General features: G+C 39.2%; 64 protein-coding genes and 1 tRNA gene (1 of these 65 cut by a window edge). 17 read left to right on the forward strand and 48 right to left on the reverse strand.

Features of this window, described 5'->3' with window-relative positions:
- Positions 1-503 precede the first annotated feature (503 nt).
- Positions 504-953 carry a cyclic-di-AMP-binding protein CbpB gene (gene cbpB / locus J2S17_RS12415; RefSeq protein WP_307475271.1) on the reverse strand — a complete coding sequence of 150 codons (450 nt, stop codon included), beginning with the start codon at positions 951-953 and terminating at the stop codon, positions 504-506.
- A gap of 397 nt (positions 954-1,350) precedes the next feature.
- Positions 1,351-1,587, reverse strand: a complete 237-nt coding sequence (locus tag J2S17_RS12420; RefSeq protein WP_307475273.1) for a YkuJ family protein — start codon at positions 1,585-1,587, stop codon at positions 1,351-1,353.
- 257 nt (positions 1,588-1,844) lie between these two features.
- Here J2S17_RS12420 and J2S17_RS12425 point away from each other — a divergent pair, with 257 nt between their 5' ends.
- The gene (locus J2S17_RS12425) at positions 1,845-2,081 is read left to right on the forward strand and encodes a glutaredoxin family protein (protein WP_307475275.1); all 237 of its coding nucleotides are present in this window, start codon (positions 1,845-1,847) and stop codon (positions 2,079-2,081) included.
- A gap of 63 nt (positions 2,082-2,144) precedes the next feature.
- On the opposite strand, the gene J2S17_RS12430 is transcribed toward J2S17_RS12425, so the two are convergent.
- A complete protein-coding gene (locus J2S17_RS12430) occupies positions 2,145-2,372 on the reverse strand; it encodes a hypothetical protein (RefSeq protein ID WP_307475277.1) in 228 nt (75 codons plus the stop codon).
- Positions 2,373-2,459: 87 nt separating this feature from the next.
- A complete protein-coding gene (locus J2S17_RS12435) occupies positions 2,460-3,674 on the reverse strand; it encodes an EAL domain-containing protein (protein WP_307475279.1) in 1,215 nt (404 codons plus the stop codon).
- A gap of 250 nt (positions 3,675-3,924) precedes the next feature.
- Between J2S17_RS12435 and J2S17_RS12440 the strand changes: the two genes are divergently transcribed.
- The 3 genes from J2S17_RS12440 (at position 3,925) to J2S17_RS12450 (ending at position 6,080) form a co-directional block, all read left to right on the forward strand.
- The gene (locus J2S17_RS12440; RefSeq protein WP_307475281.1) at positions 3,925-4,797 is read left to right on the forward strand and encodes a metallophosphoesterase; all 873 of its coding nucleotides are present in this window, start codon (positions 3,925-3,927) and stop codon (positions 4,795-4,797) included.
- A 113-nt stretch (positions 4,798-4,910) separates the two neighbouring features.
- Positions 4,911-5,408 (forward strand): L,D-transpeptidase family protein, encoded by a 498-nt coding sequence (locus tag J2S17_RS12445; RefSeq protein WP_307475283.1) that lies wholly within the window; start codon positions 4,911-4,913, stop codon positions 5,406-5,408.
- A gap of 204 nt (positions 5,409-5,612) precedes the next feature.
- Positions 5,613-6,080 carry a YkyB family protein gene (locus J2S17_RS12450; RefSeq protein ID WP_307475285.1) on the forward strand — a complete coding sequence of 156 codons (468 nt, stop codon included), beginning with the start codon at positions 5,613-5,615 and terminating at the stop codon, positions 6,078-6,080.
- Between the two features lie 68 nt (positions 6,081-6,148).
- Here J2S17_RS12450 and J2S17_RS12455 read toward each other — a convergent pair whose 3' ends face one another.
- Together J2S17_RS12455 and J2S17_RS12460 are read right to left on the reverse strand one after the other, a co-directional pair.
- The gene (locus tag J2S17_RS12455) at positions 6,149-7,051 is read right to left on the reverse strand and encodes a chemotaxis protein (protein WP_307475287.1); all 903 of its coding nucleotides are present in this window, start codon (positions 7,049-7,051) and stop codon (positions 6,149-6,151) included.
- Between the two features lie 114 nt (positions 7,052-7,165).
- A complete protein-coding gene (locus tag J2S17_RS12460) occupies positions 7,166-8,482 on the reverse strand; it encodes an MFS transporter (protein ID WP_307475289.1) in 1,317 nt (438 codons plus the stop codon).
- Positions 8,483-8,748: 266 nt separating this feature from the next.
- On the opposite strand from J2S17_RS12460, the gene J2S17_RS12465 reads away from it, so the two are divergent.
- Entirely contained in the window at positions 8,749-9,897 is a 1,149-nt protein-coding gene (locus J2S17_RS12465; RefSeq protein WP_307475291.1) for an aminotransferase A, read from the forward strand.
- Positions 9,898-10,175: 278 nt separating this feature from the next.
- Here the strand turns inward: J2S17_RS12465 and J2S17_RS12470 are convergent, their stop codons facing one another.
- The 8 genes from J2S17_RS12470 to ykzS form a co-directional block, all read right to left on the reverse strand.
- Positions 10,176-11,048, reverse strand: a complete 873-nt coding sequence (locus J2S17_RS12470) for an NAD(P)-dependent oxidoreductase (protein WP_307475293.1) — start codon at positions 11,046-11,048, stop codon at positions 10,176-10,178.
- Positions 11,049-11,219: 171 nt separating this feature from the next.
- Complete coding sequence (locus tag J2S17_RS12475; RefSeq protein WP_307475295.1) at positions 11,220-11,684, reverse strand: hypothetical protein; 465 nt, start codon at positions 11,682-11,684, stop codon at positions 11,220-11,222.
- Positions 11,685-11,987: 303 nt separating this feature from the next.
- A complete protein-coding gene (gene ptsP / locus J2S17_RS12480) occupies positions 11,988-13,706 on the reverse strand; it encodes a phosphoenolpyruvate--protein phosphotransferase (RefSeq protein WP_307475297.1) in 1,719 nt (572 codons plus the stop codon).
- Positions 13,706-13,972, reverse strand: coding sequence for a phosphocarrier protein HPr (locus J2S17_RS12485; RefSeq protein ID WP_307475298.1), 267 nt, complete (start codon positions 13,970-13,972; stop codon positions 13,706-13,708). The genes ptsP and J2S17_RS12485 overlap by 1 nt, the downstream gene beginning before the upstream one ends.
- 106 nt (positions 13,973-14,078) lie before the next feature.
- Positions 14,079-15,320: a hypothetical protein gene (locus J2S17_RS12490; protein ID WP_307475300.1), complete on the reverse strand. Its 1,242-nt coding sequence runs from the start codon at positions 15,318-15,320 to the stop codon at positions 14,079-14,081.
- A complete protein-coding gene (locus J2S17_RS12495; protein ID WP_307475302.1) occupies positions 15,320-16,516 on the reverse strand; it encodes a DUF58 domain-containing protein in 1,197 nt (398 codons plus the stop codon). The genes J2S17_RS12490 and J2S17_RS12495 overlap by 1 nt, the downstream gene beginning before the upstream one ends.
- The gene (locus J2S17_RS12500; protein WP_307475303.1) at positions 16,516-17,454 is read right to left on the reverse strand and encodes an AAA family ATPase; all 939 of its coding nucleotides are present in this window, start codon (positions 17,452-17,454) and stop codon (positions 16,516-16,518) included. The genes J2S17_RS12495 and J2S17_RS12500 overlap by 1 nt, the downstream gene beginning before the upstream one ends.
- A gap of 172 nt (positions 17,455-17,626) precedes the next feature.
- Positions 17,627-17,821, reverse strand: a complete 195-nt coding sequence (gene ykzS / locus J2S17_RS12505) for a protein YkzS (protein ID WP_307475305.1) — start codon at positions 17,819-17,821, stop codon at positions 17,627-17,629.
- 192 nt (positions 17,822-18,013) lie between these two features.
- Here ykzS and J2S17_RS12510 point away from each other — a divergent pair, with 192 nt between their 5' ends.
- From J2S17_RS12510 to J2S17_RS12520, 3 genes are all read left to right on the forward strand, one after another.
- Positions 18,014-18,196 (forward strand): YkvS family protein, encoded by a 183-nt coding sequence (locus tag J2S17_RS12510; protein WP_307475306.1) that lies wholly within the window; start codon positions 18,014-18,016, stop codon positions 18,194-18,196.
- Between the two features lie 224 nt (positions 18,197-18,420).
- Entirely contained in the window at positions 18,421-19,032 is a 612-nt protein-coding gene (locus tag J2S17_RS12515) for a CPBP family intramembrane glutamic endopeptidase (RefSeq protein WP_307475308.1), read from the forward strand.
- Positions 19,033-19,139: 107 nt separating this feature from the next.
- A complete protein-coding gene (locus J2S17_RS12520) occupies positions 19,140-19,778 on the forward strand; it encodes a DUF8580 domain-containing lipoprotein (RefSeq protein ID WP_307475310.1) in 639 nt (212 codons plus the stop codon).
- A gap of 49 nt (positions 19,779-19,827) precedes the next feature.
- On the opposite strand, the gene J2S17_RS12525 is transcribed toward J2S17_RS12520, so the two are convergent.
- Positions 19,828-20,874 carry a YkvI family membrane protein gene (locus tag J2S17_RS12525; RefSeq protein ID WP_307475312.1) on the reverse strand — a complete coding sequence of 349 codons (1,047 nt, stop codon included), beginning with the start codon at positions 20,872-20,874 and terminating at the stop codon, positions 19,828-19,830.
- Positions 20,875-21,118: 244 nt separating this feature from the next.
- Between J2S17_RS12525 and J2S17_RS12530 the strand changes: the two genes are divergently transcribed.
- Positions 21,119-23,254 carry an ATP-dependent Clp protease ATP-binding subunit gene (locus tag J2S17_RS12530; RefSeq protein ID WP_307475313.1) on the forward strand — a complete coding sequence of 712 codons (2,136 nt, stop codon included), beginning with the start codon at positions 21,119-21,121 and terminating at the stop codon, positions 23,252-23,254.
- 53 nt (positions 23,255-23,307) lie between these two features.
- Here J2S17_RS12530 and J2S17_RS12535 read toward each other — a convergent pair whose 3' ends face one another.
- Both J2S17_RS12535 and J2S17_RS12540 read right to left on the reverse strand, forming a co-directional pair.
- Positions 23,308-25,002: a M3 family oligoendopeptidase gene (locus J2S17_RS12535; RefSeq protein ID WP_307475315.1), complete on the reverse strand. Its 1,695-nt coding sequence runs from the start codon at positions 25,000-25,002 to the stop codon at positions 23,308-23,310.
- A 173-nt stretch (positions 25,003-25,175) separates the two neighbouring features.
- Positions 25,176-25,610, reverse strand: a complete 435-nt coding sequence (locus J2S17_RS12540; RefSeq protein ID WP_307475317.1) for a MarR family winged helix-turn-helix transcriptional regulator — start codon at positions 25,608-25,610, stop codon at positions 25,176-25,178.
- Positions 25,611-25,775: 165 nt separating this feature from the next.
- On the opposite strand from J2S17_RS12540, the gene J2S17_RS12545 reads away from it, so the two are divergent.
- The 3 genes from J2S17_RS12545 (at position 25,776) to J2S17_RS12555 (ending at position 29,531) form a co-directional block, all read left to right on the forward strand.
- On the forward strand, positions 25,776-27,263 hold the full coding sequence (locus tag J2S17_RS12545; protein WP_307475319.1) for an ATP-binding protein: 1,488 nt from the start codon (positions 25,776-25,778) through the stop codon (positions 27,261-27,263).
- A gap of 208 nt (positions 27,264-27,471) precedes the next feature.
- Positions 27,472-28,698: an MFS transporter gene (locus J2S17_RS12550; protein ID WP_307475321.1), complete on the forward strand. Its 1,227-nt coding sequence runs from the start codon at positions 27,472-27,474 to the stop codon at positions 28,696-28,698.
- A gap of 98 nt (positions 28,699-28,796) precedes the next feature.
- Complete coding sequence (locus tag J2S17_RS12555) at positions 28,797-29,531, forward strand: ZIP family metal transporter (RefSeq protein WP_307475323.1); 735 nt, start codon at positions 28,797-28,799, stop codon at positions 29,529-29,531.
- Between the two features lie 66 nt (positions 29,532-29,597).
- On the opposite strand, the gene J2S17_RS12560 is transcribed toward J2S17_RS12555, so the two are convergent.
- On the reverse strand, positions 29,598-29,828 hold the full coding sequence (locus J2S17_RS12560; protein ID WP_307475325.1) for an aspartyl-phosphate phosphatase Spo0E family protein: 231 nt from the start codon (positions 29,826-29,828) through the stop codon (positions 29,598-29,600).
- Between the two features lie 313 nt (positions 29,829-30,141).
- Between J2S17_RS12560 and J2S17_RS12565 the strand changes: the two genes are divergently transcribed.
- A complete protein-coding gene (locus J2S17_RS12565) occupies positions 30,142-30,930 on the forward strand; it encodes a carbon-nitrogen family hydrolase (RefSeq protein WP_307475327.1) in 789 nt (262 codons plus the stop codon).
- 36 nt (positions 30,931-30,966) lie between these two features.
- On the opposite strand, the gene J2S17_RS12570 is transcribed toward J2S17_RS12565, so the two are convergent.
- From J2S17_RS12570 to J2S17_RS12580, 3 genes are all read right to left on the reverse strand, one after another.
- Entirely contained in the window at positions 30,967-31,548 is a 582-nt protein-coding gene (locus J2S17_RS12570) for a DUF2087 domain-containing protein (protein WP_307475329.1), read from the reverse strand.
- A 104-nt stretch (positions 31,549-31,652) separates the two neighbouring features.
- Positions 31,653-33,101 carry a PAS domain-containing sensor histidine kinase gene (locus J2S17_RS12575; protein WP_307475331.1) on the reverse strand — a complete coding sequence of 483 codons (1,449 nt, stop codon included), beginning with the start codon at positions 33,099-33,101 and terminating at the stop codon, positions 31,653-31,655.
- 255 nt (positions 33,102-33,356) lie between these two features.
- Positions 33,357-35,138 (reverse strand): methyl-accepting chemotaxis protein, encoded by a 1,782-nt coding sequence (locus J2S17_RS12580; RefSeq protein WP_307475333.1) that lies wholly within the window; start codon positions 35,136-35,138, stop codon positions 33,357-33,359.
- Between the two features lie 299 nt (positions 35,139-35,437).
- Here J2S17_RS12580 and J2S17_RS12585 point away from each other — a divergent pair, with 299 nt between their 5' ends.
- The 3 genes from J2S17_RS12585 (at position 35,438) to J2S17_RS12595 (ending at position 37,956) form a co-directional block, all read left to right on the forward strand.
- Positions 35,438-36,481, forward strand: a complete 1,044-nt coding sequence (locus J2S17_RS12585; RefSeq protein ID WP_307475335.1) for an acyltransferase family protein — start codon at positions 35,438-35,440, stop codon at positions 36,479-36,481.
- 210 nt (positions 36,482-36,691) lie between these two features.
- Positions 36,692-36,765 (forward strand) — tRNA-Arg (locus tag J2S17_RS12590).
- 153 nt (positions 36,766-36,918) lie between these two features.
- Positions 36,919-37,956: a tyrosine-type recombinase/integrase gene (locus tag J2S17_RS12595; RefSeq protein ID WP_307475337.1), complete on the forward strand. Its 1,038-nt coding sequence runs from the start codon at positions 36,919-36,921 to the stop codon at positions 37,954-37,956.
- Here the strand turns inward: J2S17_RS12595 and J2S17_RS12600 are convergent.
- On the reverse strand, positions 37,953-38,288 hold the full coding sequence (locus tag J2S17_RS12600) for a YolD-like family protein (RefSeq protein ID WP_307475339.1): 336 nt from the start codon (positions 38,286-38,288) through the stop codon (positions 37,953-37,955). The two genes, J2S17_RS12595 and J2S17_RS12600, sit on opposite strands and share 4 nt — an antisense overlap.
- 72 nt (positions 38,289-38,360) lie before the next feature.
- Positions 38,361-39,155, reverse strand: a complete 795-nt coding sequence (locus J2S17_RS12605; protein WP_307475341.1) for a helix-turn-helix domain-containing protein — start codon at positions 39,153-39,155, stop codon at positions 38,361-38,363.
- A gap of 131 nt (positions 39,156-39,286) precedes the next feature.
- On the opposite strand from J2S17_RS12605, the gene J2S17_RS12610 reads away from it, so the two are divergent.
- Complete coding sequence (locus tag J2S17_RS12610; protein WP_307475343.1) at positions 39,287-39,493, forward strand: helix-turn-helix domain-containing protein; 207 nt, start codon at positions 39,287-39,289, stop codon at positions 39,491-39,493.
- On the opposite strand, the gene J2S17_RS12615 is transcribed toward J2S17_RS12610, so the two are convergent.
- The 25 genes from J2S17_RS12615 to J2S17_RS12740 all read right to left on the reverse strand — a co-directional run.
- Positions 39,485-40,135: a replication-relaxation family protein gene (locus J2S17_RS12615; protein WP_307475345.1), complete on the reverse strand. Its 651-nt coding sequence runs from the start codon at positions 40,133-40,135 to the stop codon at positions 39,485-39,487. The genes J2S17_RS12610 and J2S17_RS12615 overlap by 9 nt on opposite strands.
- Positions 40,113-41,258 (reverse strand): FtsK/SpoIIIE domain-containing protein, encoded by a 1,146-nt coding sequence (locus J2S17_RS12620; RefSeq protein WP_307475347.1) that lies wholly within the window; start codon positions 41,256-41,258, stop codon positions 40,113-40,115. The genes J2S17_RS12615 and J2S17_RS12620 overlap by 23 nt, the downstream gene beginning before the upstream one ends.
- The gene (locus J2S17_RS12625) at positions 41,255-41,527 is read right to left on the reverse strand and encodes a hypothetical protein (RefSeq protein WP_307475349.1); all 273 of its coding nucleotides are present in this window, start codon (positions 41,525-41,527) and stop codon (positions 41,255-41,257) included. The genes J2S17_RS12620 and J2S17_RS12625 overlap by 4 nt, the downstream gene beginning before the upstream one ends.
- 382 nt (positions 41,528-41,909) lie before the next feature.
- Positions 41,910-42,098: a DUF4177 domain-containing protein gene (locus J2S17_RS12635; protein WP_307475353.1), complete on the reverse strand. Its 189-nt coding sequence runs from the start codon at positions 42,096-42,098 to the stop codon at positions 41,910-41,912.
- Between the two features lie 92 nt (positions 42,099-42,190).
- Positions 42,191-42,487, reverse strand: coding sequence for a BppU family phage baseplate upper protein (locus tag J2S17_RS12640; protein WP_307475355.1), 297 nt, complete (start codon positions 42,485-42,487; stop codon positions 42,191-42,193).
- A gap of 14 nt (positions 42,488-42,501) precedes the next feature.
- The gene (locus J2S17_RS12645; RefSeq protein ID WP_307475356.1) at positions 42,502-43,428 is read right to left on the reverse strand and encodes a hypothetical protein; all 927 of its coding nucleotides are present in this window, start codon (positions 43,426-43,428) and stop codon (positions 42,502-42,504) included.
- An 80-nt stretch (positions 43,429-43,508) separates the two neighbouring features.
- Complete coding sequence (locus J2S17_RS12650; RefSeq protein WP_307475358.1) at positions 43,509-43,907, reverse strand: hypothetical protein; 399 nt, start codon at positions 43,905-43,907, stop codon at positions 43,509-43,511.
- A gap of 11 nt (positions 43,908-43,918) precedes the next feature.
- A complete protein-coding gene (locus J2S17_RS12655; protein WP_307475360.1) occupies positions 43,919-44,137 on the reverse strand; it encodes a phage holin in 219 nt (72 codons plus the stop codon).
- The gene (locus J2S17_RS12660; RefSeq protein ID WP_307475361.1) at positions 44,137-44,943 is read right to left on the reverse strand and encodes an N-acetylmuramoyl-L-alanine amidase; all 807 of its coding nucleotides are present in this window, start codon (positions 44,941-44,943) and stop codon (positions 44,137-44,139) included. The genes J2S17_RS12655 and J2S17_RS12660 overlap by 1 nt, the downstream gene beginning before the upstream one ends.
- A gap of 22 nt (positions 44,944-44,965) precedes the next feature.
- A complete protein-coding gene (locus J2S17_RS12665; protein WP_307475363.1) occupies positions 44,966-45,253 on the reverse strand; it encodes a hemolysin XhlA family protein in 288 nt (95 codons plus the stop codon).
- Positions 45,254-45,293: 40 nt separating this feature from the next.
- The gene (locus J2S17_RS12670) at positions 45,294-45,827 is read right to left on the reverse strand and encodes a hypothetical protein (RefSeq protein WP_307475365.1); all 534 of its coding nucleotides are present in this window, start codon (positions 45,825-45,827) and stop codon (positions 45,294-45,296) included.
- A gap of 59 nt (positions 45,828-45,886) precedes the next feature.
- A complete protein-coding gene (locus J2S17_RS12675; RefSeq protein WP_307475367.1) occupies positions 45,887-46,141 on the reverse strand; it encodes a hypothetical protein in 255 nt (84 codons plus the stop codon).
- A complete protein-coding gene (locus tag J2S17_RS12680) occupies positions 46,138-48,054 on the reverse strand; it encodes a phage tail spike protein (protein ID WP_307475593.1) in 1,917 nt (638 codons plus the stop codon). The genes J2S17_RS12675 and J2S17_RS12680 overlap by 4 nt, the downstream gene beginning before the upstream one ends.
- Positions 48,048-49,874, reverse strand: a complete 1,827-nt coding sequence (locus tag J2S17_RS12685) for a right-handed parallel beta-helix repeat-containing protein (protein WP_307475368.1) — start codon at positions 49,872-49,874, stop codon at positions 48,048-48,050. Before J2S17_RS12685 ends, J2S17_RS12680 begins: the two co-directional genes overlap by 7 nt.
- 12 nt (positions 49,875-49,886) lie before the next feature.
- Entirely contained in the window at positions 49,887-50,693 is an 807-nt protein-coding gene (locus J2S17_RS12690) for a phage tail domain-containing protein (protein ID WP_307475370.1), read from the reverse strand.
- Positions 50,693-53,791, reverse strand: coding sequence for a phage tail tape measure protein (locus J2S17_RS12695; RefSeq protein ID WP_307475372.1), 3,099 nt, complete (start codon positions 53,789-53,791; stop codon positions 50,693-50,695). The genes J2S17_RS12690 and J2S17_RS12695 overlap by 1 nt, the downstream gene beginning before the upstream one ends.
- On the reverse strand, positions 53,792-54,016 hold the full coding sequence (locus tag J2S17_RS12700) for a hypothetical protein (RefSeq protein WP_307475374.1): 225 nt from the start codon (positions 54,014-54,016) through the stop codon (positions 53,792-53,794).
- Positions 54,017-54,093: 77 nt separating this feature from the next.
- Positions 54,094-54,468, reverse strand: a complete 375-nt coding sequence (locus J2S17_RS12705; protein WP_307475376.1) for a tail assembly chaperone — start codon at positions 54,466-54,468, stop codon at positions 54,094-54,096.
- A gap of 70 nt (positions 54,469-54,538) precedes the next feature.
- Positions 54,539-54,973: a phage major tail protein, TP901-1 family gene (locus J2S17_RS12710; protein ID WP_307475378.1), complete on the reverse strand. Its 435-nt coding sequence runs from the start codon at positions 54,971-54,973 to the stop codon at positions 54,539-54,541.
- A 13-nt stretch (positions 54,974-54,986) separates the two neighbouring features.
- Positions 54,987-55,364: a hypothetical protein gene (locus tag J2S17_RS12715; protein ID WP_307475379.1), complete on the reverse strand. Its 378-nt coding sequence runs from the start codon at positions 55,362-55,364 to the stop codon at positions 54,987-54,989.
- 40 nt (positions 55,365-55,404) lie between these two features.
- Complete coding sequence (locus tag J2S17_RS12720; RefSeq protein WP_307475381.1) at positions 55,405-55,761, reverse strand: hypothetical protein; 357 nt, start codon at positions 55,759-55,761, stop codon at positions 55,405-55,407.
- A complete protein-coding gene (locus tag J2S17_RS12725) occupies positions 55,758-56,156 on the reverse strand; it encodes a hypothetical protein (protein WP_307475383.1) in 399 nt (132 codons plus the stop codon). Before J2S17_RS12725 ends, J2S17_RS12720 begins: the two co-directional genes overlap by 4 nt.
- A complete protein-coding gene (locus J2S17_RS12730; RefSeq protein ID WP_307475385.1) occupies positions 56,153-56,296 on the reverse strand; it encodes a hypothetical protein in 144 nt (47 codons plus the stop codon). The genes J2S17_RS12725 and J2S17_RS12730 overlap by 4 nt, the downstream gene beginning before the upstream one ends.
- Positions 56,297-56,311: 15 nt before the next feature.
- Entirely contained in the window at positions 56,312-57,130 is an 819-nt protein-coding gene (locus J2S17_RS12735) for a structural protein (protein ID WP_307475387.1), read from the reverse strand.
- Positions 57,127-57,415 carry the 3' portion of a hypothetical protein gene (locus tag J2S17_RS12740; protein WP_307475389.1) on the reverse strand. The gene runs 59 nt beyond the window's last position, so only the last 289 of its 348 coding nucleotides appear in the window; its start codon lies off the right edge, out of view; the stop codon is at positions 57,127-57,129. Before J2S17_RS12740 ends, J2S17_RS12735 begins: the two co-directional genes overlap by 4 nt.

Raw genomic sequence — 57,415 nt, forward strand, 5'->3', positions numbered from 1 at the left:
CGGGATAACCAGAAAGGCGGTCTTTGCCTTTTTGGGTATCACGACTTAAGACCTCGAGCCCCTAGCCACCGCAACTGGACTACTCAAATGTGGAGGTGGCTTGACCAAGGGCGACAAGCTTTAGACGGGATAACCAGAAAGGCGGTCTTTGCCTTTTTGGGTATCACGACTTAAGACCTCGAGCCCCTAGCCACCGCAACTGGACTACTCAAATGTGGAGATGGCTTGACCTGTGGCGACAAGCTTTAGACGGGATAACCGGAAAGGCGGTCTTTGCCTTTTTGGGTATCACGACTTAAGACCTCGAGCCCCTAGCCACCGCAACTAGACTACTCAAATGTGGAGGTGGCTTGACCTGTGGCGACAAGCTTTAGACGGGATAACCGGAAAGACGGGTCTTTGCCCTTTTTGGTTATCAGAACTTAAGAAATCAAGTCCCTCCCCTTACTTAACCAAACAACTTTTACAAATAAATCGAGCCCCCATTTATTTGGGAGCTCAAATTAATCCTTTTTCTTCTTCTGATGCAGATGTCTTTGAACCTGAACTAATAACGACCTTCTCGTTAATATTCCTTCAAAATAGCCTTCCTCATCTTCAACACAAATAAATGGATGATCAACAAGCAAACTAATGGAATTAAGCAGAGAAGTATTCACATTCAGCCTTGGAATTTCAGGATTCATAAAATTTTCTACCTTTTTTTCGTCCAACTGTTCAAATTCAATTCTTTGCAGTCCCAGAATAGATTCCATAATCATTGGTGTGCTAATTAAACCATGGAGCTTATAGTGTGGATCTAAGACAGGAATAGCTGTATATCCACTTTTAGTTAATACCAATAATGTATGCTCCAAATTATTTCCAATTTGTACATGGGCAACCCGTTCTGACGGAATAAGTAAATCTTTAATATTTATTTCTAAAAATTCATCGCTATGGAGACTGATCATACTGAAAACCCCTCAAATTTAATGATTTGTATCCCTAATGATTTTATCATAGTTTTCAGTACACTGTCTTCTTTTAAACAACAAACTAACCTTTACTTGTTTCAATATCCCTGCAAATATAATGACATTTCGGGCATTCAAATATGATATTTTGATTTGATTGTGCTGTTATGACGTTGTTTAATTCAGCTTCCTCTCGACAGTTAGGACATATGACCATTGGAATCATCATCGAATCACCTCTTGGCAATTATTTTTCCCATCTTCAATGATTTTATAAAAAGGAGTTGATTGAGCTTCTTGCGAAATATAGAGAAAGAACGGGGAAAGCGAAGTGGTTTCATTATTAGAACCAAACAAAAAAGGAGCCTTCAAAGGCTCCTATATTAGTTATGGCTTACTGAATTAGATCGAACACTTCGATGGTAATCATATCAATGTTATCGAATTGGAAACGTTTTGGCTTTTCTTTATCATTGTAAACTTCCAATTCGAACGTTTCATTTTTCGGATGATAGGTAACTTGGCATTTTCTTTCGCCATTCACCTCGAAAAATCTTTGCATCGGCTCACTGCCATTAGATTGTTCCTGAAGATTTTTTAATCTAGTTAAAATGCCTTGAAGTTGTGACATACTTTCTCTCCTTTCCAAACAAACCATATACTGATATATAGGTTTCTCTTTAGGCATGTTTCTATCCAAACTTAACAAAATGAATGAATTTAAATTGAGTTTTTTTACATACCAATATTAACAGGATAAATTAATGTGATATCATTACACAAGTAAAAGCTGAAAATAACCTAGATTTTTTTTCAAACTTCGCCTTTATTTTCAAAAACAAATTAAAGTCATTCTTAGGAAAAATGGCTACATTAGGAGGAAAATCCATGCAAAAAATCACTGTATACACTCAGCCTGAGTGCCCGCCTTGTGAAATCACTAAAAAATTTCTCACAGAATACGGCTTCGAGTTTGAATTAAAAAATATAAAAACAGATAAAAAAGCTCATAAAGAACTGACAGAGACCTATCAATCTTATTCCACCCCTACAATCATCATTGACGATCAAGTGATTACAGGTTTTGATTTAGAAAGACTAAAAACTGTATTGAATGTCAAATAATATCAGATTAAGCTAAAATTCTAAGCACCAAATAAAAAAAGTGACCCAAAAAGAGTCACTTTTTTATGAAAAGACAAAAAATAGTGTCAAGACGATGAGAAGGACAAAGAAGATACCATAAGCTAAAAATATTGGATTAGCTAAATAAGGCTTATCCTGGACATCCTCAGGAAGAGATGAGTCCATTTCTTTGCTGCCTGTTTTTTCCTTCATTAGACCTTTGGTTGAAAAAAATGAAAAAGCAAGTATGGCTAATACTATAATTAGAGGGACGATTAACCAACCACTCATTATACTTCACTCCTTTTGCAATGACTGCTACGCTTATAATTACACATGAAGGAATGAAATATGCTGGGTGATATTGCCTTTAAACAATTACAGTAATGCATCATGCTCATAAAGAAAGTGATAGGCCAGGTCCACGAATAAATAATCGGTTTCATTCAGAGGATAAGAAAAGGTGCGAATGGATTCTCCCGTTTCAATATCAGTATATAAATCGGATAAAATCCCTTTTTTATTATTCTTCATCCTCATAATATTTTCTAAAAAGTACGGTCTCCAGCTCCAATTTTTATCGAGGTATTCATTTTGCACGACCCATTGTCCGCTCCCTTTAAAAATATTAGGTGATAGCTGGAACCCATTATCATTGCAAATATATAATCTAAAGGCTGCATCATCAAGTGCCTGGGAGAGGGCTGGTAGAAAATTTTGAGATTCTGATGATTTTCTGTTTTTAATAAGAAAGTCTGTCATTGTATCATTGAACCTTTCCGTGATCATATATAAAGACGATAATTTTCTCTTTTCATATGAGATGAATTGATGACATTTATCCTTCAGCTTCTGTTTTAAAATATCTCGTTCCACAAACTCCTCTTCCGGACCATTTAAATAAGCACCTTGGTAATAGCGGCCACCGTTTCTCCATGCAAATTGCAGCTGATATTCCATCTCGATATTTTCAAATAGTAAAGTCGCTCCAATTTTTCTCGCTAGCATCGAAAGAGAATAGAGAATTTCCTGGTAATTATGGTTTACAGCCGATGAACGCAACGCCTGTAAATCAATTTTTAATATATTGGGTGACAATTGACCAATTCGATCTAGATAGCTGCTTTCCTTACCTAAATTATCAATAGCGATTTTAATTCCATATGTACGGTAATAATTAATAAAATGATCAAGATGACTAAAATCTCCATATGGGAACCGCTGAGAAATCTCAATAACAATTCGATCAAGTGATATCCCTTTTTTTTCAAACTCTAAAAGAATTCCCAATAAATGTTCACTATCCTGATTCACCAAGAGATCTGCATCTCGATTAATAAAAAGTAAAACATCCGGATCGAGTGTCAATGCTTTCTCCAATGCTTTAATTAAGATGACATCATCCACTTCCATTCTGTAATCTTCAGGGATTGAATCATCTAAGAAAAATGGTCCTAAACTTTCAACTTTTTCGTCCACTTTATATCTTGCTAACACTTCATATCCAATTATCCTATGTTCATCCGCACTAAAAATTGGCTGAAAATAAGGAAATACATTTTCTAAATCTGACATTATCTCCAATGGATCCATAATCGGCACTCCCATTTTCTATTCTTTTCATTGATATAAGATAACCAATTATACCATATTCCCCCTGTTTTTTTTAGGGATTTACATTCAATTATCAATTCCTAGTAAATTTGTACTATATTAAATTTTTTCTTCACTATGGAAATTATTGTAGTGTTTTTTCATAGAATATATATAAGTGTCTACTTCTTTTTCTAAACATATTTTGTTAGTATAAGAATGTATCTTAATAGATTGGCTGGTATTAGCTATGACAAATAAAGTCTCAAGAAGAAAATTTATAAAAAGAGTCTTTGGGTCTCTTTTTACGGCAATCGCCGCAGGTGCAGGCGGATTTTTTTATGCTAGGGATATTGAACCAAAGTTACTAGAAATCAATCAACATACAATTAAGCACCCTTCCATTCCAAAAAGCTTTCACAACATAAAAATTGTTCAGTTTAGTGATATACACCTCGGTTTTCATTACGATTTAACTCAGTTAAAAAAGTTAATTAACAAAATTAATGAATTTGAACCCGAAATCATTATTTTTACTGGAGATTTAATGGATGAACCTAATAAATACAACAGAACAGAAATGGTTGCCCCTCTCTTAAGCGAACTTAAAGCAAGTATTGGGAAATATTCAATATATGGAAATCATGATCATGGTGGATATGGTTCTGATATTTATAAAACCATTATGAACGAAGCTGGGTTTGATCTCCTTCTTAATGAAAGTCGAATAATAAAAAATGAGGATGAAAAAATTTATCTTTCGGGAATTGATGATGCCATGCTGGGCAGACCTGATATAAAGGCAGCGGTTGCAGATATTCCAAATGATTCTTACCATATTTTTCTCTCACATGCGCCTGATCTTGCTGACGGTGCTTCATCTTTTAATGTAAATCTTCAACTAAGCGGACATAGTCATGGTGGTCAAATACAAGTCCCATTCATTGGTGCCTTAGTAAAACCTCCCTATGGCGAAAGATATTATGAAGGATTTTATGAGATTGGGCAAACCGATCCGCTTCTCTTATATGTAAATCGCGGGATAGGCACAACACGCTTGCCATTCCGTTTTCTTTGCCGCCCTGAGCTTAGTGTCTTTACCTTGCAATCAGAACAACAATAAAAGACAGGGCCATTTCTGCCCCTTCTTTTTTCCTTTCTTTACACTTATTGTGTTTCAAACACATACTTAATCGCATATATAACACTATGCAATGTAAAGAAAGGACTGATTGTATGTATCATATTATTCAAAGAGGTGAAACATTAACAGATATAGCCCGAAATTATCGAATCCCTCTTTCCCAGCTTTTATCTTTTAATCCTGCCATTACAAACCCCTCTATCATTTATATTGGCCAGAGAATTTTAATACCAAATTTAACTGACCACACTCAAATTCCCTATCAAATAATTGTATCAAAAGGAAATCGAACTTTAACATTATTAAGAAACGGAATTGTACAAAAAACATATCCGGTTGCAATTGGGAAAATGCTCACTGGAACGCCAGAAGGTCAATTTATAATCGTTAATCGGGAGCCTAATCCTGGAGGCCCTTTCGGTGTTATGTGGCTTTCTTTATCAAAGGCTGGCTACGGTATTCATGGTACAAATAATCCCTCATCAATTGGGAAGGCGGTATCACACGGCTGTATCCGAATGCATAACAAGGACGTACTAGAGTTAGCCAGTATAGTCCCGAACGGAACAAGGGTAGATATTCTTTCATAAAAAATACAAATAAATTGAATGGAATTTTAAATAGAGGTTACTATCTTTCATCTTAACTTTTTGTCGGTGAACTTTTTTTTATGAATTTTGACCTATTATAATCGATGCTTTTGTCTGCTTTCAGAAAAAGTTATACTTTTGTATTTTTCAAAAAAGGGGTATAATTAACATACAATGTTCTAAAAAACGAAAGGAGATTTCACATTGAATTCAGAAAGCAATGAATACCCTCAATTACATCCAACGGTTGAAAACCTCTCTCAAGCTATCTTCACCGTTAACCGTCATGCTAAAACTGCTCCAGATCCTAAATTTTTATATAGAGTCAAGCATGATGCCCTTCAAAAACTATTAAAAGAAGGAAAAGCAAAAAAGATAGGTCTTCATTATTCTCGCAACCCCAAAAACAGTCAGCAGCAGTCAGATGTTTTAGTTAAGTGCGGTAATTATACCTTTCACTTACCACCTTCAAAAGAAGATTTTTCTCAGCTTCCTCATTTGGGAAACTTAGATCAGTCGGTTCGTAATCCAAAGGCTACAATTTCTCTTAATCAAGCAAAGAAACTGCTGGTGAGCTATATTGGTTTGAAAGAGGAGCACCATTCATCACATCAAAAAAAACAACGATATGAAAAGCCGGTATTCAAAAAGTTAGGCGAAAGTTATTTTTAATACGAATCACTAATGTAAAGAATACAAAAAGAAGCAAAAGCGATTACGCTCTTGCTTTTTTTGTATTCTCAGACATACTTATCAATCATTAGTACAAGTTCTGCAATCTCAGGCTTGCTCACTTGTTCGTTAGCACCAACCATTTTTCCTTTATGGCGAAGATCATCTGTAATGAGAGAAGAAAAAATGATGACTGGAAGTTTGTTTAACTTCGAATGTTCTTTTATGCGCTTAGTCAAATGATGCCCATCCATTAATGGCATTTCAATATCGGTAATTAAGAGCTGTAACTCATTTTCAAAATTAATTTCTTTTTGAACGATTGATTCTAAGTAGTCTAAACACTCACTACCATTTTCAAAAAATTGCAGATTCCAAAACCCTGCTGCATTTAAAGTGTCTTTCAACAATCTCCTTAACATGGGTGAATCTTCAGCAATTACTATTTTTTTATGAGTACGCTCCCTTTTGCCAAGGCTTTTTACTTTATCAATCGTTACACCCGACGCTGGATTAATATCAGTAATTATTTTTTCAAAATCTAACATCAATAGCATTTCACTGCCCATCTTTATAATGCCAATAACTGGACTATCTGTTCCTTGATACATTTCAGATGGCCGTTCTATCTGACTCCAAGAGATTCGATGTATCTGCGTTACTTTATGTACATGAAAAACAAATTTTTGTTTATTAAATTCAGTGACAACAAATTTGTTAAGTTCTGGCTGCTCCGCTTTGGGGTAGCCAAGAGCTCTTTCCACACTAATAACAGGCAGCACTTCTCCGCGAATTTCAATGATTCCTAATACATGTGGATGTGCATGAGGAATGGGAATAACGGCAGTTGGATTAATAATTTCTCTCACTTTATTTACATTGATGCCAAATTTACTATTCCCCATACAAAATTCCACGATTTCAAGTTCATTTGTACCACTCTCTAATAAAATTCCTTTATCTTTTTCCACTAATCATTCTTCCTTCCTATCTATTTATAACTATAAATATAACATGAATTATTTTCCTCTTATGTTATATCGTATCAAATTGAAAAATTATAAATATCGAGTAGGAAGTTAAATCTATACAGCTTCTGTTTCCTTAATCCTTGAGTGCACAATTAGACCAATTAAAGTAAGGATGATTAACGAGCCCATTCCTAGTCTACTTGCTAAGTTTCCATGTTCAGCAAACACCAAAGTAATCGTTCCGTACAATAATGGGCCGATGATGGAGGACACTTTTCCCGAAAAGGCAAATAAACCAAAAAACTGCCCTCTCTTATCCACTGGCGATAATTCTACAATATATGTTCTAGTTGTTACCCACATTGAACCTAAGGCAACACCGAACATACTTCCGGCAATCCAAAACATAAGCTCATTGACAGCGAAAGTTCCAATTAATAAAGCAATTACTAGTAAAACTCCTACGTATTTTACCGCTCTATTGGCACCTACAGCTTTTGTAATATAGCCGAAAATAAATGACCCGATAATACTTGAAATCGTTGAAACTAGATACAATAATATAAATTTACCTGCAGTAAAACCAACAATATTTTGTGAGTAAGGTGCCATCATGACAATCGTTGTGGCTATGGCATCATTTAGAAAGAAATAAGCAATCATAAATGTAAAAATTGTCTTATGCGATTTCATTTCCTTAAAGGTTTTATAAATCTCCTTATAGCCTGAAAGAAATGTAGTTTTTTGCTTTACTTCTTTTGGTTTATCCTTAACAAAGAAAAATAATGGTAAAGAAAAAATCAAGAATAATATGGCTGATGGAATAAATGCTTTATGAAAATCGCCATCCATAACTAATAAATATACGCTCAAGCCCACGAGCGTGCCAAGATAACCAACCGCTACACCAAATCCAGATATAAGCGGTATCTCCTCTTTACTTCCAAAATCAGAAATCATTGAATCATAGAATACTAAACTAGAATGATAAAAGAATTTTGCAATAATGAAGCAAAGAATAACGAGCGCAAGAAAGATTGGCATGCCAAAAATCTTGCCATCTAAGCCAGACATTGCAAAAACACCCATCAAACATGTGGCTAATACAGAGAAAATTGTAAAGATCACAATATACTTTTTCTTTCTCCCAGTACGGTCAATCATAACGCCAAATAACGGACTAAATATTACTAGAAAAATACTGGCTAATGCATTTGCATAAGCAATAAATGTACTCGCGATTTGATCTAGTACTTCATTGGACCCAACTACTTCCTTAATATAAAATGGCCAGAAGATCGTATTAATGTTTGAAGAAAAAATAGTATTTGCAAAATCATATAAAGCCCAGGATATAATAGGTAAGGTGAAATATAATCGTAAAGAACCGATTTTTGATTTGCTTTTTTCCGCTGGCCTTCCTAACTCCATAAAACCACTCTCCCAAATGTTTTCTTTTCTGTTTATAGACATATCATACCATTTCCTGCCTTACATAATAATTCTAATTATGTAAAATCTTTTTGGTGTTATTATTCCTTCTTTTGTTTTTTCTTTTTTGATAAAACATATGACATTATCCTTTAGGTATACATAAGCTGAATTGAACTTTTTTCAGTTAGAAAAATCACATTAGGGTTTTACTCATCGTTTTTCTCCTGTAAAATAAGCTATATGCTTTAGTGAGGTGAACTAACATGGAACATTTAATTAATAAAAAAGTGAAACATATTGAGATTTCTGGGATAAGAAAGTTTTTTAATATGGTGGCTGATACGAAGGATATGGTTTCTCTAACAATTGGACAGCCTGACTTCCCAACTCCTGATCATGTTAAAGAAGCAGGAAAAAGAGCAATTGATGAAAATTTTACAAGTTATACACATAATGCCGGTGATCTAAGACTAAGAAAAGCAGCCTGTTCCTTTGTAAAAAAGAAATATCAGCTAACGTACAATCCTGAGTCAGAGGTGATAGTCACTTCTGGAGCAAGTGAAGCGATTGATATTACCTTAAGAACAATTTTAGAAGAAGACAGTGAAGTAATCCTGCCTGGACCTGTTTATCCAGGATATGAACCCATTGTCACACTGTGTGGCGCTAAGCCTGTCTATGCCGACATTACAAAGAATCAATTTCGTATGACTGCTGAAGTGATTGAGCGGTACATAAATAATAAGACTAGATGCATTGTGCTTCCCTACCCTTCAAATCCAACTGGTGTCAGCTTAACTAAAAAAGAACTAGAGGATATCGCACAATTGGTTCGAGGAAGAGAAATATTTATTTTAGCAGATGAGATTTATAGTGAACTGGCTTTTGATCAAGCTCACACTTCCATCGCTACTATACTTAAAGAACAAACGATTGTCATTAATGGACTATCAAAATCTCATTCAATGACCGGCTGGCGGATCGGGCTGTTGTTCGCTCCAGAAACCATTGCCAAGCATATTTTAAAAGTCCATCAGTATAATGTCACATGCGCATCTTCATTATCGCAAATGGCAGCTCTGGAAGCATTAACCATAGGAATAGATGATGCAATTCCTATGAAGCAAGAGTATATGCACCGTCGTGAATATGTGTATGATCGTTTAAAAAACATGGGGTTAGAGGTTGTAAAGCCTGATGGCGCCTTTTATTTCTTTGTAAAAATGCCTTCAGTAAACATGAATTCCTTTGACTTTGCACTGGCTCTAGTTGAAAAATCGGGAGTGGCCGTCGTACCAGGCAGTGCTTTTTCTTCCTATGGTGAAGGATATTTTAGAATCTCATTTGCTTACTCGATGGATTTATTAAAGGATGGTTTAGACCGGATAGAATCATATATACAATCAATCTAATAAGAAAAGCGTGGGACATATTGCTCACCCTAAAGACATAGCATAAGACGAGCCTTAGGGAAAGGTGTTCTTTACCTTTCTAGGAGAATTTCCCAAACCACCCGTGGGGGTAGAACGCTTGCGCTAGACATTTTATATTTATACTCCATAGCTATTATTTAAAGGGTGCCCATGATCCATAAAGCACCCTTTTTGAAGTAAATCCGTTTCATGACCTTATTTATCCCGTGTGTGTCTACCTACGCTTTCTAATAGAGTAAAAAGGTTTGATAAAAAAACTATCTATCCCAATATTTATACAATGCTTGTGTACCATTGTTCTCTAGTCCTGCTTCAGCCAGGTTTCCATAAAGTTCTTTAGCAAGTGATAAGCCAGGCGTTGTCATCCCCATTGACTCAGCCTCTTGCAAGGCAATATTCATATCTTTAATAAAATGTTTGATGTAGAAACCTGGATCAAAATCTCCAGAAGTCATCCTTGGTGCTAAATTTGAAAGTGACCAGCTTCCTGCTGCTCCAGACGAAATACTTTGGAGTACTTTATTAGTATCTAATCCTGCTTTTTCTGCATAAACGATTGCTTCACATACGCCAATCATATTTGAAGCGATGGCAATTTGATTACACATTTTTGTATGCTGGCCAGACCCCGCCTTACCTTGATGAACAATATTCGTTCCTAAATGCTTTAAGATTGGCTCTACAACAGCAAAGGCTTCACTGCTGCCGCCAACCATAATTGATAATTTCGCTTCTTTTGCTCCAATGTCTCCTCCAGAGACCGGTGCATCTAAAGCGTGAATGCCTTTTCCAAGTGCCGCGTCCGCAATTTTCACAGCAAGTGATGGTGTAGAGGTGGTCATATCAATTAAATATGTATTTGGACGAGCATTGGCGACCAATCCCTCTGCTCCTAAGTAAACCTCTTCAACGTCGGAAGGGTAGCCAACAATAGTGATGATTATATTCGCCGTCTCTGCTACTCTTTTGGGAGAGTCTGCCCAAGCAGCCCCAGCATCAAGAAGATCCTGAGCCTTCTCTTTCGTTCGAGAATAAACAACAAGCGAACGGCCTGCCTTTAGCAGGTTTCTGGCCATGCTTTTCCCCATGACACCTGTACCAATAAAGCCAATTTCTGTTTGATTCGTCAATCTGTTCCTCTCCTCTTCAATCAAAATATATCTGAATATTACTATCAATTTATTCTAGCACTTCTTTTTTTACTTTTAAAGAGAGGATACCTGCTGCAAAATTATGAAACAAAGAAAGCATGACAAAACAAATAGACCAACATTAAGTATGAAGGTCTATCAGTACTAATTTTATATTTGTGATGAGAAATGAGTTAAAAACCCTTTAGCAACTACATGCTCATCATTTAACAGCTCTACTGACACCGCCTCATCATTGACAATCATCTTCTCAATATCAAAAACATGTAAATCATTTTGCAAAGGAATTGGCTCCATATAAATGAATATTTCTTTATCCTTTACCGGTTCAATGAATTCCGCCGTATTGCCTTTTTCACTTCCGTATATGATTTCATTTGTCCCAAGGGCATCGGCTAATTCCTGATTATGTATAGATACTCTTACTTGGTATTTTTCATCTTGTAATAAAATCTTTTCGTTAAGCTTAAACCTAAACTGCAATTCGTTTGTTTTAGTTAATAGCGCATCGGCATGTCGATTGACAATTGACTGTTGATTTCCTCCAGTCCCACAGCTTGCGAGCAAAATAAGTAATAAAGAGATACATAGGATAAGTAATCTTTTACCTTTCATATTCAAACCTCCTTACCCATAACTTCTCCTATTATCCAAAGATTTAAACCTATTTTTTGGAAAATCAACAAATATGCACCAGAAAAGATATCATTTTTAACTTTTTCTCATGTTTTAATCTATACGGATCCAGTATTAAATTTACTACATGACGTAAGCCAATCATCCCCCGTTTGCAAAGAGGCAAAAAAAAAAACTAGCCAATGGCTAGCTTAAAGGGGAAAATGAGAATGATTTAGCTGACTTAAGGCTTCTTAAGTGCTTACTGTAGAATTACCCGCACTTTATTGATTTAAAACCTAATTAATCACTTTTATTTAAAAAGTTTTCTAGAACTTGTTCAACCTCTGCTGCATTTGGCAAATTTAACACTTTATCGATCATATGCTGAATATCTTGCATCCGCAAATCCCTTATATGGGCACGCGTGTTTATAATCGATGAAGAGTGAACTGAAAATTCATCTAAACCCATTCCAACTAACAGTGGAATCGCTACTTTATTCTCAGCCATATCTCCACAAATACTTACCCATTTTCCCTCTTGATGTGCGTAATCAATCACTCTTTTTATCAACCGAAGAATCGCAGGATGATAGGGTTGATAAAGATAGGAAACCTGTTCATTCATACGGTCGGCTGCGAGCGTATATTGAATGAGATCGTTTGTGCCTATACTAAAAAAATCCGCTTCCTTAGCAAACGATTCAACCATTAAAGCAGTGGAAGGGATTTCAACCATCATACCTAACTCAATGTTACCCACTGTTATTCCTTCTTCAACTAGCTTTCGTTTCTCTTCTTCAAACATGGCTTTTCCTTGACGGAATTCCTCAATCACAGCAACCATTGGAAACATGATTTTCAAATTCCCAAAGGCGCTGGCACGTAATAGCGCACGTAACTGTGTGCGCAAGATTGTTTGTTCACCTAAGCAAAAACGAATCCCCCTGAAACCTAGAAAAGGATTCATTTCTTTTGAAAGATGTAAATAAGGAAGCTCCTTATCACCGCCAATATCAATGGTACGAACAATCACTGGCTTCCCTTCCATTGCCTGGAGAACTGTCTTATATGCTTCAAACTGCTCGTCTTCTAGAGGCAGCCGTTTTTTTTCCATAAATAAGAACTCTGTACGGAATAGACCGATGCCTTCTCCGCCCTTGCGGATCACTTCCCTCGCTTCATCTACACTTCCTATATTGCCAACAACGGAAAAAGCGTGACCATCACCAGATACAGTCTTCTCCTGAATGAGCCAATCTAGATTAGATTGGTTCTGTTTCTCTAATTGCTGCAGCTTTTCATATTCTGCAATCACTTCTGGTGTTGGATTAATATGTACTAAGCCTTTATTTCCATCCAAAATGATACAATCACCATTTTCAATATCTTGAAAGGCCGTTTTTGCACCAACCACTGCAGGGATATTCATTGAACGGGCAAGAATGGCGGAATGTGAGGTTTTACCGCCGATATTAGTGACAAAGCCTTTGACTAATTGTGAATTCAATTGCGCTGTATGAGAAGGCGTCAAATCATCTGAAATGATAATGACTTCCTCTGCTATCATACTCGGGTTATGTATCGGAATCCCCAAAAGATGAGATTGAATCCTGTTCGTAATATCACGAATATCGGCGGCACGTTCTCTCAAATAAATATTATCAACACTCTCTAACATATTGATAAATCGATCTGTTTCCTCCATAATAGCAAACTCAGCGTTTACATGAAGGTGGGTGATCTTCTCCTCGACCGCGATAATTAATTCAGGGTCAGCTAAAACAAGGAGCTGAGCATCAAGAATAGCTGCTTGATTCGTTCCTAGCTCTTCATCTGCATAGTCGCGTATCATCTCAAGCTCACCTTTTGCAGAGAATAAAGCATCATGAAATCTTTTCTTTTCTTCTTCACTATCCCTCACTCTTTTTTTCTCTATAGAAAAATGATGAGTTTCTAGGCGAAAAGCTTTTGCTATGGCTATTCCATCTGATGCTGCAATCCCTTGAAGAAAGCTCATTATTCTGCTAAACCTTCCTTACTTAACATTTGTTGCAAATGTTCCATTGCAGCCTCTTGATCATTGCCCTCTGTTGATATTTTAATATTTGCACCTTTTCCAACTGCCAATGACATGACACCCATGATCGATTTCAAATTCACTTTTCTCCCTTTATACTCCAATTGAACATCTGAAGTAAAGCGGCCCGCAGCTTGGACTAACTGTGTTGCAGGACGCGCATGAATACCTGTATCTGATATAACTGTAAATTCTTTTTCAATCATTTAAATCATTCTCCTTTATTTCATGTAAAATTATTATGTTTTCCATTAGAATAACATAAAGAAAGGCTTCAATAATAAATGAATCTACTTTAATAGACTAATTTTTTTAATTCCTATCCTTTTCCCTATCTTTTTTCCACTCTTTCTCCTCTTTCTTTTGCCTTTTATGCAGTACCTTCATTTCACCTTTTAACTCTTTCATGCCATTAAAAAATATAGCCTCTTCGCTTATTTCAGCCTTTAAGCTTCCATATCGTACTTTTTCATATATTTCATTTATATGATTATTATTCTGCAGCCCTATCCGATTCATCCATTCGGGAAATGTTTCTTGAGGTTTTCTTCCTAATTTTAACTTTTCAGCCAATCGCTCAAAATGGTAAACCTCTTTACGTACCTTGTGTTCTGGAACATATTTTTTCCTATTTAAAAATGCAGATTCATCAAATATAGGATGTAATGTGCTCATTTGATAAGTTTGTTCATTGGCTATCAAATCGATTTTACCTTCATTATGACGGCGGTATAAATAGATACTAAACAAAAGTAGGGCGACGATTGTAATAATAGAAAATAGGATAGCCGGATCAAGCAACGTCTCTTGATTAAGGCTTTTCACATATTCCTCCAAAGTTTCCTCTTCGTCTACTACCTCCGGAACCGGTGCTAGGAGCTCAGGAGTTAGGTCTAGATTTTCGAATATATCAAAGGCAGGAGAAATAACTGTTGAAATTAACCAAACGCCCATTTGCAGAACTTTAAAGAAAAGCCACTTTAACAGATTCACACTTCCCGCAATTAATAATCCTGTTCCGATAATAGCTCCGATAGTCGTGAAGAAATACAAAGCATATCGCTTTTTCTCTATATGATCCGCCCTTACATTCAACCATCGAATAAAAAAGCTGCCGATTAAGATAAACATACTTTGTACAATCATAAAAAGAACGATCCGTTGAATGTCCATTTCCGTTTTAACATAAGGAAATATTAAGAGGCCAACCCCTGCAATCAATGTTATTAACAGCATAGCTCCCGCAGAATTGCTTTGGAATTCTTTAAAGTGCACCAGACCTCTCCAAAAAATCAGAACCGCTATCAACATTAAAAATGCAAATGATAAATGAGAAAAATAGACATATACTATGATAATAGGCAATACAGCAGATAAGTACATCGCTTTACCTTTATCATGATACTTTAATAAAAGCATTATGATAAGAATGGCTGCACTTATAGAAATAATGAAATATTCTGCCAGGATCTGCGGGTAAAATGGTAAAATGACCAAACCGCCAAATATCACTTCAATAAAAATCAAATAAAACATAGTCCATGCTTTCTTCATTAAGCATGCACATCCTTTACAGTGAGAGACAGCTGCCCTATTGTCGCTGTTTGATTATTCGTATGAAGCTGAAATAAGGAAGCGCCATTTTTTTGAATCTTATCCAACAAGTTCTGTGCTTTCGGCTGTTTCTGTCCACCATGTAAAAAATATGGCTGGCGCGGTAGATGACGAGCATAAAAAGAGAGCATTTTATCATAAGGATAAATAGAGCCGTGACGATCGGCAACCGCCAGCATTTCAAGTACTTTTTGCAGATGCTCTTTCCCTTTTCCAAATGGAATATATAAGAAGGGGGTACTGCTATTCACACGAAGGTTCACGCAAATAGAATAAGAAATATCATTCTTTTGAAAAAAATAAGCAAGTTCTGCGGCACTGCTTATGAGCTCCTCCATTTGTTTGGAAACAGAATGAGAGACTGAGATATTCAAGGAAATATTCCAGCCTTTCTCTGCTGTATGGTCATATATCTTTGTCTGGAGCTGTTGGTTTCTCGCACTTGCTTTCCAATGAATACGATTGAAGCTATCTGAATAAACGTAATTTCTAGTGCCTGCAGGAGACAAATGATCTTCAAATAATGATTGCGAAGCTTGGCTATCACCTGGACGATTCGAATTCATTATCTTTTTGTTCATAACTGGAATCGTCACGGGATACACAAGCACCTCTTGTTTAGTCAAATATTTGTATTGTAAAATAGCCTCTCCTAATCCGAAGAAATGTGGAATATGCAACTCAATTTTGCGTATTTTTGCCAGCCCGCGCTTATTTGCTATAAAGGGAAGCCTAATTTCTTTTCTTTGTTTATAATTAATAGAAAAAGGAATATTCATCTCATAATTTGCTTGCCGCTCTTCAATTCTTTTATCTTCAGGTGAAACAACATCATTATAGAAAATTCTGAGCTCCCCATTCATCACAGGCAACCCTCTATTCTCGAAAGTTAAAAGCCATTCACCACGATCATTGGTGAAAAGCTTTGTTCTTGTTTTTTCATTGATCAATATTAACTTATCACCTACCCTCTTAAGGTAAAGCATATTTGCATAAATCAATAAAAGGATGAAAACAGCTGTAAAAAACACAACCGTTAATTTAAAATAGAAACTGGCAAGAAGTAGAATAGTTGCAATAATTGTTGACACAGACAAGTATTGATCCTCTAAGATCTCCTTTCTCCACATATTCATTAGATATGACCTGATTCAACTGGAACCGGAATCGTATCAAGCAATTCCTGAAGGACCAATTCCGCCCGCTTTGTTAATGACGCCTCCGTGGATAAATAAATTCTATGGGCAAGAACATAAGGAACCATCGTCTTAATGTCCTCAGGAATCATGTAATTTCTACCGGCAAAATAAGCCTTTCCTTGGGCAGATCTTATTAGAGCTAACGTGCCTCTTGGACTTACTCCAAGCTCAATATCTCCATAATCCCTTGTAGCCCTTACAATATCCAGTACGTAATTTTCAATGGCATCGTTCATTTTAATACTTAAAACCGCCTCTTTCATTCCCTGAAGCTCTTCCAGCTCAATTACAGTTTGTACCTCTGGTTTTGCTAATAGATTATTATGTATTTGAATGATCATCTTTTCCTCTTGCAAGGATGGGTAGTTCATATCCAATTTTATAAAAAATCGATCCAATTGTGCAGCTGGCAACGGGAAGGTTCCTTGCTGCGACTCAACTGGGTTTTGGGTTGCAATGACCATAAAGGGATCGCTTACTTCAATCGTATGGCCGTCAATTGTTACCTGCCGTTCTTCCATAACCTCTAATAAACTCGATTGAGTTCTAGGTGTAGCACGATTAATTTCATCTGCCAACACTATATTTGCTACTATTGGCCCAGGACGCAATTCGAATTCTAGTCTTTTCGGATTAAAAAACTGAATGCCAGTTACATCACTCGGCAACACATCTGGTGTAAATTGAACTCTTGAAAACTTACCATTTATCGCTTTGGCAAAAGATTTAGCAAGCATCGTCTTCCCGGTTCCTGGTACACTCTCTAATAGTACATGCCCATTAAATAATAAGGCGATTGTCAAAAGTTCAACTTCCTTGTCCTTACCTGACATCACCTTGCTGATTTCTTCTTGCAACTTCAATAATGGTCCCATAGACCCTCCCTGTAATCATTTTTATAATATTCTAATTTTGTATTTTATAATTTTACTAAAGAGTGAGGTAGCTTACAATCTTTCCCTAGAAAAAAATGCAAATAAAATGAAAAAAGCTGGAAATCAGGTCTCCTTACGACTGACCTTCCCAGCTCTCACTCACTGAACCTTATTAACTTCTTGCCGTTTCTATGTATTGATATAAAACATCTCCCCCACGAAGGGCAATACCACGAAAATGCTTAAAATCTTTGCGATTCACTATCACTTTCCTAAATTCTAAAAAATCATCCTTTTTTACAAAGTATTCCGATATATCGTCATTTTTCAACTTATCAAGTATCTCATTTACCATCGATTCGTTCATAAGCCACACCTTTTTATGATTTTTCAAATATCTATTTGCTTCAATTTATTATTGTAACTAAACTTACTCTGATTTCCAAGGAAATATACTTTAAGAATAAACTAATTAAATAGATAAAATTCTTTACGAATACATTTTTTTAGTGCAAAATGGTTATTAACAAAAAAAATGGGAAGAAAAGGGGAATAACGATTGAAGAAGGCTGAGATTGGTAATATCATTGAATTTCGCGAAGGACTTCGCGGCATCGTTGAAAAGGTAAACGAAAATTCAGTTATTGTAGATTTAAGCTATATGGATAATTATCGTGATTTAGAGCTTGAGCACAGAACAGTTGTTAATCACAAAAATTATAAAATTATTCAAGAAAAATAATTTTTATAGTTGTCTCCTTTCTCTCAGATATTACGATATTAACCCTTAAAAGCAGCACACAAATGCTGCTTTTTTACTTTTAATTAAATAAAACTCTCATTTGATTTCTCTTCAAGTATTCTGTAAATAAATTTGAAGAGATTGTGCCAAGTCATAACAATATATACATTTTACACCGCTTTTTTGGTAAAATAGGTTTGGCTTGTATGAAAGGAGTTTATTTAATGATTAAAAAATTACCCGACATCCGCTTAATTGTCGGTTTTTTAATTGCTCATGTGCTCATGTACTTTACCTTTATGGATCGATCGATTTTTTGGTATATGTTTACGGCAACGATGCTATGTTTAATTAGCTATTCAATCTTAAATGAAGAAATTGATGATGAACAAACCTTTGGTACGTATTTCATCTACGGTGTATTCTCTGGGCTATTGCTTTATGTTATTTTTTGGACAGGTTATGCGATTATTGACATACTAAACCTTCCATTTTTAAATAGTATCTCAAGCTTATATGGACGCTATGCTCCATCAAATATATGGCAATATATTGTACTGTTATTTATTCTTGTCCCTGGTGAAGAAATTTTTTGGCGTGGTTTTATCCAAAAGAGGGTAATGAAATATACAACCGTCACAACAGCTGTTTTCATTTCATCATTGCTTTATGCATCTGTGAATTTATATTCAGGCTATTGGATTCTTGCAATAGCTGCACTTGTAGGCGGGATATTTTGGGGATATCTATATGCATGGAAAAGAAGTATCCCTCTGTTAATTGTCTCTCATATTGTATTTGATCTTGTGTTATTCATTATTTTTCCACTTATCTAAACATTATGCCCTTACTTTAGAGCAAAAAGGAAAAATAATGTAACGTATTCACCGCAAATCCGTCTAATTTGTATGAATGCGTAATTCTATGCCGGGAGGAATGACAAATGAAAAACCCACTCAAACTGTTGCTTATGTCTGTATTATTTATGTTTGTACTAGCTGGATGTGGTACTAGCCAAAATGATGACGGAGCCAGCTCTTCCCAACCGCCAAAAGAGGAAGAAGCGAATCATGATGATCATCAAAATGAAGAAGAACATAATGATGACGGCAAAATTCGTCTGCTAGAACAAAATATTGAATATGATCTAAACGGAGAAACTAAGGAAGATACTGCTTTTTTAATAGAAAGCGATAATCAAGATTATTCTATGTATGTTTTGCCGGATTTTGCTCTAACAGGTGAAGAACCTAATCAAGATGTACTACACTTAAAAAAGGAAGCTCATATTTTCATGAGAATTGAACTACTTCCTGAAGATATTGATTGGGCGAAGGTAGAAGAAAATACGAAGGTTCAGCTTGAATCTGTGAATAAGGAAATTACTACACCTGAATTGCCTAAATATCCATTCTACCAAGATGCAACTGTAATGGAAGCTAGCGATGACGGTGATACGGTTACTTCATTGTTAATCAAAAATGAGCAAACACAAGTAAAACTCACTATATTTACAGATGAAAATGAAAAAGATTATAAAGACGCCTTCATCAAAATGGCACAAACCATCGAGAGTAAGTAATGGCTATGGTAATCCAGCAAATAAGACTGTCAAATTAGATTTGACAGTCTTATTTTTTTAAGTCCTCGAATGGTTTCATCCATAATAAGATGATAAAAGTTAAGCTAATGTATCCAAACAAAGGGTATAAATAGGACAAAAGCGTCCCATACTCAACAAAGCTGCCAAAGTAACTAATCATAAAAATAACACTGACAGTAATGATGGTTGGTATATTAACATATTGTCTCACTTGCCTCTCCACTCCAAAAACATTTCCAATGACAGAAGTGAAAATCTCACCATAAATGACTAATACAAATACCCAGTAAAATGAAGAAGCTAATGACTTCATAATAGCCGCCATTGGAATATCAAAAGACTCAATGTTTGGCAGCATCACTAAAGTTAAATGGCTTGAAATAAGGATTAGCGTTAATACTCCCCCGCCAATCATCCCTCCCCACTTAATGGTCTGCTCATCTTTTATATCTGAAGCGACTGGTACAAGAACAGCTTGTGCAAGCATTAAGTTAAAGGCAGCATAAGAAAAAGGTGAGACCACTGCTTTCCATCCATCCTCAGCATAAGGAATATATAAAATCTGCTCCACAAATCCTGGCAGTCTTATGGATAAAAACAGCAGTATAAAACTAAAGGTAATCATCATAGGAACAACAAGAACATTTACAGCAAATAAGCCCTTTATTCCTATGATCATTGTAAGTATGGATAATATGATCGTAAAAATAACGCCAATTGACTTTGACAGTCCTAGCTGTTCTTCAAAAACAGCACCTGCTCCAGATAGCATAACTGCACAAACGCCCAATAGCATCACAAGCATTAATCCGTTAATAATGATTCCGAAGAACCTTCCAAATAAATACTCATTTAACTCTTGATACGATTTTGCATCAATACGAGAAGCAATCTGCATCAGCTTGGACCCCAAAAAGATAAATATATACCCACTCATTAACATCCCTATTAAACCTAAAAAACCAAAACGAGAAAAGAATTCAACAATTTCTCTGCCGGTGGCAAATCCTGCCCCAACTATAGTGCCAACATATACGGCAGCAATTTGAAAGGAAGCCCCCCAGTTTGTCTTCACTCAATCTCCTCCTTCACTTCAATATATGAATGATAGGACAAACAAAGACGAGCTTTTTTAAATTAATTCGATTAACCTCCCCATAGCCGCACCGAAGCTTATCCATCCCTATCCAAACTAAAGTTTGGATTTCGATTAGAATAAGTTGGCATTCCAGCCAATCAAAAAACTTGAAAGTCAATTAAGGTCAAATTATAATGAAATATAAGTCAAAGATAGTCAAAGTCAAAGGGAGGAATTCTTGATGAAATGTCAAAAATGCAAACAAACTGAAGCAACTATTCAAATGAGATATGTAATGAACGGAAATGAAGCACATCTTCATTTATGCAAAGACTGTTACCAAACTGAAAAACATATGCTCCCTTCCTTCGGACCAGCAATGAACAGTTTTTCAGGGTATAATCACATTCCTTTAGATGAATTTTTCAAAAAAGTAAGTGAAGCTGCTTCCGATCAACAGAAGCAAAACCACATAAAAGTACAGCAAGGGAATGGCGGTAGTGGTTTTATTGACCAAGTCGGAAAAAATTTAACGCAAATGGCGAAAGCCGGATTAATTGATCCAGTGATTGGCCGTGATGAAGAAGTAAATAGAGTAATTGAAATACTAAATAGAAGAAGCAAGAATAATCCTGTTCTTATTGGTGAGCCAGGTGTGGGTAAAACTGCAATTGCAGAAGGATTTGCAATTAAAATCTCAAAAGGTGAAGTACCAAGAAAACTGCAGAATAAAGAAATTTATTTACTAGATGTCGCATCTCTTGTATCCAACACAGGCATTCGCGGCCAATTCGAGGAAAGAATGAAACAATTGATCAGTGAAGTTCAAGAGCGAAAAAATATCATTCTTTTTATCGATGAACTGCATTTGCTTGTAGGCGCCGGTTCAGCTGAAGGTTCAATGGATGCCAGCAATATCCTAAAACCCGCTTTAGCGAGAGGTGAATTCCAATTAGTCGGAGCCACTACCTTAAATGAGTATCGTAGGATTGAGAAGGATGCTGCCTTGGAACGCCGCTTTCAGCCAGTTCACGTAAAAGAACCTTCTGCTGAAGAAGCACTCAATATATTAATGGGGCTAAAAGCACAATATGAAAACTATCATGAAGTAGAGTTTACAGATGAGGCCATTAAAGCATGTGTGCAATTGTCTAAAAGGTATATTCAAGACCGTTTCCTTCCAGATAAAGCAATCGACTTGATGGATGAAGCGGGCTCTAAAATTAACTTAATAACAGATTATAAAAGTGAAGAGATGACTGAAGAAAGATTAAAAGAAATTAGCAAGCAAAAAGAAGCTGTATTAAAAGAAGAGAAATATGAAGAAGCAGCGAAACTTCGTGAGGAAGAATTAAAACTGGAAAAAGCATTAAATCAAACGAGTACTGAGCGACCTAAAGTGAAACTGCAAATGATTCAAGAAATCATTGAAAAGAAAACAGGCATTCCTGTTGGTCAACTAATGAAGGACGAACAAAAGAAAATGTCTGAGCTTGAACCAAATCTATCAGCTAAAGTCATTGGACAGGATGAAGCTGTTCGAAAGGTGACCAAAGCCATTCGCAGAAGCCGCGCAGGCTTGAAGTCTAAAAATCGTCCAATTGGATCCTTCTTATTCATTGGTCCAACTGGAGTCGGGAAAACGGAATTATCAAAAACGCTTGCCCAAGAGCTATTTGGAACAAAAGAATCGATGATCCGGCTTGATATGAGTGAATACATGGAAAAACATAGTGTGTCCAAGATCATTGGTTCACCTCCAGGCTATATTGGCCATGAAGAAGCTGGCCAATTAACTGAAAAGGTTCGCCGCAATCCATATAGCATTATACTGCTTGATGAGATTGAGAAAGCCCATCCAGATGTTCAGCATCTATTCTTGCAAATTTTAGATGATGGAAGGCTAACTGACAGCCAAGGCAGAACAATTAACTTTAATGAGACCGTCATTATCATGACAAGTAATGCAGGCACTGGTAATAAAGAAATCCAAGTTGGTTTCGGTGCAAATCAAGCAATTCAAGAGGGGAATATTTTAGATTCACTTGGTCAATTCTTTAAGCCAGAATTTATTAATCGCTTCGATAGCATCATTGAATTCCAGTCATTAGATAAAACACATCTCTTACAAATTACTGATCTCATGCTAAATGAATTAAAAGAAACTTTAGCAGAACAAAGTATCGATCTCGATGTTTCTACTGGGGTCAAAGAGAAACTAGTTGAGCTAGGCTATCATCCTTCCTTTGGAGCACGACCCTTACGCAGGATCATACAAGAGGAATTAGAGGATAAAATCGCCGATCGCATGATTGCCAATTCAATCAATAGCAGCCTACAGGCCGTTATCCAGGATGAAAAAATCGTGATTAAATAATAATGGATTAATATTAAAAGCGTAGAGACTATTCGTCTCTACGCTTTTAATCTCTATAGTTCTTTGTCATCCACCTGGTTTAACCAGTTTTCAATTTCACCAACAACAGATTCTACACAACCCTCTTCAAATGGTGAAATCAAATTGGCTTCTGAGACCAAACCAGTAAATGCCTTACTGCCTCCTAGTGAGCAAAGATGCCTATAATCCTTCCATGCGCCCTCATGATTTTCCCTTGATTTCTTCCAAAATTGGAAAGCGCAAATTTGAGCTAATGTATAGTCGATATAATAAAATGGTGAATTATAAATATGGCCTTGCCTTTGCCAAAATCCCCCATTTTCAAGATATTCATTCCCATCATAATCTTTATGCGGCATATACTTTTTCTCAATACTACGCCAAGCCTGTTTCCGTTCAACAGGTGAAGCAGAAGGATTTTCATAAACCCAATGCTGGAATTCATCTACTGATACTCCATACGGTAAAAACAATAAGGAGGAACTTAAGTGTGCAAATTTATATTTCTCAGCATCTTCTTGGAAAAACAGCTCCATCCATGGCCATGTGAAGAATTCCATGCTCATCGAATGAATCTCAGCCGCTTCATATGTAGGCCAAATATATTCAGGTATTTCAAAATGACTGCTTGAATGCACTTGGAAAGCATGACCAGCCTCATGAGTTAATACATCGATATCCCCTGAAGTTCCATTGAAATTCGAAAAAATAAAAGGTGCTTTGTAATTATCAATATATGTACAATAGCCACCACCAGCTTTTCCTGTTTTAGCAACAAGATCCATTAATCCATTGTCGTTCATATATGAAAAGAATTTTCCCGTTTCTTTGGAAAGTTCATCATACATCTTTTGCCCCTTTTCAATAATCCAATCTGGGCTGCCTTTCGGAGTAGGGTTTCCAGACAAAAAATTAAAGCCTTCATCGTAGAATTTAAGCTGGTCAACACCTATTCTTTTTCGCTGTCTTTCTTTAAGCTTAGTTGCTATCGGCACAATAAATTCTTCTACCTGCTTGCGAAATTTCGCAACCATCTCTGCATTATAATCTGTGCGATACATCCGATAATATGCTAATTCAACAAAGTTATTATATCCAAGCTTATGAGCAATTTCAGTGCGCACATGGACTAGCTCGTCATAAATCCGATCCAGTTCATTTTCATTATCAGCAAAAAATTGAAATCTTGCTGCACTTGCCTTTTTTCGCATCTCACGGTCTATTGACTCTGTATATGGCTCCATTTGCGCCAATGTTAATTCTTGGCCTTCAAATTGGATTTTTGCCGATGCAATTAGCTTAGTATACTCTGATGACAATTTATTCTCCTTTTGAAGCAAGGGAACGATTTCTGGAGAAAATACTTTCAATTGCGCATCTGCTAATTCAAATAACTGGCTACCCCACTGCTTCTCAAGATCCACGCGAAATGACGAGTCAACCAAGGCCTCATAATACTTAGTCACAAATCCTTCAACCTGAGGCTCAACCTCGTCAATAAAGTCTTGTTCATCTTTATAGAATTCATCATTCGTATCGATAGAATGGCGAATATATGCAAGATTCGCCATTGTACCCATATCATTTCTAATCGCATTTACCTCTTTCATCGCCTCAACTTGCTCTTCCATTGATGAAGCTGACTGAAATGCATTTAATGCAGCCTTAAATCGGTCTTCAACTTCCTCCATATTTGGACGAATATATTCATAATTAGCAAACTTCAAAGTCACACGACCTCCTATGTATTGTTTTCTTACTGAGTAAGAGTTTGGTTAAAAGCTTTGCTTTATAATGATCTTTCTACATTTATTCGACAATCTTTTTACAAATCCCTTCCACTCCCGAAGTTTTTTTCCAAATTCAAACAAAATAGAAAAAACGGTCCATTTGAACCGTTTTATCTGCTTCCAACTGAAAGCCCTAATTTTTTTATTAAATCTATGACCGTATCCTTTTCCTCAGCCGATAATTCGGTCATCAGCTCGTGAATATACTCCTCATGCCCAGGAAAGACATTTTCAATAAAGGCTCTGCCTTCATCAGATATTTCTGCATATGTGACCCTTCTATCATTAGGACAGGCTACTCTCCGCAGATATCCCTTATTTTCAAGCTTGTCTACTACATACGTAATACTGCCGCTTGCTAATAGAATCTTGCCGCCAATTTGCTGAAGCGGCTGATTCCCTTTATGGTAAAGCAGTTCAAGTACAGCAAACTCTGTCGGGTTCAATCCATAAGTTTGAATCCGTCTATTCACATGCTCATTAATTGCGCGGTACGCTCTTGATAAAACAATATATACCTTTAATGATTGGCTGGTCTCATCCATCTACTATCCAATCCTTTGCAAATTATTTAAAATCGTAACTTCTTGAATTCAAACTAATTATAAAAAACGTTTAGAAACATGTCAATTTCTATCAATATTTCTCAAGGAGAAAAAAATGTTATAATAAGAGATATTGATTAATTATTAATGGAGTAGAATAACTAAATGAATAGTCGACGAAAAAATATATTTTTGTATTTAATCATTGTCATCATACCCATAATTATTGGCGGATTAGTAATTTTTCACTTTGCGTTTGAACGTGATAACAAGCATCGTTTAGACGAAGCTGAGTGGTTTGGGACAATACACCAAAGAAATTGGGACCAATTTATTTCTGAGACAGTAACAACGCTGGATATTTTGTCAATTAGCATAGATCCAAATGCTGATGATGGTGATTTACATAGTTTACTTAAGAAAACAAACCGAATGGATTCGAGGTATGGAGGTCTCTTTCTTCTAAACAGCAATGGGAAAGTAAAGCATGGATCAACTTCTTATTTCAATGATATCAACCAAGCACTGGATCATTATCTTCAAGAGGTTATTAGAACGAAGGACACGGTCATCTCAGATACAGTAGAAACGTTACCTAACGGACAAAAGATCGTTGGAATAGCTAACCCTATACTGGATGATAATAATGAGTTAACTATGATCATAGTAGCCCAGTTGCGTGTGGATTATATGCAAAACATTATGCAGATGCTGACACCACATGCCCAACTAGCTATTACTAATACCGCTGGACAATCTATTGTGGCTTTAAATGGTTATCAACCTCAATCTGACCAATCGATTATCCTCCCAATTGACAGGCTTCCTTGGAATATAGAGGTTAAAGTGAAAGAAGTGGACCGTTTCAATGTACTAAAAAAAGTCCTTTTAATCTCCTTACAAATAATAATCATTACCCATATATTATTCTTTTTGATTAAATACCTAATGCTCAAACGTCAAACCGCATTAGAAAAAAAGGAAAACGAACTGCAGAAATTGGAATTAGTCGGTAATTTAGCCGCGAGTACCGCTCACGAAATTAGGAACCCTTTAACAGGTATTAAAGGTTTAGTTCAATTACTTGGAGAAAAATATACATCTTCACAAGATCAATATTATTTTTCAGTAATCAATGAAGAGATTAACCGAATCAATGAGATTGTCAGTGAATTTCTCATTCTGGGTAAACCTACTGCCCAAAAAATGGAATATATTAACTTAAACAATATTATACATGAACTAGAACTACTGATCAGGTCTGAAGCAAATTTGGCCAATGTGAACTATGTTGTGTCTATGCCCGACCATCCCGTTATGGTCATGTGTACAAAAGATCAAATGAAACAAGTCATCCTTAACATTACAAAAAATGCATTAGAATCGATGAGTAATCGTGGCGGAACTATGTCAATTATTCTTACGACACATAATCAAAAATGTCATTTAAAAATTACTGATACTGGCTCGGGCATTTCAGAAGATCAACTGGATAAAATCTTTGAACCTTTTTACACCTCTAAAGATACAGGAACCGGACTAGGATTGGTTGTCTGCAAACGAATCTTAGAATCCTTTCAAGGTGAAATACTCATTTCCAGCAACGTGAATATTGGAACTGAAGTCAATTTATATTTGCCTGTTAAGTCCTGACAATCCAAGAATGAGGAATATTGAATCTGCGAAAAAATAATAATAAAGGAGAGCCACTATGCTCTTCTTTTTATGTTTACTTAAATTCTAAGGAATGTGAAGTAATCTTTTGTTTAGAATAAAAGAAAGGCTTGATTTATTTAGAAATAACTCCAATAATATATTCGTATTCATTTACATAACTTATTTTTCAAAAAGGAGTCTTATTATGAACCAAGCCGCAATCGCCCGTACTATTCCCAAAAAGGAGTCAACCAGTTATCGGATATTGTTCATTATCGGGCTGTGTCACCTCTTAAATGATGCCATTCAAGCAATTATACCAGCAATGTTCCCAATATTAGAAAAGTCTATGGGCCTTTCCTTTACTCAATTAGGAATGATTGCATTTGCACTTAATATTGTTTCATCACTATTACAACCTGTATTTGGCAATATCACTGACAAAAAACCTTTCCCTTTCGCTTTGCCTATTGGACTAACCATCACTTTATTCGGCATTATTGGATTAGCCATTGCACCAAGATATGAATGGATTCTTGTTTCTGTATTATTTATTGGTCTAGGGTCAGCAGTATTTCATCCAGAAGGATCAAGGGTTGCCTATATGGCTGCAGGTCCACGAAGAGGGCTTGCACAGTCCATTTATCAAGTTGGAGGAAATACCGGTCAATCATTAGCGCCGCTTATTACAGCCCTCATTCTTGTACCATACGGACAATTTGGTGCAGCATGGTTTACAATAGCAGCTTTCATGGCTGTTTGTTTATTACTTTATATCGCTTTTTGGTATGCTAATAAACTAAAGTCTGAGCAGCTGGAGAGAAAACAAAAAAGCAACTTGCCTAATGAGACTAAACCGATAACTAGAGCAGTGAAATTATCCTTAACACTAGTATTATTTCTTATTTTCGCACGATCTTGGTATATTTCTGGAATGACAAATTTTTATGCCTTTTATACCATCGATAAATATTCATTTTCAATCAGCCAGGCACAAATATATTTGTTCGCCTTTTTAGTTGCTGGAGCACTCGGGACATTCTTCGGAGGCCCTTTGGCTGATCGATTCGGTAAAAAAAATATTATTTTCCTTTCGATGATGCTTACTGCGCCTTTCTCCATTCTTATTCCATTTGTACCTGCATCTGTAGCATTTTGCTTATTACTGATTACAGGTTTTGTGCTTATGTTAAGTTTTTCAGTGACTGTTGTTTATGCTCAAGAGTTAATTCCAGGGAAGATCGGCATGATGTCAGGATTAACTGTAGGATTTGCATTTGGAATGGGAGCAATTGGATCTGTAGCACTGGGATACCTCATTGATTTGATTGGGTTGACAACCACCATGACTCTAATGGGATTATTGCCATTAATCGGTCTATTAACGCTACTGCTGCCTTCTGACCAAACTTTAGCAAAGTGGAACGGATAACATGAAAGACCACTTAACAATAATTGTTGAGAGATAAGCTTTTACTATGATGGATCAATTCACCAATGTATACACTTTAGAAGAAAGGTGGAAGAATCATGAATGAAGTGTTTTTAGGTACCACTCTTTCTGCCATGTCAACAGGACTTGGCGCCTTAGTAATCTTGTTCATTGGCGGCTCAATAACCCATAGATGGCGTGACACTTTATTGGCTTTTACGGCCGGGATTATGATGGCTGCCTCAACAATGGGGCTAATACCTGAAGCGCTGAGTATTGGAGGCTTCGTTCCTCTTGCTATTGGAGTATTTCTCGGGGTTTTCACATTAACAATATTGGAAAAAAACATACCGCATATAGATTTAGAACATACAAAAAAGGGCATTGAATTTGATGAAAAAGCGATGCTGATCATCGCTGCGATCACCCTTCACAATATCCCTGAAGGCCTGTCAGTTGGCGTTAGCTACGCCTCGAATAACGGTGGGGATACCGGCAATCTTATTGCGTTTGCGATAGGATTGCAAAACGCCCCTGAAGGCTTTTTAGTCGCATTATTTTTAGTTAATCAAAAAATAAGCCGGTTTAAAGCTTTTATTGTTTCTACTCTAACAGGAGCGATTGAAATTGTTTCAGGGCTATTAGGCTATTACCTGACAAATTATATTGCCTTTCTTGTCCCATATGGTTTAGCATTTGCTGCTGGTGCGATGCTATTTATCATCTATAAAGAACTCATTCCTGAAAGTCATGGTGATGGGCATGAAAGAACATCCACCTATTCTTTTATCATCGGATTACTATTCATGGTTCTTTTAATCGATTTATTTTAAGTTCATCCGAGGATCTGCCAGTCAGATCCTAATTTTATTTCTTAATAGAAAGTAGTATGCCTCTATTCAAACTGCTGTTTTTTTCAAAGCAACAATGATTTGGTTAAATAATAATCTAAAGTCTGACTTTTTGCTTTTGTCTTGTTTCATCATTTGATATTCATATATAAGCTTATCTAACTCTTGGCTATAACGTATAGTTATTTCACTGCCTATTCCATTTTGTTTTGCTGAAACCATCATTATTTCTCTCTTCCTTTGAATATCTTCCATTATATTACTCCTTTTCCACTTCAAGTTACTTCCTCCTATTTTTCCCAATTATTCTACTTTAATAACTAGTAAACATTATCCACTTGAAGAATTATTACAAGAATTTCTATAAAAGTAAATAGATTCGCAAAATTAGACAATCTTTTTTTAAAACAATGCGAATCGACATTCAATCCTCTTATTATTCGTGTTCATTCGACATACGTATTACGAATCCCTGTTGTCACGTAAGTGCTAAAGTACTATCATCTATCTATTTTTATTGAAAGTAGGACTTATATGAGATAACTTAGAGAAGAATCAAAAATTAGAATAAACTACCTGAGGAGAGATAAAAATGAAATTCAAGGTTGCTTGCCTCCAAATGAATATTGCATTCGGTAACCCCACTGTTAATTATCAATCTGTTGAGAGTTTTATTCATGAGGCTTGCCAGGCTCAAGATCCTCCAGATATTATCGTTTTGCCAGAAATGTGGACAACGGGCTATGATTTAACAAATTTAAATCATTTAGCTGATAAAAATGGGCAGCTGACAATCGATTTTTTGAAGAAGATTGCCCTTAAATATCAAGTTCACATCGTTGGCGGATCGGTTGCAACACAAGCAAATGAAAAAATGTTTAACACGATGATCGTCATTGATAAAGAAGGCAACCATGTTCAAAATTATAGTAAGCTTCATTTATTTAAATTGATGGATGAACATTTACACCTGGCATCTGGGGCAGATAAAGGAATGTTCACCATTGATGATGAAACATGTGCGGGAGTCATTTGCTATGATATTCGGTTCCCAGAATGGATACGCGGACATGTGTTAGAAGGCGCGAAAGCAGTATTTGTTGTCGCTGAGTGGCCGACACCTCGACTGGACCATTGGCGAGCGCTTTTAATAGCTAGGGCGATTGAAAATCAATGTTATATCATTGCTTGTAATTGCGTAGGCTCTGACCCTAATAACGAATTTGCTGGCCATTCCATCATTATTGATCCATGGGGTAAGGTGCTGGCTGAAGGCGGGGATGAAAAAGAAATCATCCAAGCAGAAATTGACCTTGCTGAAGTGGATAAAATTCGAGACATCATCCCTGTTTTTTCTGATCGCCGGCCTGAATATTATTAATGGACAGATGAGGCTCACTTATAATAAGTGAGCCTTTCAATCAATTTTCGCCCACATCTCTGGCGGATTCACTTCATAAATACCTTTCTCTCTGTACATATAGTGATTAATAATAAATTCACGACGAATAGTCGCATAATCATCATGAAATCTTTTGATGTATTCATTTATTTCTTTTTCTTCGTACTTCACGCCAACCTTAAGGCCTTTAATCAAGTGTTCAAATATGATAAGCTTCTTTTTTCTCTGAGCTGGTATTGTCTTTAACTTCCCATCACCCGTAAAAAAGTGGCCAATCACTTTTTGTTGCTCCGGCTTTTCATTTATCATGCCTTCCAGCTCACTCTCATGATTAATAATATTTCCAATCGCCTGTGCTTGATGCTTTAATACAGAATCATTTAAGTGATAATATACTGTATTCTTATCTCTTCTTGTATAGACAAGATTGATATCTCTTAATTTATGTAAATGATGGGTAATGGTAGGCGGGGTTAATCCTAGCTTTCCAGCAATTGCTTGCCCATGTAAAGGACCTTGAGATAAAAGATATACGATTCGTATTCTTGTGGGGTCACCCATTGTCTTATGAAAAGCAACTAAACGGCTTAATTGCATATAGTTAATCTCCTTTCATTAACAAATTCAATTATCATCTAATTAGATATATATCAAATAATGATGCGTTAGTCAAGATGACTTAATACTTCTCCCCAAAAAAATCATCGTCTTTTATTAGGTAAATAAATTTCAAAGGTCGTTCCCATTGCAACCTCACTATTAACATGGACGCGGCCATGGTGCTCATCTATTATTTTATATGACACCATCAAACCTAACCCTGTACCTCTTTCCTTGGTTGTATAAAAGGGTTGACCGAGCTTATCTAACTTATTTTCTGGTATTCCCCCGCCCTCATCCTTAATCGTAATATATATCCCGTGATGTTCTGCCGATCGTACGGATATGGTAATGACTCCACCTTTAGGCATTACTTCTATCGCATTTTTTATTATATTAATAAAGACTTTCTTTAATTGGTTTGATTCACATGAGATAGGTTGCAGTCCGTACTCATAATAAGTCCTAAATTGGATATTGTTTAAAAGGGCCTGAGCATTCAGTAGTTTTACTGTTTCCTTCATGATAATAATTACATCATTATCCATGTATTTGACAGCCTGGGGTTTAGAAAGAAATAAAAACTCATTGATAATTGAATCGATTCTCGCTAATTCAGTCGAAATAATATTAAAATACATGGCGTGTTCCTTTTCCATCGAATTCTCCAATAGTTGGATAAATCCTTTTACGGCAGTCATTGGGTTTCTAACCTCATGTGCAATACCTGCTGCAAGCTGCCCTAGAACATTTAAGGTGTCAGATTTTCTTAATTTATCTTCCATTTCAAGTTTTTCGGTAATATCTTTAAAGGTTGTTAAAGTATAATCTGAAAAAAGATTATAGTTAACCAAATACTCAACCGTTTTCTTCTCACCTTTTTCAGGTTTTAATTCAATTGTACCTTCATATTGACCTTCAGTTAACAAAATGGCGACAATTTCCTTAATTTCTTCAAAGGCACCTGAAAATTCCTTCACTACATAATGCAATGACTTTCCTATTAATTCATCTTTCCTTGCTAACAGCATCTTTTCTGCAGATTGGTTAATATCAGCTATTCTTCCAGCACCATCCCATAAAATAATCCCTTCTAATGCCCCTTCAAATACTTTGCGAAACTTTAACTCATTTTCCCTTAACTCCTTCTCCATTCGGTGTCTTTCACTTACATTGCGAAAAATGGCCATATGGTACCCCTCATAGGAGTGAAGTTTCATTGTAAACTCAAGTGTTTTATTCTGCCCATTTGGCATTAAAAAAAGCAGTTCATCACGTATCGCTCCCTTATCATAGAGGGCTTCAACAATATTTAAATACTTAGAATCCTTTTCATATATAAAATCACTGATCTTATGCTCGATCAAATAATCATAAGAACTTTCAAAAATACGGCATGCAGATTCATTCGCATGTATGATCCAGCCCCCATCCTCCCACAACACTATCCCATCTATGGCTTCCATAAATAACTCAGAATAGATTCCTTCTTGTTGAGAGATTTTATTCACCAGCATCCTTCTTTGATTTGAATCATTAGATGTAGGCAACTCATTTTACCCCCTAAAGCATTTTCTAAATATGGTGATAATTCTACAAAAATCGCCAATATCCTCTTTCTCCCAAAAGAAAAGAGGATCACCTTCCTCAAATGACCAGCGGAAGAGTATTTGCACGATGTCACCAAACAGCATTAGTCTAATTGCATTCTCAGCCTCTTCAAAAACCTCTCAGAACATATGTATCCTTATGGTTGGACAAGGAAACTAAAGATAGCGCATCATAATCGATGCGCTATTGATTCTTCATTTCACTTTAAATTGCATGATCATTTGATTTAACTTTTCTGCAAGCTCAGATAATGATTGTACGCTTTCAGAAATATTTTCCATTGAAATATTGGTTTGTGTAACTGATGCACTAGTCTGTTCTATACCGGCTGCTGATTGTTCTGATACAGCAGCAATACTTTCAATTGCACTATTCATAGTAATCGACCCTGTAGAAACCTGTTCAAGGCTGGAGGTTATCTCATTTACATTTATTGACATCAAATTAACAGATTGAGAGATCTCCTGAAAGGTATCAACAGTTAAATGTATTTGTTCCGTTCCTTTTTGCACTTGATTATATCCATTTTGCAGGGAGTTTACTACATTTTCAGACTCCTGCTGGATACCTTTTACGATATTAGTAATATCATTCACTGATAAAGAAACCTGCTCTGCTAGTTTTCTGACTTCATCAGCAACCACCGCAAAACCTCTTCCTTGCTCACCTGCCCTTGCTGCTTCAATTGCGGCATTTAAAGCAAGTAAATTCGTTTGATTGGCAATTTCTTGGATGACACCTACTAATCTTGATACTTGTTTAGTTTCAGTATCTAACCCTTTGACCCGTTGGACAGAATCTTTCATTATTTCATTGATTACATTCATTTGATTTTGAGATCCCTTCATTAGGGCATCTCCTGTCTTTGTCAAATTCAGTACCTCATTGGATCCTGATTGAACCGTTTCTCCATTGCTCTTCGCTATTTCTACTTTATGTAGATAATCCTCCATCATTCTTGCCAATGCTGTAGAAGAGCTTGCTTGCTCTTCCGCCCCGCCATTTAATTCCTGCATTGTTGAGGATATTTGCTGACTAGCTGATCTCACTTCATTTGCAGAAATCGATAATTCACCGCTTCGTTCAGACACATTTGTAGAGACATCATTGATTTCTTTAATCATCCCTTGCAGCTTCTCTTTCATGGTATTTGTTGCATGTCCCAGTTCAGATATTTCATCATTATCTGTAACCTTTATTTGTGATACACTAAGGTTTCCTGCAGCCACCTCATTAGAAACATGTACGATTTCCCGTAATCTCTTTGAAATTAGTTTACTAATTATAAGGATACATAATATTCCTAAAACGGCAGAAATAATAATTGAAACAACTAGGACAATTAAAGTAAGCGTTAATATTTTCGAAGCTTGTTGTGAAGCTTGTATTTGTTCAGACTTCACAATTTCTAATAATTGATTTAAATGACTGACTGTATCTGTGATTAAATTATCCGCCTTTAATTTTGATAAACGATATTCCCTCACGTTTTGCAGCTTTACCTGTGGTTCAATCTCTTCATAAAACAAGCGGTTTACTTCCTTGTCATCATTATCTATTTGATTATAAAGCTCTTTCATTTCATCCGTCGTTAAAACTGGTACTACTTCTTTTTTTTGCTTTTCAAATTCTGCTTCAATCTCCTTAAATAAAGCTAAATGCTTCGGGTTAGAGTCAATTATATAATTGCCTATCGTAGAGCCCTTATGATGAAAAGTAGCGCTGGTTTCCGCAATTTCGATTGCCTTGTCAGTCGCTTCCTCAGCAAAATTTATCTTTGTATTCGCATAAGCCATCATTATAAAGGAAATCAGTGTCGATAGGGTAAATAATCCTATGGTAAAAAATAGAGCGACACCATATTTCTGCCCAATTTTCAATCGTTTCCATAGCTTTGTCTTTGTAAGAAAACGAGTTAGTGACTCCCCTTTCTTCTTTCGTTTCGGGTGTTTGCGATTTTTCTTTCCCCACTTCATTGAGGTTCCTCCTTCTCATAAGCTGAATATGGTTCCTCAGCATTACGAACACAATTAAAAAAATGAATATTTTTTACTATTTTCCTTATTCATTATAATTTAAATAGTAGTTTTATTGAAGAGTTCTTTCTAATTTATTTAGTAAAAAATACCCACGAACCATAAGGAGATATGACTTAGCAATTTCCTCTTTTTGGTTTATATCCCAACGCATTACAAGGGAGAAATCGTTTATTTCTTATTTGATTGGGTATATACTGTAATATGTTTTAGGGGGTCTTTAATTAAGAGGAGGATTTATGCGAGAACGTACATTTTATTTTGACAATGTAAAGTTTATATTAATTATCTTTGTTGTCTTTGGTCATCTGCTTCGCTCTTTTATTGAAGATAGTGAAACGATATTAACAATATATAAAGTAATCTACACCTTTCATATGCCTGCCTTTATATTAGCGTCAGGCTTTTTTGCAAAAGGGTACTATAAAAAGGGATATATCAAAAAAATAGCGAAAAAACTCATTATACCTTATTTGATTTTTCAATTGATTTACTCTGTGTTTTATTATTATTTGCATAATCAATCAACATTCACACTTGACCCATTCAATCCGCATTGGTCACTTTGGTTTTTAATATCTTTATTTTTTTGGCATATGTTATTGCTCTTATTTGCTAAATTCAAACCTACAATTGCCATTAGTACTGCTGTCCTGATTGGTTTAGCTGTTGGATATATTGATTGGATTTCTAATTTTATGAGCCTTTCAAGAACATTCGTATTCTTTCCGTTTTTCTTAGTCGGCTATTTTGCTAAAAAAGAACATTTCTTTGCTTTATTTAAACCACCTGTTCGAATAGGTGCCTTAATTATGTTTGCTGCAGTATTTATATTGTTCTATACAAATCCGAACATTAACTATGAATGGTTGCTGGGCTCTAAACCTTATGATGCTCTGAACGCCGCTTCAATTGGTGCAATGTTTACCCGTTTAGGCTTTTATTTATTAAGCTTCATCATGATGATCAGTTTCTTTTCCTTTGTACCTAAAGGACAATACTTCTTTACTAATCTAGGGAAAAATACATTATATGTTTATCTTCTTCATGGATTTTTCGTTCGTGTATTTCGTGAAAGTGATGTGCAGAATTTCTTCAATGACGCTGAGAGCTTCCTGCTGCTAGCAGGGATCGCATTACTATTAACACTGCTATTATCCAGTAAGTTAATCACCGCTGTAACCCAGCCCGTCATTGAACTAAGCACAACGAGATTCAAAAGCCTAAAAACAAGGCTAACAGCAGCCTTAAAGTTTTACCGAAAGAAATACCGATTGGATTAAGGTGGCTCGCTCAGCACCAAAAAGTTTAAGGGCGTAGGAAATGAAAGTGAGCTTTCCTTCACCACAAATATATTTTAGAAAGGAGCATTTGATATTTCTATCATTGATGCTCCTTTCTTATATAGATATTGACCGATTATTAAATTCAGTCTATAATATATTACTGACGCTATTATTAAGTTTGATGCAACTCCACTATTACATAATCATGTCCCAGTAGCTCAGCAGGATAGAGCGACAGCCTCCTAAGCTGTAGGTCGTAGGTTCGATTCCTATCTGGGACGCTTAATGTAAGAAAACGCTATGTATCAACGTTTATATGCCGTTTAATCACACGGTGACATATTCGATGACATAGCGTTTTTTCGTTGTATGTAGGTCGTAGATATTGTGAACGTAGGACATTACGGTGACTTTTTCAGGAGGTTATCGGACACATGAAACGTAGTTATATCGGACAACGAAACGAGGTTAGGCGCGGCAAGGTCCTACAGCCTGACGTTGACCTAAATACAACGATTGACCAAGCGATGGTAATATTTATTCGCGCAAAAGAGGCGGAAGGAGTTCGCCCTGGGACCATTAAAAATTATTTTGATATAGTTCGTTATCTCCGCGAATGGTTAGGCGATGACGTAAAATTAATTAACACGATCAACGCCGACACAATACGGATGTACATTAATTACCTGCGGAATGAGCGAACACCTTATGCGGAAGATGATTCACGTACTAAAACCGGTAAAAACTTGTCGGTCAATACTATAAACATCCGCATACGAACCCTGCGCACGCTTTTCCGCTTTCTTTATAATGAAGGAATTATTTCGGACAACCCTATGCAGAACATTCCGCTGGTCCGTGACGATGAGCAGCAAGAGGTGCCGGGGCTATCCGATAATGAAGTTGATAGAATACTCGCATCTTATGACGATAGACAATTCGCTCAGTGGCGCGATAAAACTCTTATTCTACTTTTACTGGACACTGGTATGCGAATAGGAGAATCATTGTCTCTCACTTCTGAGCAGATAGATTTCCGCCAATTAACGGCGCATGTTCCATCACAAATAGCAAAAAATAGAAAGAACCGTGAGATTCCTTTAAGCCGGGAAGTGGCGAAAAGACTACGTCAATTAGTCGATGAAACGCAGCAATACTTCGGCGAAGATTCCCAAATATTTATGAACGCTTTTGGCGACGATCTGACTGCTGATGCATTTAGACGCAGATTAAATCGGCTTAAAAATAAAATAAATATAGACACTTTACATCCGCACATGTTCCGTCATACTTTCGCACGAAATTATATATTAAATGGTGGAGACTTGTTTACGTTACAGCGAATACTCGACCATGCTGAAATTCAAACAACGCGCAAATATATTCAAATGGATAATGAACACGTCCGTCAGCAACATAATAAGTTTTCTCCGTTGAGGCGGATTGTTAAACGAAATGGCATTCGTATTTAATCATCGATAATCTCAACGTCGACCACGTCCGCCATTGACACGCGCGTCTGCTCGCCCATTAACGTAATCACTCGCAACTGTTGCTGAATGGCATCGAAATAATGCACACGTCCAACTGTGTCGGTAATGAATCCGCCTAGCCATGTCGACAGACGCAACGGCATGTTATATTCCATCGCGTAAGCCACTTGCTCGTCAAATTCCACACGCTGGTATTCGTCGATCAGTGGCTTTTCGCATTTCTCCAACTCTTCGCGCAACATCTTAAGCTCCGCCACATGCTCCGTCATAAAGAAGCCTTGCCATTTTTGCAGTCCCCTATCGCGTATCATACGTAATTACCTCCGGTTGTTTTTAGGCTTGCGCCGCTTTAAGCTTATTATACACGAACGAATGTTCTATATTCAACCGTTAAGCCAATCGTAAAATACTCCGCTTTCATTAACCGTCCGCTGGCGTACGATTCGAGTAGTCGCGTTCTGCCATGCTCGATACAAATAATCGTCCAGCTTGCGGATCTTTTGCTGCTTCGTTTTCAGTATCGCATTATGGAACGCAGTCACGAACGGCTCCGGATTATCCTCGATGACCACTTCGCTGTTGATTGATCGTTTAGCTCGAAGAAGAATGCCGTAATATTTATAAATTTCTTCGGCGATGAAGTACCGTTCCATGGCGTTGTAGACGTCATTTGGCAGCGAATCTTTTAAGGCTTGCGATGGGACTGACGTGTCTAAATATGTATTATTTTTAAGATTAATAGAATCTAAAGGTTCGTTTTCGTTTTTCGCTAGTTTAGCGTTACTCTCCGTTGGCTCTGCGCTATCTACACGATTGGACACGCTCGACTGGTCATTGCGAGTAAAACGCAGCTCATTGACGGGTAGAATGCGCAATATGTTGGCGCCCTTCCCTCCGTTTATCTTACGTAGCGTGGCGACTTTCTCAACGATGCCAAGCTCGCCAAGCTTATTGACGATGCGCCTCGCGGTCTTCTCACTTTTGCCGATAATCTCCGCCAAGGTTGCGGCTTTTAAATGTGCTGCTCCCGCAAACTTGACGGCATATCGTGCGATGGTACTCAGCGTCAGGCGATCCGTGTCGTTTAGTTCGAATGCGTTACGTTTGATATGCGTGTCAACTGCGTCGTTTAATTGCTGCGTCGTATTGAAAGTTTGGTAGTCCGATAGATAGTGCATCAGTTTCGCCCCTTATTCGTTTATTTAAATATAATTATATATCGCTATGTCGATATGTCAATCCCTATTTACAAAATATCGATATAACGTTATAATTAAATCAAATAATCACGGACAAGGAGTGACGCTGAATGCTTTACGTTAAAGTCTCGGAGATACTCGAAGAACGCAATATCACACGGGCAGCGCTCGCAGAAATGACCGGCTTACGTCCAAATGTGATAAGCGAAATATGCAACAATCAGCGCACGACTATTAATCGCGAACATATCGCACGTATTGCTAAAGCGTTAGATGTTACGGACACTAATCAATTATTAGAGTTACGCTCACTTTAAAACCATTCGAATGCCGTCGGTCATTGTTATCGGCTTTGCTTCGGGTGGTTTTTCTTTTTTGAGCGACTGGACAAACGCTGTAAATGACTGCGCTTGGAATATGCGAAACGGATAGTCGGCGGCATTTATCGCATATGGACGCTCGCTTAATATAAGGACATGCGGAAATGGTTTCGGCATAATACCTGCGCGATAGAAGTCAACGTATCGACCTAGCTTTTCCGCCATTTGCCGGTCACTATAAAGCGTACGCTGTACCTCCACGAAAAAGCCAGTCTTGCGATACTGACAATATACGTCCGGCTCAACGGTACCTTTCCGTCCGTACTTCGGCTCGACTAAGAACGTCCTTGTCGCACCAAGCATTCGCAGCTCCTTATACACGTCAAGTATCGCGAGGAAGTGGCCGATCTTTGCGCTGTTCTTTTTAATCTGCGTCTCTGCACCGAAATATAGAAACGGCACGAACGCTTTCGACCGCTGTATATGACCGTCGCGCCATAAACGAAGCAACACGTTGTTAGCCGAGTAATTCGGACGCTTGTTATCTGCGAAATGTATTTCCGCAATACTGTCGCGATCCATTACTCGGAATCGATTCAAGTCTGCGATTATCTCCTTATCTCTCTGCGTCAATGGCATCGTAAAACACATCCTCTTCCGTTAGTTTTTCTTGGTCCTGCGTGACTGGTTTCGTTTTACCTTTCGAAACCATGAACGGATTTAGTAACTCCTTTGCGTCCCCCATTTCGAGGTACGGCGCCTGCAAGTCGTAAAGTTTGTCGCTATTCATTACAAAGCGTCCAGGTTCTTCTATCTTCTCCGCGTCAGGCGTATTGACGATTCGTGCCTCCGTTTTGTCTCGCAGCTTAAAGCCCATGCTCACCGTTAAGTTTACGCGAATAGTCGTGTCTAGGACCTTCGCATTCGGTCGCTGCATCGAAAGGATTGCGAATACTCCGAGCGTCCTACCTATCGCAACAACTTCCGTCAATATCTCCATGACAGTCTCATCCTTGCGCAGCATGACAAATTCATCGATACACACCACGAGATATGGACGCCTATGTTCCACTGGCAACTCATCGATATGACTGACTTCGAATGTTTCCGTCAAATCGCTGCGTTCGTCTAGTTCGCGTTTGATGTGACATAGCATCTCCGCGATATCTCTACCGCTGCTCAAGACGCATTGCACATGCTCGACTTTACGGAAGATATGAAACTCCGACTTCTTGCAGTCGCCTAGGTATAGCTTTAATTCGCTTGGCTTTTTTGCCAGTATCAGCGTAGTTAATATCGACCTCAATTGTGTTGACTTACCGCTACCTGTTTCGCCAGCAATAAGGATGTGCGGTTGCTTTAATAAGTCGAATGCTACATAGGCGCCCGTACGATCCTTTCCGCAGATTATACCGAGCTTGAGTTTTGTCAACTGTTCGCGAATATCTTCGATGTCATACGCCAAGTCTCCGGTTGATGACTTCGAATAAATCGTCAGTGTATAGCGTTTGACTTCGCCTTCTAGTCGGATATGTTCTCCGAAGTGTTGTAAGATTGCGAAATAGTTGCGTTTAAGTATGTCGGGATTCAAGCCGTTCGGAAGCGAGAAAGTATATTGCGTTGAATGGTCGGTGATTTTTACGGAGACTATTTTCGGAAAAATTGGCCGCTCGAGCGTGCCGAGATAAATATTGCCGCTTTTAAATGCGCTGATCAACCGTTTCCTTGCGTTAAGGTTCGTGATTAAATGTCGCCAGCTCATTTGAGCCACCCGATAAGCGCGTTCGTTTCGATGAAGTATACGCCTGCCGCAAGTCCTGCGAGTGGTAGCAATATTCGTATGACTGTGCCTAGTGCGTGAAATCCGTAAGTCTCGGCCGTCTTGTCTACCGCCGCTACCAATATCGTCGAGCCTGCCGCCAATAACATCGTCGTTGTAAATAACATTTCTTCCGCCTCCGTTTTCTTAACGTCTTTTCTCTTTCTTTTCCTCATTGCGTTTCTTCTTGTATGATTGCGTTTAGCCGTCACTTACTTAACACTTCCGCAACCCTGTTAATAGCCTATGCGCGAACGCCTGTCTATGTTGTTACTTTTTTGCGTATAGAAAACTTTTGGCTTGTCGATACTTGTACAAAAACGCAGGAGTGATCGGCATGTTTTCATTTTTAGGACTAGGTAAAAGCCGGACGAAGTTTGGGCGATGGTTGGACAAAAAGGAAATAACGCAGATAGAAATCGAAGAGTTATCGGGCCTGAGCCGCAGGACTGTTTCGCGATTATGTAATGACGAGGATTATCAACCGAAATATTCGACGGTAAGTAGGGTAAGGTATGCGCTTAAGAAGTTAGGCGAAAGTGTGACGGATGATTATTTCGGAATGTAAAAAAGCCGCGACATAAGCCGTGGCCATTATTTTTCACGCATTAATGTATAGAATACTTCGTCAGAGCTTCCAACACCGACTCCGGCAGTAAAAGAACTTATAACTTTCCAGCCTTCTGCGCCAAGCTTATTTAATTCTTCATCCGGGTTGAACTTCGATTTAAATACGCCCTTTCTATCAAATTTTATCGTTTTATATTCGTATGTATTTATCACGGTATAACCTCCCTTTATTTGCTAATTATACAACATAAAACCATTCGTATGTACAAAAAAATCGCCCCAACCACGAGGGTCAGGGCGTTTTGTTATATTCGTTTTCCTACGATAAATCTGCGCGTGTCACTTGCGAACTCATTACCGTTCGAATACTTGACAATTCCCTGCACAACGAACAATCCGTCGCTCGATAAATCGTCAGCAGAAAGTGTTACTTCGCAAATACCTCTAGTCAAATCCGTAATGTTCGCTCGTTTAATTATTCGTCGAGTGCCCGCTTTAATAACAACGTCGACCATCGCATCAACCAACGACACTGATTGCCCGTTGTCAACTACTGTCAACTCGAGCACGGTTCCGCTGTCGCCTGCTTTTATTTCCGCCATCCGTAACACCTCCGCTATAATTTAATGTCAATTGTTTTCCTTCGAACTACTTCCAGCGTTTCAACCCGTCTTTGCGATATTTCTACCGTCAGTTTAATCGTCTCCTGATACTCAGACCATTCCGCTATCATTCGCTGCAATGTATCTACTACTGTTAAGGCATCCTTATAAATCATCACATTAAAATCCGACTTTCTTTCACCAATGACAAAGAATCGTTGTGATAAATCAAAAGGCAATGCCGCGTCATCCACTATCGCTTGGACAGTCACATAAGTTGTCGCCCCGTTTGCATAAGTTATAATAAGGGAATCGAATGGCACCGATCCGATTTGACCTTCGTTGTAGAGTTGCTGTAATGTATCGAAGGCGTACGTCGAGTCCTCGTAATTAATTTGCGAAGTACTTGCAGAAATAGCGCCATCAAGGTATGAGTTTTGCTTCGTTTCAGCCTGCGTAAAGGAATCGGCGAATAGTATCTGTCGCGTATCAACCGTCAACATACCGTCATCACCGACTAATTCGCCTCCGCCTGTTCCATCGTCCAACCAAGTCCCGCCGACCAGCGTTGCGTGATTTCCCTTGCCGCTTTGATCAATCGCACTCTTCGTATTAAAGTCGAATAGGGCTACGATTTTGCCCGCGTTGTAGTACGTTATTTTATATAGCCGACCTTTCGAGCGTGCATGCGGCAAATACGAGCTAAGAAAGTAAACATCGTCCGTGAAAGTGTTAGCGCCGAATCTGAGCGTTACCTTTTGGTCCTTCGGTATATTTGTGTAGGAAATACTCGAGTAAACCGTACTGTTGACGCCGTTTATGAAAAAGGAGGACCAGCCGGCGCCTAACGCCGAACTGTTTAAATGACCGTTAGGAAGACCGACCCTTGCGTCAATCACATAGTTTCCGCTAGTCTGTGCGCTTTCTATCAAGCAAATCATTTCGATCGTATCGATAGGAACAGACGGACCTTTCAGACTGTCGCTTGTTCCATTCAGCGAAAGGTAATAGGCCATGCCCGTTAAACCGCAAATTTACGGTAGTTAACCGTCAGCTTAATATCGCTTTTATTCTGAACGTTTCCGACTGCGGGTGTCGTTACTTTAAGCCAAAACGGTTTACCCACGCCGTTATCTGCAATATTCGCTATCGAAAGTGCGGCTCCGCCAGCTAAATACATTCCGGCTACTCCACCGCTATCCGGCGCAAGCTGCATCCACGTACTTTCGTCAGACCCTTCGGTATCTGTAGGATCAATCGAAATATTTTCAAATCGCTCGGCTGCGTTATCGTTAAATAACCACAACCGAACCTCTTGCGAACTTCCAGCTATAGGATGCTGCGTTGAAATTGCGTTAGATCCGTCGCCAGCCGAGACGATGTCAGTTAAGCCTTGATTCTTGGCGATTTTCAAGGACATCGTATTTCCTCCTATTCTTCGCGTGTTTTCTTAGTCACGTCGTTATTTTTCCAGTAACTCCATAGCGCCGTACCACCAAGGAATGCAAACGAAATAAACTCGCTCACTCCGTCAGCATCGACAGGAATAACGCTCATCCCCGCCATTTCCAGTCCCGTATTTACTAGCGCCAGCAACAGTAAAATAAACCGGCTGACTGTGCCGGCATTGATTGGTTTAGTATTATTCATTATTTTGCCTCCTTCGCAATATAAGGCGTATAGCCTGCTTTCTTCGCCTTTTCCGCTAGTGCCTTCGCGTTAGATTCGTTACTAAACGCGCCAAGCTGCACCTTATACAACCCGCCAACCTTCACCGCAAACGCATCGAATTTCTTACCTTTCGCTTGCTTTACGAGTGCGTCAGCGTTTGCCTTCTTGCTGAATGCGCCGATTTGTACTTTGTAAAGCGTGCTTGACGGATTGGCTGGTGCAGGCTTGCTGACTGCCGCTTGCTTCTTCGATAGATTAAATGCCTTCGCGATTCCTACCGCATGCCCTCGAGCAACTTTCTCGATAAACGCCGCATCTTTTAATTTCGCCGCATCTGCTGCCGTATCGATGAACAAGTTTTCCGTTAACAACGCAGGCATTTTAGATTCGCGCAACATGTGGTAGTTAGCGCGTTTCTTACCGCGATCACGAACCTCTACAATTTGCGCCATGATTTCGGCATGAATGACGTTTTGATAAGTCGTCGTTGGCGCCCCGACAGTCGTATAAATGAAGTCCTCGTAACCCGTTCCGCCGCCAGCGTTGATATGGACGGAGAGCAAGAAATTAGCGCCCCAAGCGTTTGCTGCGTTCGTACGTTGAGTCAGCGACAAAGTGGCGTCATTGGTGCGACTTAACTTAACCTCGACGTTGTTGTATTCCGTCTTGAGAATCGCCTCAATGCGCTTGGAAATCGTCAGCGTTAAATCCTTTTCGCGTAAACCATTGCCGACCGCTCCCGGGTCAGTACCGCCATGTCCTGGATCGATAAATACTTTAACCAAATAAATCCGCTCCCTTTTCGTTTTATTTTATAATCGCGACTCCCACCGTTACTAGCAGTCCGATGACCGTTAGCAACGTTCCCCAAACCCATTTCGTGTTCGCCTTCATATCCCGTATGTCCTCGCGATTCTCCCTCGCCAAGTTCAGCGCTGCTTCGGCTTTGTCATCGACTTTATCTGCCTTTTCGTCTGCGCGTTCAGCAAGCCGTTTGATGTCGTTGAGATTATCCATCTTCGTATCAATTCGCACCAGCCATTCGCGTATGTCGGCGATCTTTTCGTTTAATTCGTGCCCGCTTGGCTCCGACAATGTGCCGCCCCTCCTTTCGATGGAATAAAAAAAAGACGCCTTATTTGGCGCCCCTTAATTGTGCAGCTTCGTTTATTAAATTTGACAAGTTCCCGGTATCTTTTGTTAGTAATGTATTTTCTATTTCCGCCATTTTAGCGAAGTAGTCCGTTTTGTCTGGATATTCACCTTTTAGCGTTCCGTTGTAGTACAGGACAACCGAATGCCACCATTCGCTAGGCTTTTCAGAATTGCCGTTAGCAAATTCAATCAATTCGTTTTCCAAAGCCTCAGCGTCGCTTAGTAAGAATACTACTTCGCCATTTTGCGCACGTTCTTGAATAGCGTCATCGCTGCCGAACACTTCGTATACTTCCCACGGATATTTACCGTCAGCGATCGGCTCAGTACGCTCAGTTGGACCTTCTTCTGCTGGTTCCACAGGTGCCTCGTCCTCGCTTGGTCCTTCTTCTTCAACTTTAGCCGCAGTTTCTACTTCCTTATCTGAATCGGTGTTTGTTTCGGATTTTTCTTCCGAACTACAACCGGTTAATATTAAGAACAACGCAATAAAACTAGCAAAATATAACTTCAAGGAAAATCCCCCTTTTTGATGAAAATAATACCTCATTAGTTATATTTACGCAACAACCTTTAAAAAGATTCAGTGCTTTCGTTAATTTTTTCGTTTTCTCCTTCGTTATTTTCCTCGACTGGTATTTCAGGCTTTAACGCCTCAGTTATTGGCGTAATTAGCTTAACTTCTATTCGCGAAAATATTAAATCACCCACTAAGACGGTATTAATGTCACGATCATTTAATTGCTGATTAATTTCCGAAGCGTTATATGTCTCTACCTCAACCTCGTAATTGCCACTGTTATAGGTATCTATTTTTAGTTTTATCATAGTGAGTAATCCCCTCTCGATTGAATGAAAAACTGTAAATTCAACTGCGCATTAATCCTTCCCAAATCATTTGGGGTTATCTCTACCGTATGCCACCCTCGCTGTATCTTGTTACCGCTATCCGTTGATAAATACGGCACTAAATCGATATTATCTCCGCTTGTGGATGTATGAGAGACGGCCTTACCGTCTACCTTTATCGTAACCGTCGAGGGTAATCTGTTAAGTTTATAAATACCGTGCGCTATTTCATGTATGTGATTTGGTATCGTAAAATCGTGCGTATGGTTTGGGATAGAAACGCTATGCGAGTGATTCGGTACATCGAAATTGTGCGTATGCGATGGTATGATAACTGTGTGCTGGTGATTTGGGATAGTCGACGAATGATTATGGTTCATTTGGTCCGTAACGTTAATCGCGTGAATGTGGTCAGCATATGCCGGATTAAGTCCGACAGGGTTGGATGTATATGCAAAAAATGTCGGATTAGAAATCGAGCTGGTTATGGTAGTCCCTCCACCGGACGAACTCGTTGCAGTACTTCCACCACCGCTTGCGGTAGATTTCGCCACACCCCCACCGCTTGAGCTTGTCGCAGTTGTAGCGCCCCCGCCAGACGTGGTTGTAGATGTTGCGCCTCCGCCTTGCGTTGCCTGCCCATAAGTTCTAAATTCCGAAGTTTCAAACCATAGCGTTAAACCGTTAACTCTCACTGTCTCTTCCGGTAAGTTAAAACGAATAATTGCCGGATTACTAAAATCCGCATTATCGTCATATGAATAAGCTAGTAAATTCGTCGCACCTTGCGCATAGACTTCGTTAATCTCCTGGCGTCTTTCTAGGTCTGCTTGTGTTGTGCCAAGGTTCTCCGTTTTATTCGCGATTTCTAGCTGAATGTCTCCCGGGCTTCCTACCATGTCCGGCTTGGATTCCGCTACTATACGGGCTTCAAACGCGCCAAGGTCAGGATCGACTAAGCGAACAATACGGCCTAAGCGCAACTTATCCACATCCATACCTGTTAATACCGATAAGTCTACGGCACTAATGCGATAGGACACTTTCGGCACGCTGCGTTCATCGAGCAAAGCCTGAGCGCTCGCCTTAAGCGATTCAACGTTTTCAAATCGGCGGTCAACCCAAACGTAGGGAATCAACCCGTATTTTGCGATAGATGCTTCGTTCTCTAAATATGGTCGCCCGTTATTGATTTCGCGAATAGTAAGCTGATTAACGCCCTCGCCGTAGCCTTTCGGATATATTCTATTAATAACGCCAGTCGGGTCGATTTCCCGCTCAATCTCACGCTGGTTTTTGCCGAAGCGAACTTCGCAACTAACGTCCATTGCCGGGCGAACTAAGTTAAGCGTCCATGGGTATGACATCGTATCCCACGTCCACTCGTATTGTTCGTCGAAAGGCTGCGCGATAGAAAACAATGGTCCGAGCAAGCCGTTTTCATCCTCCCATTTGTAATGAAAATAACGCGTAAAGTCGCATCGACCTAATCGCCAATGCTTCGTCGTTTGTCGCGCTAGTATATATTCGATATTTTGTATCGTCGTCCAGTTTATCGTCTGATGATACTCGAAGAGAACGTCGTCCATAAGTGTCGCGATAACGTGGTCGCATTCGTATTTAACGGAGTATGTCGATTCCGATTTCGTAGTCTGCGCAGGCGCAATACGAAATAGTCCGACATATTCGCCGGTCGCATCGTCAGTTATTTCGACATAGTTGAACGGCTGGCATTCGGCATTCTTCCTATCATCTAACGGTAAAATAAAAGAAGCGCCCCAAATTTCGTTGAGACGCTTCGAGTATGAAACTCCGTATGCATTTTCGAGTATTGCGATAGGCTGGCGTGACCTGTTTAGGATTCTAATCGTAGCGTCCGACCTCCTTATGATGAGACGTTAGTCCCTAGCGTTATTGAAGACATACTGTCAATTTGAATCGGCATGCCTGCACACATATTACCGATCACTATTCCATTTGTGACAGTTGAGCTGAAATATATCGCGTATTGCGCAGGAGACCCGGTTATATTTCGGCAATTATTCCCGTTGACGATAATTCTTGCGACATTTGTAAGAACGCGAATATGCTGGTACCCGCTTCCAACGCCGACAATGATATTATCATTAACGTTAACGGTGTCGCTGTCAGTAGAAACGATGATGCCGTGCGAGCCAACTCTCGAAATATCATTACCTATAATGCTCGACGTGTTGATGGTTGTACTAGTTATTCCGTTTCCGCCGGCTTCGGTTATATGATTTCCACAGGCGTTAAAGTGGTTACCTTGGGACATAGATATACCTGTGCCAGATGTTTTAAAAATGTTATTATTGGCAATATTAATAAATTTGCAATAAGTCGAATAGATACCGATGCCGCTGTAATCTCTTATACTATTACCGCTTAAGATTACATTCTCTACAATACCAGTTGCCTCACCGCTTACACTTATCGCTGAGCCATATCCTCCACCTTGGTTAATAATATTATTGTTAATTTGAATATCCGTGATGTTTTGACTAGCGTTCGTTTGGATTCCTTGTTCGTTTTTAGTGTCCTCTACATTACTCGTCAGTGGTGGGTTGACAGATATTCCTCCGCCACATTTATAAATTTGATTATCTTGAATAGATGCGTATTTCCAATGGTATCCTCTGATTCCCCACTCCAAGCAATCCGTTATGATATTTCCTTGTACGATAATATTTTCAAACCACCGGTTTATTGTAGCGTTGTGACTCCCGATACCTCGCCCCCATCCGCCAAGCTCATCTGATGTCTCGATAACGTTATTGATAATAAAAACGTTTTTACATGCGGTATGGTCGTAAGCACCGAACCAAGGTAGTGCGTCCAAACTTTTCGCAATATCCAACTGAATAGCCTCGGAATATTTTCTTGTTGTTCCAGGATCATATCCGGAGAATCGGGAATCCTTGATCAACACATTCTTACTTGAATTTACCTCGATCCCATGTCCTAGGCTGACGTTTTTAATTACGACATCTTTTATAATGACGTTCTCTGCGTGAGCTATCGCCATGCAGGTACCTTGCTGTACTAAGTGACCGTTATTCTCAAAAATACCGCCTTCGATGATGATATTTCCGTTTCCGTTGTATCCGTAATACTGATCGCCAGTTGCTCCATTTTGAATAATATTTCCTTGGTGCCTTCGGTCAATTATAGTATCAGGCGTCAATCTTAAATGAGTGTTTCCTCGAAGGATTAATTCTTTAGTTGTTTTAAAAACGCCTTGTGGTATATCGACAGTAATGAAATCTTTTTCTAACGCCAAATCCAATGCGGACTGTATTGCGGCAGTATCATCGTCAACCCCATTTCCAGTCGCACCAAGCTCCGTTACCGAAACTTTACCAACCGTTCTATTGTTTAGTTTAACAATTATGTCGTCAATACTCGTCTGTGCTTGAGCGTCTTTTGCGTCCAATCTTTCTTTTAGCGTCGAAAACTCATTGTTCTCTCCGTCGACCCTCGCCTGCGCAGCCTCTACGGATGAATCCCCTTCGATTGTGACTTTATTAAACTGCGCTTGCACACTCGTCGCCGTCTCTAAAGCGAGATTCGCGTGTTCACTAGAAACAGTCAACCCTTGCAGTGCTATGTTCGCATTGGTTATTCCTTGATTTATTTTCGGATAAGCTTGACGCAAGGTATCCGTCCCTAAAATCTTTGGCGCATCCGCCATAATCATCCCTCCTTACAGGTACTTATAGACCAATCTTTCGCCAATCCTAACGTCCAATCTATAGCCGTTTACACTGACGGTATTTTCTCCTGGCGATAATTCGAGAAAAGAACCAGTCATCCTCGTCATATCTGTATTTCCGTTAAATTTAATTACGAAAGTGTCTCCGTCGATTTCTACGACCTCATTGCTTAAGTTTTTTACCGAAAGGGTTCGCCCGTTAATTGAAACTGAGATCAATTCGCCACGACCTTCAAGTCTAAAAGAAAACGGAATACTGACGGTACCATTATTTATAACTTTAAATGAAGTCGGCCCAGTCACTCTCCGCGACCCTAAGCCGGTCTCCCAAATAACGTCACTAAGTATGGGCACATTACTATCCATAATGATATCGTTGCTCGGCACGATAAACTTCGCCAACGGATCGTGCGCCACTAACGGCAATGTAAAAAAGCCGAGGTTAGCCAGTCGTTCTACCGGCACGCCTCCGCTCACTTTCACGTCATAATATTTGTCCGGCTCGTCACCAAAGCGCAACTTGACCGTTTTCGGACGTCCGTAGTCATCGACGAACAGCCGCACGAATTGCCGTATCTGCGCCTTTTGATCTGTATAAGATTTCCGCGGCAATACGCAATTTAATGCGAACTGTCTCACGTCCATATATGCGCCAAAGTCATATGCGCCATGTCGTCCAGGCACCGTCACCGTATTCGTACGAAACTCGGGCAGCATCGGCTCGGAAGAATCGAGCTTAACTGTTACGCCTAGCGATTGTAGTTCGGTGTTATCTATCCATACGCTTGCTTCGCTCATCAGCGCTGCCCCTTTCGTCTTTTAGTGCTCGAATTATCTCGTGCTAAGTTTCGACCAACTGACGGCGCGACAAGAGTTCCTACCCTTTCGCTATCCATTACGACTTGCATTCCGCTCATCATTTGCAACGCTTGATTCATCATGTCGACCGCCCCTTCTATGCCGGAATTACTTACGTCTAGGCTTCCTTCGAATGAAGACATGACGCCCATTCCTCCGATGCTTGGCGTGCCATATGACGTGGATAGAGAAGGTACAGCAGCGTTAGCCATATCGTTACTGGCGCGTTCAACTCCGCTAATCATCGAGTCTAAACCAATAATGAAGCCCTCGCCCGTATGAACGCCGAATTGCTTAAACAACCGTGAAGGAGACTTAATCCTAAGGAATGACTTCGTTGCTTCTGCGGCAGCATTCGCTATTTCAGTCGCCTTCTCTTTAACGGATTTTAACATCGAACCCATTCCGCTAATTAAGCCTCTAATCATATCCGCTCCAATTTGCTTTAAGTCGACTTCTTTAATTCCTTTGATGATGCGCTTAACCAGTTCACGTCCTGCTGCGAGTAGAGCTACGCCAGCAACCGCAAGTGCTGCGCCCGCAACGTCGATTATTATTTTTCCGAGCTTGTCGATGAACTCCGGCTTCTTCTCTTTGTTACCTTCCGCAACCTTATCAACCATTTTCTTACCCATGTCCTTGATTTCAGACTTATTAGGTACACCAGCGAACCACGTTTTGATAGCCGTCCACCATTCGCTTAACTTTGCGGTGATTCGCGCAGGTATTTCGCTAAACCAGGCAGCCATCTTAGTCCACCACTCGCCTAATTGCGTATAAATTTCTTTGGGACGTGTCTTAAACCATTCAGATATCGTCTTACCCCATTCGGAAAGTTTAGTACTGATCGTCTCTTTCGTTTTGTCGTACCAATCGGTAATGCTCGTTTTCCACGCCTCGAACGCAGCTTTCATTCGACCAGGTATCTCCTTAAACCAAGTCGTAATAGCTTCTCCCCATGCGCTTAACTTTTCACGCATCATATCAGGAATCGACGCAAACCACTCTTTGATTGCGTCTCGCCATACGTTCCATTGGCGGATATTTTCTTCATGCTGTCGCTCTGTCCAATCTTCAATCGCCTTTCCCCATTCAGACAACGTTGACGTGATTTTTGCGGGTAGGGATTTAAACCATGCGATGATAGCTGTCTCCCAAACGGTTAACTGTGCAGTCATCGCATCTCTCTTCTCGACGAACCACCCTGAAATCACCGCCCACCACGAGTTTAATTGCGACTTAACCTTTGAAGGTAAAGACTTAAACCACCCGACAATAGCCTCTTTCCATCCGTTGAGTTTCTCCGGTATCTTCGTTTTTAGGTTTCCGATAACTTCTACCATCTTATTGAACTCGTCGCCCCAAACCTTAGTAATTTCGCTACCAAATTTACTTGCAACTTTCTTAAGCGACTCCCAGGCTTCAACGAATATTTTAATGAAAAGCTCTTTTGCTTGCGCCCAATCACCGTTAAGGAAAGCACGCATGAAATCTCCTACGTTGGACCATACCTTTTTAAACTCTTGAACGAAGGTCTTTAAAACTTCAACCAGCGCAAGAAATCCTTCTTTCATCTTGGCGACGGAATAATCCACTGATTTTCGGAACCATTCAACATTCTTATTCATCCATGTGAACGAAGAAACTAACCCGACAATTGCAGCAATAACCAACGTAATTGGCAACGCGATAGCACTTATAGCCCCTATCACGGCTGGCGCCGCAGCACTTATAGCAGCAAATCCCGCTGTTATAAAAGGGATCATTCCTACTAAAATAAGTAAGGGTCCTATAACCAACGCTAAAGCTGTCGCAATCATAGGAACTAACACAATTGCCGTTTTAATTGCGGGATGTAATTTCGAAAACTTCTCCGCCATCTTAATAACGCCGTCAATGACTGGATCGAGTGCGGTCATTAACGTGACAAGTACCGCTTTAAACTCATCGCCGACAATCCGCACAATATGCTTTAGCTTGTTTTGCAGTATTTGTAATTTCGATTCGAACGTCTCATATCGCTCATTTGCCTCGTTGGTTAGTGCGCTGTTTTCTTTCCATGCTTGCGTCGATATATCTATTGCGTCAGCAAGTACACCTGTTGCGCCGGATAAACGAAGCAACGTGTCGGACTCACGTATTCCCTTGATTCCCAAATCATCAAGCATCGTCGTTAAGTTTTTGCCTTCTTTCGATGATTTGCCAAGTCCTTCAATAAATAAATTCAACGCGCCTATGGCATCTTCTTTCCACGCTTTTTCAAATTCCGTTGAACTCATACCGGAAATTTCCGCAAAGCCTTTTAGACTCTTACCGCCTCCGTCAACCGCTTTACTGATTTTCTTCATTACGGTAGACATTGCAGTGCCCCCAGCCTCTGCTTCGATACCAACGCTGGACATTGCTGTTGCTAATGCCGTTATCTGCGCTTCCGTCAATCCGATTTGTTTACCTTGACCGGCTAAACGCAAGGACATATTTACGATTTCTGTTTCAGTCGTCGCGAAGTTATTACCGAGAGCAACGATTGATGATCCGAGATTTTCGAATTTTTCCTGTGGCATCTGCGTAATGTTTGCCAATCGCGCCAAGGCTGTCGCCGCTTCATCGGATGACATGTTCGTCGCAACGCCCATATTAACCATCGTTTTCGTAAAGCTTAGTATCGCTTCATTCTTAATACCTAACTGACCGGCTGCTTCCGCAACTGTAGCGATCTCTTCGGCAGATGCCGGCATTTCTTTTGCCATTTCGAGAATACCTTTACGGAATCCTTCGAGCTCCTTATCCGTTGCGTCCACTGTTTTCTTTACGCCAGCGAAAGCAGACTCAAAATCTGACGAAACTTTAACCGCGTAACCTATACCGGCAGCCGCAGCGACTCCCATCGCAGACACTGCAACGCCGACCGCTCCGACAGCCTGGAACGCATCCCTATTCCGCTGTGCAAACTCATCTACTCGTCGAGAAGCAGTAGCTAATCCGGCTGTTAAACGTGTGATATCTGCGCCAATCCTAACGACTAGCGAACTTATCATCTAGGTTCCTCCTTTCTTCGAAAATTTCCATTGCGATAGCCATTCCTCGGCATGCTTGGCTTGTTCAGCTTTCTGCTTAATCCACTCTTCCGTAACGCCTTCTTCCGGACGCTTGAACAGGTCGGTTGCTTTCGGCTGTTTTGACCGATGCGCTTTCTCCTGCATAATTGCGATATGAGAGTCGCGCTCATATTCGTCATAACGACGTTCTTGTTGCGCTTCCATAAGCAGCACGTATTCCCTCGGCGTAAAAGCCAGCACTTCGGCAGGCTTAAGACCGAGAAAACGCCAACCGTCCTTTATTATTCTGTCGTAGTCAAAATCTCGTTCAGTTGTTCGAACACTTCCGGATTCTTGGCTTTCATGTTCTTCACTACCTTCGCGAAGAAAAAACTTTCCAGCACAACCTCGTTAATCGTTTTGTGAATGTATTCTAAATCGATTTTCCCGTCGTTAAATGCCTTTTCAATTGCCTGCTCAACGGTTTCTTTCGATAGGCTTTCACCGGTATGAAAAAGTCCTGCATGAATAACATCTGCGAATACTTCCAATGATCCCGACATTGCTACGCCGACAAATCCGAGCGAACCGCCTTCGTATAGACCTTCCAAGTGTTTAACTGATTTAAAACCTAATTTCAATTCATATTCCTTTTGCCCAACTTCGAACATTGCCATTTATAAAACCCCTTTTCGGTATAATTTTCGTAAGTAAAAAGGCGAGCATGAAGCCCGCCAGGAAAGTCGATTATTCCGCACCTTCAGGTACTAGCGTCAACGTTTCAAGCGTTCTTTTACCGTTTAATGAAGCACTCAGCGAATAAGTAACATATTCTGAATTTCCGAAGCTATATTCGAAAGATGAGATCATGTAGTCGCCCACTTTCGCCTCAAGCGTACGGGTATTTATTTCGTGAATTTTTACTAATCGTTTTTCATCCATCGCAGAATCAAAATGTTCCAGTGATGGGTCACCTTCCGTCATAATTCCTTCGATAGAAATTTCATGCGTTATATTTCCATAATCACTTCCGCTTTTGTCCTTCGTATTTAAATCGATAGTGTCTGCTGATTTATTAGATGACCCTGCCGTTTGGTTTAACGGACGTACCAATGTCGCGCCATCAACCCCATCAATTTCAACCGCAAATAATATTTCTTCTCCGCGATATTCGATCGCCATTTATTCGTCCCCCTTAATTTGTCGCGCTTACTTCAACGTCGAAATACACGCGATGATATTTCGATTTATCGCTAGAGTCATCCGGTGTAATCGGAGTCTCACCTGTAACGAGCGCATAAAAATAACCGAGCTTTTCGCCCGGCGTTGTTGCGCTGATTAATTCGATCTTCTCTCGTAATGCCTTTTTAACTTCGTCTTGCAATAACGACCGCTCTCGTATAGTCGCTGCGTATAATCCGATTTGATATCGATAAGTCGTTTCAACGCGCCGCTGCTTCGAAATTAGCGCGTTATTATTCTGCATTTGTTCAACAATCAATAACGGTCTAACGGTCGGCAACGTTACGCCGTCATATAGCCATACCGTTTTTATTCCGGTCGATGCTTCCAAATGCGTACGTAAAGAATGCGTTAAATTAAATTGCATAATATCACCGCCCCATGTTCCGTAATACTTCGGCGATTTTACTACGATAAGGGTCGCGATTATCCCAAACGGCTTTTCTAACAAATCCCTTTTTCGTAGCATGTTCGTATTCTTGGCGCAAAGCATAAGGTAAGTCTGACCCGACTGTCCAAACGGTCTCTACCTCTTTTTGCGGACTAGATGATAGCGAGCCTTTAAGCGCTCCGGAGTCAACCGGCGCATTGTTAGCTGAATCATTCGCAATTTTACGCGCATACGTTTCGGTTACACGTCCGATTTCCTCAGTAATTCCCGCGTCATTTAACATGCGCAAGGTATCTCCAAGGCCAGACACACTAACGTTAAACACCCGTCTACTCACGATATCAACCTCCCGACAAATTCGGCACGATTGCGCTCGCCAATGCCTTTTTTATCTTTCGCCATGACTTCGTATTCTTGCCCGTCATACTTAATGCGGACCAGCGAATTGAATACATCGGCGATTTCGTCAATATCAACCGATGCCCAAATGTCGCCTTTTTCGACGAGTATTCCTGCGTCAAGCAACCGTTCAAATGACGATTGTGCCATCGAAGATACTTCGGTGACTACGGCTTTAGTCGGCAGTAGATGCTCTCCGCCGCCAATTGGCTCGTTGGTAATCGGGTCGCGTTCACCTTCCGGTTCATACGTCAATACGACGTCAATTACACGTCCAGCAACTATTTCTTTCCGCGTCTGTTTCATAAATGCGATGTCTTCCGGCGTTATCATGAAAACTTACCACGTTTCCACCGTATACCTTCATTCTCAAATGACAGGTAGATTTCGTTATCGTTTAAATACGAAACTAACCGATAATCCTTAGTTCTTCGTATTTCGCCTAGAATTACTTCGACTATTTCTGCGCTCATCGCAATCACTCCTTTCTACAAATAACGCTCATCAAGTACATAAGTTATATAGCTCGAACATCCCGGATGTGGCGAATAGATTTCGCTATCCATCGGATCGTAGATGCCTGCGCCTTGCCCGTATCTATCTTCGCGCGCTAACTGATAGCATCGATGAGTCGAGTGCCCTTTGTGGCGATGTCCGTTATCCGTAATCTTGACCCACTGGACTACGTCGCTTCGTTTGGCGCTATGTGCCGACCCGACTCGATAAGCCGTATTGCCTTCGGTCACTACCAATCTTCGAATCTTCCACGTCTCGTTTTCGTGTACTCGTCGGATGTTAGCAATCATTGTGCTGACGGACTCTCCGCGGATAATATCAGCGCGCAATACTTTCGATAGTTCATCGCGCATATCTCCGCTTAGCCGCCAAACACGATCGCTCAAGACTAAGCCATCTTCACCGTAGCGTCTCATGACATAGTCGAATACGTTTCGATTGATCCTTTCGAGTGTAGCTCCTGCAATTGCACCGGCACCGACCGCCGTTTTGACTGCTCCGTTTATGCCCGCCGTTGCAAAGCCGGCTGATTCCAATACGATGCCTTCGATGGAAGACGTACCGTACTTGCGCATTAGATCCTCGATATCGTTCAGCTCGCGTAGTAGTCTCGACAAGCGTTGACGTTTAATTGTGCCATCTGCTGTGGCAAAGTCCGCAAGCAAGTCGCTAATGTCGCCCCGTATTCTTCCGATTTCCTTTATGGCGAATGTGACTTGCTTATCGTTTAATTTGCCGTAATCTAGCGATAGCTTTCTAAGTAGTTCGTCGAGTTCCGCTTGTTTGCTCATCGGCAGTCTGCCCTTCCTACATGCGATTGACTAGCACCGTTTCCCCGCTTATACTTTCGATAGTTTTTTCGGGATTCTTTTGCTAGTTGCATATAATTAGCGTAGATGCTCGACTTATCGACCATTTCTTCGCCGTCGGTATACTTAAAGTAGTGCGCTGTATTTGCTGTAATCGTTTCATATCCGACGGAAAGTGCGAGATAAAATACCGCATTCTCATTTTCCTCTTCCGTAAATCCCGATTCAATAACAGCTTCGGCGACCCAATCGACAATATCAGCCGGA

Source organism: Cytobacillus purgationiresistens (assembly GCF_030813235.1).
GTDB classification, from domain to species: Bacteria; Bacillota; Bacilli; order Bacillales; family Cytobacillaceae; genus Cytobacillus; species Cytobacillus purgationiresistens.

What these genes read in the sequence shown, in the direction of transcription:
- J2S17_RS12690 (WP_307475370.1), bottom strand. Translation starts at nt 50,693, where the DNA reads ATGAGCGAAGCAAGCGTATGGATAGATAACACCGAACTACAATCGCTA.
- J2S17_RS12515 (WP_307475308.1), top strand. Translation starts at nt 18,421, where the DNA reads ATGATTAAAAAATTACCCGACATCCGCTTAATTGTCGGTTTTTTAATT.
- J2S17_RS12650 (WP_307475358.1), bottom strand. Translation starts at nt 43,907, where the DNA reads ATGTCCTTGAAAATCGCCAAGAATCAAGGCTTAACTGACATCGTCTCG.
- J2S17_RS12595 (WP_307475337.1), top strand. Translation starts at nt 36,919, where the DNA reads ATGAAACGTAGTTATATCGGACAACGAAACGAGGTTAGGCGCGGCAAG.
- J2S17_RS12425 (WP_307475275.1), top strand. Translation starts at nt 1,845, where the DNA reads ATGCAAAAAATCACTGTATACACTCAGCCTGAGTGCCCGCCTTGTGAA.
- J2S17_RS12585 (WP_307475335.1), top strand. Translation starts at nt 35,438, where the DNA reads ATGCGAGAACGTACATTTTATTTTGACAATGTAAAGTTTATATTAATT.
- J2S17_RS12420 (WP_307475273.1), bottom strand. Translation starts at nt 1,587, where the DNA reads ATGTCACAACTTCAAGGCATTTTAACTAGATTAAAAAATCTTCAGGAA.
- J2S17_RS12580 (WP_307475333.1), bottom strand. Translation starts at nt 35,138, where the DNA reads ATGAAGTGGGGAAAGAAAAATCGCAAACACCCGAAACGAAAGAAGAAA.
- ptsP (WP_307475297.1), bottom strand. Translation starts at nt 13,706, where the DNA reads ATGAGCTTTCTTCAAGGGATTGCAGCATCAGATGGAATAGCCATAGCA.
- J2S17_RS12615 (WP_307475345.1), bottom strand. Translation starts at nt 40,135, where the DNA reads ATGCCATTGACGCAGAGAGATAAGGAGATAATCGCAGACTTGAATCGA.
- J2S17_RS12705 (WP_307475376.1), bottom strand. Translation starts at nt 54,468, where the DNA reads ATGGCAATGTTCGAAGTTGGGCAAAAGGAATATGAATTGAAATTAGGT.
- J2S17_RS12530 (WP_307475313.1), top strand. Translation starts at nt 21,119, where the DNA reads ATGAAATGTCAAAAATGCAAACAAACTGAAGCAACTATTCAAATGAGA.
- J2S17_RS12440 (WP_307475281.1), top strand. Translation starts at nt 3,925, where the DNA reads ATGACAAATAAAGTCTCAAGAAGAAAATTTATAAAAAGAGTCTTTGGG.
- J2S17_RS12570 (WP_307475329.1), bottom strand. Translation starts at nt 31,548, where the DNA reads ATGCAATTAAGCCGTTTAGTTGCTTTTCATAAGACAATGGGTGACCCC.
- cbpB (WP_307475271.1), bottom strand. Translation starts at nt 953, where the DNA reads ATGATCAGTCTCCATAGCGATGAATTTTTAGAAATAAATATTAAAGAT.
- J2S17_RS12540 (WP_307475317.1), bottom strand. Translation starts at nt 25,610, where the DNA reads ATGGATGAGACCAGCCAATCATTAAAGGTATATATTGTTTTATCAAGA.
- J2S17_RS12435 (WP_307475279.1), bottom strand. Translation starts at nt 3,674, where the DNA reads ATGGATCCATTGGAGATAATGTCAGATTTAGAAAATGTATTTCCTTAT.
- J2S17_RS12475 (WP_307475295.1), bottom strand. Translation starts at nt 11,684, where the DNA reads ATGAAAGGTAAAAGATTACTTATCCTATGTATCTCTTTATTACTTATT.
- J2S17_RS12695 (WP_307475372.1), bottom strand. Translation starts at nt 53,791, where the DNA reads ATGATAAGTTCGCTAGTCGTTAGGATTGGCGCAGATATCACACGTTTA.
- J2S17_RS12700 (WP_307475374.1), bottom strand. Translation starts at nt 54,016, where the DNA reads ATGGAAGCGCAACAAGAACGTCGTTATGACGAATATGAGCGCGACTCT.
- J2S17_RS12685 (WP_307475368.1), bottom strand. Translation starts at nt 49,874, where the DNA reads ATGGCGGATGCGCCAAAGATTTTAGGGACGGATACCTTGCGTCAAGCT.
- J2S17_RS12565 (WP_307475327.1), top strand. Translation starts at nt 30,142, where the DNA reads ATGAAATTCAAGGTTGCTTGCCTCCAAATGAATATTGCATTCGGTAAC.
- J2S17_RS12550 (WP_307475321.1), top strand. Translation starts at nt 27,472, where the DNA reads ATGAACCAAGCCGCAATCGCCCGTACTATTCCCAAAAAGGAGTCAACC.
- ykzS (WP_307475305.1), bottom strand. Translation starts at nt 17,821, where the DNA reads ATGAACGAATCGATGGTAAATGAGATACTTGATAAGTTGAAAAATGAC.
- J2S17_RS12640 (WP_307475355.1), bottom strand. Translation starts at nt 42,487, where the DNA reads ATGGCGGAAATAAAAGCAGGCGACAGCGGAACCGTGCTCGAGTTGACA.
- J2S17_RS12465 (WP_307475291.1), top strand. Translation starts at nt 8,749, where the DNA reads ATGGAACATTTAATTAATAAAAAAGTGAAACATATTGAGATTTCTGGG.
- J2S17_RS12710 (WP_307475378.1), bottom strand. Translation starts at nt 54,973, where the DNA reads ATGGCGATCGAATATCGCGGAGAAGAAATATTATTTGCGGTTGAAATT.
- J2S17_RS12545 (WP_307475319.1), top strand. Translation starts at nt 25,776, where the DNA reads ATGAATAGTCGACGAAAAAATATATTTTTGTATTTAATCATTGTCATC.
- J2S17_RS12675 (WP_307475367.1), bottom strand. Translation starts at nt 46,141, where the DNA reads ATGATAAAACTAAAAATAGATACCTATAACAGTGGCAATTACGAGGTT.
- J2S17_RS12430 (WP_307475277.1), bottom strand. Translation starts at nt 2,372, where the DNA reads ATGAGTGGTTGGTTAATCGTCCCTCTAATTATAGTATTAGCCATACTT.
- J2S17_RS12610 (WP_307475343.1), top strand. Translation starts at nt 39,287, where the DNA reads ATGCTTTACGTTAAAGTCTCGGAGATACTCGAAGAACGCAATATCACA.
- J2S17_RS12520 (WP_307475310.1), top strand. Translation starts at nt 19,140, where the DNA reads ATGAAAAACCCACTCAAACTGTTGCTTATGTCTGTATTATTTATGTTT.
- J2S17_RS12725 (WP_307475383.1), bottom strand. Translation starts at nt 56,156, where the DNA reads ATGATAACGCCGGAAGACATCGCATTTATGAAACAGACGCGGAAAGAA.
- J2S17_RS12655 (WP_307475360.1), bottom strand. Translation starts at nt 44,137, where the DNA reads ATGAATAATACTAAACCAATCAATGCCGGCACAGTCAGCCGGTTTATT.
- J2S17_RS12500 (WP_307475303.1), bottom strand. Translation starts at nt 17,454, where the DNA reads ATGGGACCATTATTGAAGTTGCAAGAAGAAATCAGCAAGGTGATGTCA.
- J2S17_RS12445 (WP_307475283.1), top strand. Translation starts at nt 4,911, where the DNA reads ATGTATCATATTATTCAAAGAGGTGAAACATTAACAGATATAGCCCGA.
- J2S17_RS12555 (WP_307475323.1), top strand. Translation starts at nt 28,797, where the DNA reads ATGAATGAAGTGTTTTTAGGTACCACTCTTTCTGCCATGTCAACAGGA.
- J2S17_RS12645 (WP_307475356.1), bottom strand. Translation starts at nt 43,428, where the DNA reads ATGATTTGCTTGATAGAAAGCGCACAGACTAGCGGAAACTATGTGATT.
- J2S17_RS12730 (WP_307475385.1), bottom strand. Translation starts at nt 56,296, where the DNA reads ATGAGCGCAGAAATAGTCGAAGTAATTCTAGGCGAAATACGAAGAACT.
- J2S17_RS12460 (WP_307475289.1), bottom strand. Translation starts at nt 8,482, where the DNA reads ATGGAGTTAGGAAGGCCAGCGGAAAAAAGCAAATCAAAAATCGGTTCT.
- J2S17_RS12485 (WP_307475298.1), bottom strand. Translation starts at nt 13,972, where the DNA reads ATGATTGAAAAAGAATTTACAGTTATATCAGATACAGGTATTCATGCG.
- J2S17_RS12620 (WP_307475347.1), bottom strand. Translation starts at nt 41,258, where the DNA reads ATGAGCTGGCGACATTTAATCACGAACCTTAACGCAAGGAAACGGTTG.
- J2S17_RS12490 (WP_307475300.1), bottom strand. Translation starts at nt 15,320, where the DNA reads ATGAAGAAAGCATGGACTATGTTTTATTTGATTTTTATTGAAGTGATA.
- J2S17_RS12495 (WP_307475302.1), bottom strand. Translation starts at nt 16,516, where the DNA reads ATGAATATGTGGAGAAAGGAGATCTTAGAGGATCAATACTTGTCTGTG.
- J2S17_RS12605 (WP_307475341.1), bottom strand. Translation starts at nt 39,155, where the DNA reads ATGCACTATCTATCGGACTACCAAACTTTCAATACGACGCAGCAATTA.
- J2S17_RS12600 (WP_307475339.1), bottom strand. Translation starts at nt 38,288, where the DNA reads ATGATACGCGATAGGGGACTGCAAAAATGGCAAGGCTTCTTTATGACG.
- J2S17_RS12735 (WP_307475387.1), bottom strand. Translation starts at nt 57,130, where the DNA reads ATGAGCAAACAAGCGGAACTCGACGAACTACTTAGAAAGCTATCGCTA.